Origin of the sequence: Pseudoalteromonas sp. SR41-7 (assembly GCF_014163935.1) — a bacterium.
GTDB classification, from domain to species: Bacteria; Pseudomonadota; Gammaproteobacteria; order Enterobacterales; family Alteromonadaceae; genus Pseudoalteromonas; species Pseudoalteromonas distincta.
On record NZ_JACJEF010000006.1, the window covers coordinates 257,223 to 314,893 of the forward strand.

Here is a 57,671-nt window from a genome sequence, read left to right on the forward strand (position 1 = left end):
AACATAAACACGCTACACAGCAGAGCTAGCCTGCTGCGTAGCTAAATTACTTTTAACCTTGAGGGTAAGCAGACCATTCTTCGCCATCAAGTTGTATGTAAGGTCGTTTATTAACATACATCATGATTGTGCCGGCATTTTCAGCAACTTTTGGTGCTTTTGGCAAGTTTTCAACTAAATTGGCAATGCTGTTATTACCCCCAAAAACATTTGTCTCAAGTGTTTTTGCAACAATTTCAGATAAGGCAAAGTAACTAGTCGATTCGTTAATCATAATTTGCGAATAACTTTTAACGTCTGGGCCAATAAATTTTATAGCGGCTGGTACAGATACAATAGTAGGGCTTGGTATTTCACGAAGGCCAGCAAACTGTACCTTGTCACCTTTTAATGCTGCACCATGTTCGGGTACTACCATTAACATGACATTACGGCCGCGCTTTTCAAGGTTTTGAATAAAACGATTAATATCAGATAATAAATTAGCGTGCCTGATTGGGTAACTTTCAAGGCTGTTCATGCGTTTTTTATTGGCCAGCTGGTTACCATCGTGAAGGCTTGTTGTGTTGTAATACATTGCACACGGCTCACAATCTTGCGCTTCATTTTTAAGCCAACTATCTAGCACTGCACCGTCAGAATAAATAGGACTGTCGTCAAAACCGTATTGCGCTACTGGAAGCGAATCAATATTAAGTGGTTTATCGTTTAGGCCACCAAAGCGATTAACCAAACCTTTAAAGTCATCGAAGTGGCCATCGTGGTTCATCACAACGCTGCTTTGATACCCTAATTTTTCTAAGTTTTTAAATAGATAACATTGCTCTGGTGCATCACTAAATAAAGCCGTTTGGCTTGTTTGCCCACAACTTGCGCGTAAAAGCCTTATAGCTGCAGGCCCACTGTATGATGTTGCTGAGTTAAAATCTGAAAACACCACATCAAAATCATTAAACATGTCTTCAACACTAACGCCAATAGCGTTCAAATCATCAATCGCCATTGAACAAATATTTAAAACGATGACATCGAACAGTTCGCCATTAACTTGCGAAGGAAAATGGCTAATTAAATGGCTTTGTTGTTGATAAAAGTCTGACAATTTTTGATCAGGCGTTTGGCTTTCGCGAGTAATGACTTGTGCTTGATTAGTAGGCTCATTTCTAATTGTTGTATTTGTAGATTTGGCATTTACTACTGTGCCTGGTTGTTCACCCTCTCCTTGCCATCCAATCAAAAGCAGCCCAACAATTGTAATTGTTGTAAAACGTAACCACTGAGATGTATACCAAAAACACACGGTAATAACGAATAATGCCAATAGCATATCTACACTGATTACACGTGCTAAAAGTTCAAAAAAATAACCAAAGCTGAAATCTTGAACATTACCAGCTTGCTTTGTCAGCCTATTTATTGGCGGCAACCAAGAGTCTTGGTAAAGTATGATAATCGCAAAAATACCACCAAGTACATGTTTTAACTTTTCAAAAGTCGATTTATTAAATTTGATTGCTAAAAGTGCTGCAAGGGCAGCATTGGTTAATACATTAAAATCAATTGCGCCGTAATAAAACAAGGCAAATTTAGCTAAGAAATAAAGATTCCACGCTCCTAAACCTGATAATTTCACTGCTCATCCTTCTTTTTTTTATTCGGTGTATAAGGTTCAAGTACTTCGTGTTTAAAAGTAAGCTTGTAATAATATGTTTTTACTCTGGCCAATATTTGAGTTGCCGACATACAAAGCACAATACCGACTATAATTGCCAAAATAACGGTAATAAAAAGCTGATTAATACTCATTGGTTAAGCCTTTAATCTCATTACAAATGACACAGCATCGGGGCGCGCATCATTTGTAAACTCAGGTGTGTCTAACGACTCAGTAATCCCTTTTGACACACCGGGTTCAAACTTATAGCTATCATTCTCTGTTAACTGTTTAGAATAATCAGTAACATGTTTACCGCTATAAAGCCGCCTTAATTGCTTACATTCTTGCTGTATATGAAAATGATCTGAAATAACATTTTGCTGCACAAAAAAGTCACTCGTTTGTAGCTTGAATAAATGCTTAATTGCATTATTTACGTCGTTCTCTCTACACGCATGCAAGTACAAATACACGGTGTTATTTGCAAGGCTAAATACATCCCCTTCACGCTTAATATGAAACAAGTGTAAAGGGTGAATGGGCTCTATGCGGGGTAGTAACTCAAGCTTAACCAACACGCCGCTAACACCCAGATTAACAGCCGAGTCACTATGAACCTCTACTTGGCGCGTAAATTCATCAAAAGGTAAATAGCCTTTAGAAAACGTATTTTCAGTATATTTCAGAACGTGCTCGACAGATGGCGGTAACGGTCTAGAAAATTGAAACCCTTGAATAGATTGAATTTGAGATAATAATCGCGAAGGTTCAGAAAAGCTATACAAAATAAGGTTAACGCCTAAAGTTAAAAATAAACATTCATCTTGATGGCGAATAACGCCATCAACATTTTGTACTACCAATTTCAACCAACGACCGCAGCTTTTTCTGAGTTCAAAGCACTGTTTACCAAGCAGTACTAAATCTGTGTAACGCGTAACAGCAAACACCAATGTTGCCGCTTTTAATTTGGGGCCTTTGTCAAACAGCTCATTATTGTCTTTTGCGGTATAATAATGCGTAGGCAATTTTGTACCGATTGGTACCGCGCTTTGCACTAACCAAACATCGTCCTCATCTGGAAAATGCGAGCCATTGAATACTTTTAGATCGTTTACAGTTCCCTCTTGTACCAAAAACTGATTATCTTCAAGCGAAAGTTGAAACTGCATATCAGCAAATACACCCGTAGTGTGATGCCAATAATCGTACTCTAAAACGCGGGTAGCGGAATCATTATCTACAAAAATTAATCCATCAAAAGATTTATTAAGCTGCCTTATTAAAAATCGATAGTGTGTTACTTCTGGACCAGATAACAAAAATAATAAGGTAACCCCTGTTTTTTTTGCAAACTCACTGTAATCGTTCATTATTGCTTTTGTGCTAGCTTCGGTTGCTGCACTAAGTAGCTCTGTATTGAAGTGAATAAACACTAGCGCATTTTTTAATTTTTTATACGCGCCTATCTCTTTAATTATACCTTTGTTTATTCGCTCTATTGAGTAATGCTGTGTCTCAGATGAGAGAGAAAATGGATGAACTTTACTACGTTTGTACGCAGTATTAATTGCTGCAGAAAATGACGACTCAAAAAAAGATTCAACGTCTTGAGAAACAATGTAAATATCGTTTGCGCAATTTTGGTTAATTGCATGTAAAGCAAATTCAACTACAAAATTGTCTAAAGGCGCTAAAACAGCATAACTTGAAGCCGATTTTAACTCTTTTGCAGCCGGCTCTAAACCCGTTATGTTAAAGTTATGCACTTAAAACGTCCTCAAAAAAATACTTTTTTACTAGTTTTACCCGCTATTCTATATATAATAGCCAAATATTGTCCACTTTTAATAAAAATAAATATTACGCTTACAAAGGTTGTGATGAACAATTTAGCTACAAAAAGCTCACAAATACTCACATCAAGTGACATAGAAAACCTAGCTCGCCGTTTTGGTGGAAAAAGTGACGACTATATAGAAATTATGAATACACAAAAAAATCAAAAAACAATTAACAAGTATGCGCTATTGAAAGAAATTGATGACGCAATAAAAACATCTAAAGAAAAAAAATAAAAAAGGTAAACTCCATTGCAAAGGATTTTTATTAAAGGTATCAAAGGCGGCATAGGTAGCACATCAGTTGTTGCAAACTTAGCGTGCGTTTTGAAAAAATCTGATGTTGATGTGGTTGCAATAGACCTAGATGCTAAAAGTGACCTTGGTTTGCACTTTGGCCTTAAGTGGACAGCCACAAAAGGTTGGAGCAACGAGAGTACTTTTGACGATGCGTTATTGCATTTTCGTAAAGACAGCGATGGCGTTCTTTTTTTACCCCATGGCGATAACGAAGCAACGCTAGATGAAATTATAGCCACAATTAACAATTGCAAAAAACTGGACTATAAAGAATCTGCTTGGATATTATTCGACTGCCCTTCACACATTAATATTTCTCACTACCCGTTAGAAGAAAACGATATTGTTATTGAGCTAGTCACTTGCGATGCAATTTGTCATAGCCTCATATACAAGCGCCTACAAACCCTTAAGTCAGTAGAGTCAAGCTGGAAACACTTTTTTGTCGTTAATCGTTACAACGCAGCCTCAGTGTTAGAATTTGATCTATTTTCTCTTTGGCAATCTACATTGCCATTTATGGCGCCGTTTTTTATCAACAGTGATGAAGTTATTAAAGAGGCCACAGCTAATCGTAATGTAGCCCTTAATTGCGCACCATACAGTGTAGCGAACGATGACTTTGAAACACTGGCCGGTTGGCTTGTAAGCAAGGCGGCGAACTGACGATGAGCTTTACTCTTTTTTACAAAAGGCCCATACACAGTACATTGTATATTCTATTGAGTATATTATTCACTGATAAGCTTGTGCGTTACATTTTATTTAAATTTCATAGTTACTTTAATCAGCACAAAGTAAATGTAATTGAAGCCTTTTTAATGCCCTTCATAACTTTGTTCGGTTCATTATTTGTGAATATTAAAAAGAACAAAGAAAACTTTGAGTTAGCGTTATATAACTATTATCCACATTTAAGATTGCCATACAGAACTTATATCTATTCCAATATTATACGCTTTGTTATTCAGAGCATATTTTTGCTTTTTGCTGTTCATAAACCCAAAAGAAAATCAGTGTCTATAAAAAAGCATGCTGTAAATTATTTTTATGATGGAGTCAGTTACAGCCTAAGGCAACTTCGTTGGTACGACCTTAAATTAGGCCGATTAATAAGGCGCCTTTTTTCCAAAAACAACAAGCCTAAAAAAAGTGCTTTTAAAACAATGGCCGACGCTCGTATTTGGCAGAACAAACTTATTAAATACATCGTTGTTGCACTGATATTATTCTTGCTTGCCATATTTGTTACTATTCCCTTTAGCCTTGAAGCGCAAGCGGTGTTTATTAGCTTTATTTTACTGGTTGCTTACGCGCTCAAACGCGTAAAAGGCCATATGGCCACGATTGTAATGATCACCTTATCTGTCACTACATCTTCTCGATACTTGTGGTGGCGATACACTGAAACACTTAACTGGGATGACCCTTTAGCACTTACATTAGGTGCAGGCTTGTTACTAGCAGAAACATACGCATGGATGGTACTTATTTTAGGTTTTTTTCAAACTATTAACCCACTTGAAAGAAAACCTGTCATGTTGCCAAAAAATACTGACTTATGGCCAACGGTAGATATTTACATTCCTACTTACAACGAGCCTTTAAGTGTTGTAAGGCCGACTACCCTTGCCGCTTTAAGCATAGATTGGCCAGCAGATAAACTAAAAGTCTATATTTTAGATGATGGTAAACGCCCTGAGTTTGCTGAATTTGCTAAACAAGTTGGTGCAGGTTATTTAACAAGACCAGATAATAACCATGCAAAAGCCGGTAACATGAATAGTGCTATGCGCTACACAGATGGTGATTATATTGCCATTTTTGATTGCGACCACGTACCTGCTCGTTCATTTTTGCAAATGACTATGGGACAGTTTTTAAAAGACAGTAAAGTGTGTTTAGTACAAACACCACATCATTTTTTCTCAGCAGATCCATTTGAGAGAAACTTAAATAACCACAGTCAAATTCCAAATGAAAACATGTTGTTTTACGGGCTTATTCAAGACGGAAACGATATGTGGGATGCTACGTTCTTTTGTGGTTCGTGTGCGGTACTCAAAAGAGAAGCGCTTGATGAAATAGGTGGCTTTGCTTTTGAAACCGTCACAGAGGATGCTCATACTGCACTGCGAATGCAACGCGCAGGTTATAAAACTGCCTATATAAATATTCCTCAAGCTGCTGGCCTTGCCACTGACAGTTTATCGGCTCATATTGGCCAGCGAATTCGTTGGGCACGGGGCATGGCGCAAATATTTAGGCTCGATAACCCGCTGTTAGGCAAAGGCTTGAACATACCTCAGCGACTTTGTTACTTAAATGCTATGCTGCATTTTCTATCAGGTATTCCGCGCATTGTATTTTTAACCGCGCCCCTGGCACTTATATACTTTAATGCATACATTATTTACGCGCCATTTTTAGCTATTTTTATCTACGTTGTACCTACACTTATTCAGATAAAAGCAACTAACTCACGAATACAAGGTAAGTATCGCTATTCGTTTTGGGGCGAAGTTTACGAATCTGTGCTTGCTTGGTACATATTAAAGCCAACAACAGTTGCTTTGTTTAATCCAAACAAAGGTAAATTTAACGTTACCGAAAAAGGTGGCTTAAACGATAAAGAGCATTATGACTGGGGTATTTCTAAGCCATATTTGGTTTTACTCGCCATTAATTTAGTAGGTATGTTAATTGGTATTTTACGCCTGTTTTTTGGCGACCCTACGCAAGTTGGTGTACTGCTGATTAGTATGGGGTGGGCGCTTTATAATATTATCATTTTGGGTGCTGCGGTTGCCGTGGCAGCAGAAGCACGCCAAGTGAGGCATTCACACCGTATTAAAGCAAACTTCCCAGCGGGAGTTCGTTTAGCAAATGGCCACACATTAAAAGTAAAAATTACAGATTACTCCGATAACGGCGTAGGAATAGAAACCGACCATGCACATGCTTGTCGTGTAAACGATAAAATAGAATTATTAATGAGCCGCGGTAATAAGCAATTTTCGTTTACTACCCATGTTTGTAATACTCGGGGTAATCAAATTGGCTTAACCATTAAAGATTTATCTCTTGAAAAACAGCGCGCGTTTATACAATGTACATTTTCACGAGCTGATGCGTGGCTTGACTGGCAAAATAACTTTAGACATGACCGCCCATCTTACAGTTTTAAAGAAGTGCAAAAAACAAGCCTCAGAGGGTTTAGTAACTTGCTCTTCCACGCACCAAGAGTGCTTCAACCTATCATTCAGTTTATGACTAATTTAGTTGTATACGTAAACTCATTTACTCCAAAAAGACCAATAGTGCATAATAATTATGATTAAAAAGTTGCTTAATATATCCCTAACATTGTCGCTTATTTGTTGCGCTTATTTTGCGCATGCAATTGAGCCATTACAAAATAAATCAATGTTCATTAATGGATACCCTGAGAGCGCTCAGGTGTCGAGTTTACGCTTAGATTTTGAAGCGTTAGGCTTTACAGGTTTTAGGCTCAACGGGGTAAATAATAACTCCCGCGTTGACTTTACAAACCGAATAGATAAATTGAGCACCAATTTAAAGCTTAACTTTTCGTATACTAACTCGCCTTCATTAATCGCGAATGTTTCGCACTTAAAAGTATACTTTAATGATAATTTAGTCACTGTTTTACCTATTAACGAACAACTTAGTATTGTAAAGAACACAGTGCAGCATAGCCTCGATCTTAACGCTAAATACATTCAAGATTACAACCAAGTCCGCTTTGAATTGGTTGGTTATTACGACCTTAGATGTCAAGACTACTTCAGCCGTACTATTTGGACAGAAATAAATAAATCAAGCAACATAACGCTCGACCAAAAGCAGCTTGCTATCGATAGCCATTTAGAATACCTCCCAGAGCCGTTTTTTGATGAAAAGGATTACAACAAGCTTAACCTTCCATTTGTATTTGCTAAAACACCCAATACCCAAGCTATTGAGGCAGCAGCAACGCTATCGAGTTGGTTTGGAGCCCAAGCTGATTGGCGTGGATTTAATTTTCCCGTAACGTTAAATAAATCGCCTGATCAACACAGTGTGGTTTTTATTACTAATGATTCAAAACCTGATTTTTTGAAAGATTACCCAGATGTTGAAAAACCAACGATTGAAATCATTTCAAACCCATTTAATCGTTATTATAAAATGTTACTGATATTGGGCCGTGATGAAGCTGATTTAAAAACAGCGGTGACTGGCCTTGCATTTGGCCACAAAGTAATGACTGGAAGAAGCGCAAGTATTGAAGCCATAAATCAGTTGCCACTTCGAAAAGCGTATGATGCACCACGCTGGCTTAGAAGCGATCGTCCAGTGCATTTTGACGAGCTTATTGACTACCCTACGCAACTACAGGCGCAAGGTCTTAATAATGGTCCAGTAAAACTAAACATTCGCTTTGCACCTGATCTATTCACGTGGCGTGAAAGAGGAATACCTATTACTCTTCAGTACCGTAGCACGCCAGAATCAGAAGCCATCGACTCTCGTTTAAATATGCTAATAAACCAAGAATTTATAAGTGGTTTTTTACTAGATGAAAACAACGATTTATTACAAACAACACAAGCGTTGTTGCCACTAGTTGCCAATACTGACACCACACAAAGTACAGAAGGCTTTTCTGTCAATGGCATTAATTTAGCTAACAGAAATGAACTTAACTTTGACTTTAGGTTTGGCGTACTCAAAAAAGGCGAATGTGCTGTTGCACCTCCTGGCGGTGAGTTTGGTGTTATTGATGGCGATTCAAGCATTGACGTAAGTGAATTTGATCACTACATCGCATTACCAGATCTGAACGTATTTGCTAATAGTGGCTTTCCTTTTACCAAATATGCTGATTTACAAAAAACACTTGTACTTATTGATGAAAACCCAACACCTAATGCTTTAACCGTTTTATTTAACTTAACGGGGCACTTTGGCGCAATCACCGGCTACCCAACCCACAGAATGAGTGTTGCTCATTTAAATGAGGACGCTGATTTAGATGATAAAGACATACTCGTTATAGCTAAACCTAACAGTATTGCTAATGACTTAGATGAAGATGCACAAACAAATGTTTTGCTTAACAATAATCAGCGCGCAATTAAACAAGCAATTTATAATGGTGCATACGACGAACAAACGACCGATAAAGTAGAGGTTAGTATTAAAAGTAGTGGCGATATGGCAGTTATAACAGGGTTTCAATCACCGTTTGACTCAGACCGCTCTATTGTCTCGTTGAGTGCTACGACGCAAAATGCATTTTCTATACTTGACGATGTTCTAATGAACTCAGAAAAATTAGCTCAAGTAAAAGGTAGTGCAGCCATTATCAACTCACAGGGTATTAAAACCATTCAAGTAGATGAGCAATACTTTGTAGGCCATATCCCAGTCCATACATTAGTGTGGTTTCACTTATCTGATCATCCATTTATTTTGGCATTACTGTCTATTTTAACGCTATTGCTGATCTCATTTATCTTATGGCGATTATTACAAGCACTAACTTACAAGCGTTTAGCTGAAGGAGACGAATAATGAAATCACTCGTTAATATGTTTTTTACTGTGATGGCACTATTTGCTTTCAATGCCAACGCACAAGTTGAACAGTGCGAACCTTGGCAGTCGTGGCAAGTGTTTAAAAATCATTTTATAAGCCAAGACGGCCGCGTTATTGACTTGGGCAGTGATCAAAGTATCACAACCTCTGAAGGCCAATCATATGCACTATTTTTTGCGCTTATTGCCAACGATAAAGCCGCTTTTGATTCTGTTTTAAATTGGACCCAAGAGCATTTATCAGAGGGCGATTTAAGTACGCGTTTACCAGCATGGAAATGGGGACTAGATAAAAATCGCGTAGGGGGGATTTTAGATTCAAACCCTGCGTCAGATTCAGACCTATGGATTGCCTACAGTTTATCGCAAGCGGCAATTTTATGGGATGAACGCCGCTATAGTATTTTAGCCGCAGTGCTTGCTCAACGTATAATCAGAGAAGAAACCGCCTACATAACGGGCCTTGGCCTGTCTTTACTCCCCGCACCTGCCGGTTTTGAGTTTGACAATGAGCGCTATAAGCTAAATCCTAGCTACTCGCCGTTATTTATTTACCAGCAATTTAAAAAGCTTTATCCACATTCACCGTGGCATCAACTGCACGAAGGATCAGCTAAGCTAATTTTAGATACCGCACAGCAAGGCGTCAGCCCTGATTGGGTTATGTTTGATTCAAACCGCGGTTTTTACTACGACAGAAAAAATACAGATTTAGGTAGTTATAATGCAATTCGTGTTTACCTTTGGGCAAGTATGATGGCAAAAGATGCACCCTACAAACAAGAGCTTCTTACTCAGTTTGCACCGTTTGTGGACACTATTGAAGAGCGCGGCCATGTTCCTTTAAATACGTACGCTCAATCAGGTAAATCTGAAAAAAGAGGGCCTTTGGGCTTTAACGCTGCCCTGCTGCCTTTGTTAGCAGAGCAAGGTAATGATGAGCTGGTAATGGCCATTCAGCAAAAGCTAATGATTGATAAGTCTTTTACACAAACACGTTATTACGACAGTGTATTGCATTTATTTGGTGAAAGTGCTGTAAACAAGCGCTTTAAAATAACGGCTGATGGAACGCTACTACCTACTTGGAGCACTGAATGTCGTTAAGGTTGGCCTTAGCTTGTACATTGGCACTAAGCACAAATTTAAATGCCGCAACAATAAATGATATTGATACACAATCGGTTGATTGGTTATTAAACCAAATTAGTATTGGTGAAGCACAACAAAACAAAAGACTTGTTGAAGATAGCCTGCAGAAGTTGGTTGCAATTGCCCCTACCCGAATAGAAACGCAATGTGCGCTTGCACATTACGACTTTACGAATGGCAATACAGACCAGGCAAACTTGTTATTAAGTAAGCTTGATAACCAACTAACACAACAAACACCTTGCGTAAAAAAACTCAAGGTTATGTCTCGTATTCAAGGTAAAGACAAGGCAGTAATTCAAGAAGCAAAGCTGCTTGCTCGTGCCGGCAGGTATGAACAAGCACGTCAAATTTACAATAAAATATTTAATGATGTTTATCCTACTTTAAACTTTGAGCTTGAGCATTTAGGCTGGTATGCACAAGACAGCGCTCAATGGCAAGGGGTTAAAAATGGTTACAAACAATTATTAAAACGCTATGACAACCTAGGCACTATAGAAGTTGCTTATGCCAGACATTTACTAAGACGTAACCCACGCGATAAAGCAGCTATGCGTATTTTAAGTAAGTATGGATCGACATCGGGTTTTAGTGATGAAGTTGAAAGTATTTGGCTCTCTGCATTAAAAAATATGCCAATAAACAGTAATACTGACAAGCAATTTCAGCAATACTTTATACTTTACCCGTTTAGTAATAAGGGAGAGTTACAGTATCAAGACTTTAAAAAGCAATTAAAAGCACGCCAAAAATTATTAGCCGACCCTGCTTATCAGCTCTGGTTAAAAGGCAATAATCTACTCGAACAAGAAAAGTTAAAAGCAGCAGAACCTCTTCTGTTAAAAGCCTTAAAAGGCCGCCCTACTGACGGCGAAATCATGAACAGCTTAGGCATACTTTACCTACAACTAGGTGAAAATGGTAAAGCCTATAATTATTTTACACGTGCACAAAAATACACTGCCGACTTTGCAGAGCGAAATACCCTTAAAAGCATGGCTAAAACAGCTAAGTTTTGGCTGTATATTCGCCAAGCAAGAGACGCTATAGATAGCAGTGAATTTAGAGTTGCTAAGCTAAAACTCGATTTAGCCGCCGCATTAGAAGAAGAACCTAATACCGTATTGGCGAATCGTGGCACCTTACAATTTACCCAAGGGCTATATTCACAAGCTGCGCTTACCTACCAAGTGGTGCTTAAAAGCGAGCCTTTAAACGAAGGCGCCCTATTTGGCTTACTTGAAATTGCAAAGCTTGAACAAAGTGAAAAAACGCTCACATCTTTTTTTAATCGACTTTCATTTTCACAAAAAGAAATATTAAGAGCGTCATATTTAAGCTCATTAAGTAGCGTGTATAGAGCTAAGGCAACAAAGCTAACTGAAGCTGGTGAATTAGAAGAGGCTGAAAAAATATTAAAAGAGGCTATTCAAGCAACACCAGAAGAGCCTTGGTTATATTACGACTTAGCGTTTATATATCAACAAAAAGGACTCACCGACAAAGCTCGCTCATTGTTTAATAATGTATTGTGGCAATTTCCGCTAAATTCACAGCTTAGGTATAGCCATGCACTGTTTTTGCGTGCTTTAGACGATTACCAAGGTGCGCTTGCTACGCTTCAGTATATTCCATTTAAATCTCGCGATGCTGACATTGTATCTCTTGAACATCAGTTACAACTTAATGAGTCTTTAGCACAAAGCGAACGTTTTATTAATTCTCAAAATAAAGCGGCTGCTATTTATCACTTAAGTGCGTTAGAAGCACAAAATTTAACGCCACCAATGAAAGCTGAGCTAGCACGAAGCTGGTTTAGCATAGAAGAACAAAACCACGCTTTAAAACTCATGCGTGACGCATTAGCTGAAGACCCCTCATTATCAGCCTATTGGCATATGTTGTATGGAGAATGGCTTTTAGCACAGGGTAATAAAGCTCAGACTACGGATTGGTTTAATCGTTATCGGCTTCCTGAAAATGCCTCTGAGAGTGAAATAGATCAGTTTGTGCAATTACAAAATGCCTATTATTCTGAGTATTTTAGTGGCAGTGATCTTATTGCGAAGCTAAATCAGCTTGATCAAAAATACCCAAGTTCATCAGCAACAACAACTGCGCTAATAAATGCAAACTTAGCACTTGATCAAAACCAATCTGCGATTATTTTATACGAACAAAAAGTAAAAAATAATCAGCTAATTGAACCTCAAGCTTTAATGGCAATATCCAAAGCCTACAGAGCGCTTGGTGATGATTTCCAATCGAAAGAAGTCACACAACTCGCGATTGAACAAAGTACAACGCAAGAAAGTTATTTTCAGCGTCAAATTATGGAGTCGTTAAACGATTTTAACTACGCAGGTGATGCCCTTTACTTAGCTGAACAGCTTATTCAAAAAGCACCTAATGATTTAGAGCTTCGTTATTTAGGCGCGCAAGTTGCCTCTAATTTTAATGAAACAGAGCAAGCACAAACGTGGTACGCACAAACGCTTTCACCTAATCGTCAACTGAATGAGAAAGAACTCTACACATCCCTTTCGCGCATCAACGAAAACGACGAGTGGTATATAAACGGTGCCAAACGAGAACTACTCAGCCAACAAAACAAAAACCAAGCCTACATTGCCGTTGGTGTAAATTTTAGCGGACAAGTAAGTACTGAAAGTGAGGCCACATTGGGCGCTGGTTTAGTCCCTATTGAAGCGTACTTTCCGCTTTGGCAGGGGCAAGGCTTTGTAAAAATAGATCCTACAAGTATTAGCGCGCAAACAACACGATTTGACGAGCAATTTGCTGGCAGTCGATACGGTCAAGGCGCTTTGTGTATATTTACCTGTGGTATTGACGAGGTAAGTCCTGAGCAAGATGGCGTTGATATTGGCATTGGTTGGCAGAACGAAAACTGGCGCGTAGATATTGGCACAACACCACTGGGCTTTTTAATCGAAGACATTGTATGGGGTGTTAACTATTCGGACGACTTTGGTGACTTTGGCTATAGCCTTGAGTTAGAAAAACGACCAGTAACCAGCTCAGTACTCGCCTATGCAGGCCTTGAAGACGTTAATACTGGTAAAATTTGGGGGGGGGTTCGCTCAACTGGTTTAACCGCTAATGTTTCTCATGATTTAGGCGGCAATTGGGGATTTTGGTCTAGTGCTGACTTTACATTGTACAAAGGTCAAAACGTAAAAGATAACCAACGCTACCGCTTGATGGGCGGCACCTATTATCGTGTGATAAACAATCAAGACCGCGAATTTACAGTGGGTGCAAGTTTATTGCATTGGGCCTATAAATTTAATTTAAGTGAAGAAACCTGGGGCCACGGCGGTTATTACAGTCCGCAAAACTATGTAGGTCTATCCGTGCCTCTCACTTATGACGCGCGTTGGGGCGATGATTTTGTTTATCGATTAAAAACCGGTGTTTCGTACTCGCAAACAAAAACTCAATCTATTGATTTCTTCCCTAACGATAGCGATTTGCAAATAGCTGCGTATGATAGAGAATCAATAACAGGTGTTGACCCTGTATTTGAAGGTGAAACAAGTTCTGGTGTTTCATATAATCTTGAAGGTAGTTTTGAGTATAGAATAACGCCGAATTGGTTCTTTGGTGGCTACTTAGCCATCGATCGTTCTGACTTTTACGAACCAAACTTTGGTCAACTTTACATACGTTACTATTTTAACCCTGTTTATGGAACGCTTGAGTTCCCAGGTACCCCTATTGTTCCTTATGCTGAGTTCTAACTTGGCATAAGGTGATACACCGCGCAATACTTCCCCTAGCACTAAGGTATATGTATACTTGTGCTCAATTGTAACTAGGATAAGGGTGTGTCTCTTACCTTCTGGTGTTACTACCATATAGCAAATCATTATCTTAGCTACAAATAATAAACTGATGGTCGAGCATTTTAGTATGACTAAATATTAAGATAGCTAAAGCAAAAAATTATAAGGCCATTACAACAATTCTTAAAGTTAGGAAGTAAATATGAGTTCAGCTCCAGATAGTGGTTGGTTTGGCCACCCTAAAGGACTTTCGACATTGTTCTTCACTGAAATGTGGGAACGAATGAGTTATTACGGTATGCGAGCTATGCTCGTATTATTCATGACAGCAAGCTTACAAGAAGAAGGCCTTGCCTTTACTGTTGCATCAGCTGCTGCAATCTATGGTTTGTACACAGGCGCAGTATACTTTTTAGGCTTACCGGGTGGGTGGCTAGCTGATAGATTGTTTGGTGGTCAAAAAGCAGTTTGGTATGGCGGCATAATTATTATGATTGGCCATATTATTTTGGCTATTCCACATGATTATTCTTTCTTCGTTGGCTTAATATTTGTAGCAACAGGTACTGGTTTACTAAAACCAAATATCAGTGCAATGGTAGGCCAATTATATAGCGATGCTGATGAGCGTCGTGATGGCGGTTACGCTATTTATTACATGGGTATTAACATGGGTTCTTTAATAGGTTACTACGTATGTGGTTACTTTATGGAGAACGTAGGCTGGCACTGGGCATTTGGTGCGGCAGCTGTAGGTATGGCCATTGGTTTAGTACAGTACAAACTCACACTTAATAACTTACCAAAGCACAGTGCTTTACCGGCTAATCCATTAGGCTCTAAAGGTACTTCACGTGCATGGGGCGGTATTGCTGCATTTGTAATTGCAGCTGCTGCAGTTACTACGGCTGCAATGACCGGCGCTATTGTTATTAATCCAACTGTAGTTGCAGGTTACACAGCCATTGTATTTACTATTATCTTTTTTGTTTATTTTGGAGTTATTTACTTTACAGGTAATTTAACAGATGCAGAAAAACAAAGAATGTGGGCACTATTTTTAGTATGTATTGCATCTGCATGTTTTTGGTCTGGCTTTGAACAAGCTGGTTCATCATTAAACTTATTTGCTCGCGACTATACTGACCGTCTTATTGGTACTTTTGAAATCCCTACAACGTGGTTTCAATCTTTAAACTCACTGTTTATTATTGCTTTATCGCCATTTTTTGCAGCGCTTTGGATTAACTTATCTAAAAGCTTAGTATCACCTAGCTACAGCGTTAAATGTGCAATTGGCTTAATTATCATGGCATCAGGCTTTTTAGTTATGTTTATGGCGGCTCATTACGCAGCTGAAGGCTTAAAAGTTGCGCCTTACTGGCTTGTTACTACGTACTTTTTACATACAGTGGGTGAGCTTTGTTTAAGCCCTGTAGCATTAAGTGCTGTAAGTAAGTTATCGCCTAAACGTTACACTGGCCAAATGATGGGTGTGTTTGTATTAACTTACTCAATCGGTAACATCATCGCAGGTTTACTTGCTGGTAATTTCGATCCGAATAATGTTGATGAAATTCCTAACTTATACTTACAAATTGCATTATTTAGCATTGGTGTTGGTGTTGTTTTAGTACTAATGACTTTTAAAGCTAAAGTATGGGAAAAACAAGGTTTAGAAGAGAAAGTCTCTTAATTATTGTTTATTTCAAATGTAGCAATATAACCTAAGACAATTCCTCCATAGCTTCTATGGGGGAATTTTTTATTCAACTTTGCCCTTCCCCCGTTAACTGATATTATATCCTGATTGGTTATTGAATAGACTCAGGGACATCCGTAGATGCAATCGTTAACGATATCACGTGTTATTATATTTATATTTCTTAGCTTTATTCTAACTGCCTGTGGTAGCGGTGATGAAGTGACGGTTAATCCAAACGATCCTGTTGAGCCTGAACCTAGCAAATTAACACTATCAAGCGCTAATGGTTTAGAGGCTACATTAGACGAAGGCAATTTTATATTTAATGCACCTTCCAGCGCTATTTCTAGTGATGTAGAGCTTACCTACGAGAAAACATTATTAGATGAGACGAATATACAACAAAATATAATTTCTGATTTACATGCGCTTACGCCCTCCACGCTTACTCTTGAAAAACCTATTACCATCACAATAAAAATCCCTGATGACTATGCATTAGGCGGACAACTGTTTATCGCAAAACTATCAGGCGCTAATTGGGATACTGTTACAAATTCAATAGTTTTAGATGGATTTGTTAGCGCTCAAGTAACAACACTGGGCACATATGCAATACAAATGCAGCGCAATGAAGCTTTCGCAAATATCGGCCCAACTTGCGACGCTAATGCAACAGAGCAATCGGTAAGGTTTGTTCACGTTGCAGATTTACATGCTCGCTTTGGCTATGAAGAGCAATATTTCAGCCGGATCAAAGCCTACTACAACCAAGTAGCAAGCCAAACTCCGCACACCTTATTTACAAACGGTGGTGACGACTATGAAAAAGGCACCGTTGCTGAGCAATTATCACAAGGTACCGCGACAGAAGAAGCTATTAAAGCAATGCAGTTTGACCTACGAGTCGTTGGAAATCATGATTATGCTTGGGGCCCTGAAAAATTACTAAGTTATTCCCAAGACGAGAATGCAATCGTACTTGCTAGTAATACTCGTTATGAAGCTGAGCAACTACAAGATTTTGAAGGCGTAGGATTTGCAAAAGTTCAAGTAGGATGTATTACACTTGGTGTGTTTGGCATGACCTCAGTGCCATGGAATGAGCTAGATGAACCTATTCAAGATGATCCGATCCCTGATTTTATTAAACAGTTTAAAATGAGCTGGCAATGGCAACAAATCGCACAAAGCATCGTAAACCAATACAGTGATGATGTAGATTACATGATTATGTTGAGCCATTTAGGTGTAGGCCAAGATACTGATATGGCAACAAACGTACCCGGTATCGACTTAGTACTTGGCGGCCATACACACGGTGGGGAAAGCTACACAACCCTTGATAACGGCGCTATTGTTTTACAACCGGACTTTTACGCTAAAGGTATTACGGACTTAACGCTTAATTTTAATTTAGCTGATAAATCATCCCCAGTTGTTGATTACAAAACGATTGAAACCGATACAATTGATGAACGCGATGAGGCAACAAAACTAGCTATAGATGAGATAATGGGGCGTTATGCTCCCGATGCAGAAACTGAAATCGCTATTTCTGAAAACTATCCAACTGATGCGCAGCTAGCCGAAATAACCGCCTTAGCCGCAAAACATTCAAGCACAATTAGCGCAGCATTACTTAATCCTGAACTAGTACAAAAGCGCTGGACACCCGGCACACTTACTCAAGAAGACTTCCATAAAGCTTTTTACGTAGAAAGACAGCCATCAAATACACCCGGTTTTAACGCAATATATAAAGTAACAGTAACAGGTACAGACTTAACATCTATGTATGCAAGCCAACCTGACTGGTTTTTACTCACACCCGAAAACATTCAAGCAACCAGCAATTATGATGTCGCTTTATTTAAAGGCGCAGCGCTTAACCCTGAATTATTTTTTAATGGTGTCACATTTTCAAACGTAGAACCCATTGCCGAAGCATGGTGGTTACTAGATCAGTACGCCCGATTTAGAACAAGCCAGTGCTTATACCTAGATACCAACAATCAACTGTTTTCATGTACAAACGAAGAAAACATAACGGTATGGAATTTTGATAATACAGCAAGCCCACTTACAGCAGATTTTGGACCTTCAGTACTCAGTTACTTCGATCCTGAAGAAAAAGACTGGGGCCCAGAAGAAACTCAATATAAAACTACTGCCGAACTGGGCATTAGTGATTTGAGTGATGGGCCGTCAGGTGTAATGGCATTTTCAAGGCATGCACCAACCGAAGGCCTACATATTAACTTAAACACAGCCGCTAACGGCGATTATGCCGCTGATGGCATGGTTTCAGACTACACACTTGTAATGGATTTATACTGGCCAGCAGAAGGCCAAGATATTTACCGTGCGGTTGTTCAAGCGGATACCGTTAACTACTTAACCGACGATGCCGACATATTTATTGACCCAAGTGGTGGTTATGGTAAATCAACCAGCGACAGCGGCTATTTTGGCAATACACAATCCGACTCTTGGCATCGTGTCGCTTTAGTATTTTATACTGCACCTACCAATGGCGTATTTGAAGTGTACATAGATGGCGAACTAGTGGGTGTAAAGGAAGATGGAGAAATAAACAACCGCTGGGCACTCAAAGACGCAGTGCTGCTGTTTAATGATGACAACTTTGAAACCGAGCCAGGCTACTTAAATGCCATGCTTTATGCCGGCCGTGCAATGAGCCGCGACGAAATAAAAAGCTTAGGTAATGCGCAGCAAAAACTCACTTACGAGCAAGCAACACGCGTACTTAATCAAACCATTGAACGCCATTACCAAGCTGCGCCTGAAATAAAACCAAACTTGTGGTTACAACAGCGTAGCAAGTTTTTTGGTGAACGCGCCAAAAATGTAAATAATTAATTACACTTAACCCTATTTCATACCACTTCAAAAAAGAGAGTTTAGCTACTTAAACTCTCTTTTTTATTACTATAATTCATAAACTTAATCAAAAAACCGCCACTGAAACTGTTTACTTTTACAGCGTGAAAATTTTCTACTGTATTGACTCAAAACAACTTGGACACAAGCGTCCTATAAAATTTACACACCACTCAATTACTAAATACCCGGCTGCTCTTCCCCTAAATCTAATTCTGGTTAATTATCTTGCCATTAACACAACAACACATAATCGCAGTGCTTAATTGCGGGAGTAATAATAATGAGTGAAGTAAATAACTATTTGGGTTTAGTCGGTATTGAGTTTACCGAGTACGCAACACCTGATGCTGATTATATGGATAAAGTATTTACTGATTTTGGCTTCTCTAAGCTTAAAAAATTCAAAGGTAAAGACATTGTTTATTACAACCAAAACGATATTCACTTTTTACTGAATAACGAGCGTGAAGGTTTTTCTGCAGAATTTGCTAAAAGCCATGGCCCTGCTATTTGTTCAATGGGTTGGCGTGTTGAGAATGCGCAAAAAGCATTTGAAACAGCTGTAGAACGTGGTGCAAAACCAGCGACCGACTCAACGCATAAAAATATGCCTTACCCTGCGATCTATGGTATTGGCGACAGCCTAATTTACTTTATTGAACAATTTGGCGACAAAGGCACTATTTACGAAAGTGATTTTGAAGACTTAGAAACGCAAAATGTTGTAGAAGATAAAGGCTTTATCCGAATCGATCATTTAACCAATAACGTTTATAAAGGCACCATGGAAAAATGGGCTAACTTTTATAAAGACGTATTTGGTTTTACTGAAGTACGCTACTTTGACATTAAAGGTCAAAAAACAGCGCTTATTTCGTATGCACTTAAGTCCCCTTGTGGCACCTTCTCTATTCCAATAAACGAAGGTAAAGGTAACGATAACAACCAAATTGATGAATACCTTGGTGAGTACAACGGCCCAGGCGTTCAACATTTAGCGTTTTTAACAGATGACTTAGTAAGCTCTCTTGATAAGCTTGATAAATCAACAATTGCCACTTTAGATATTATCCCAGAGTACTACGATACTATTTTTGACCGTGTACCTTGGGTTGCTGAAGATAAAGAAAAAATTCGTGAGCATCAGATACTCGTAGATAGCCAAAGTGAAAATTGTTATTTATTACAAATTTTCTCTAAAAACTTATTTGGTCCAATCTTTATAGAAATGATCCAACGCGTTGATGATGGTGGCTTTGGTGAAGGTAACTTCCAAGCATTATTTGAATCAATCGAACGTGACCAAGAGCGTCGCGGCGTTTTATAAAATATTTGAGTAAATTAAAAGCAGCGAACTTCGCTGCTTTTTGTCGTTTTAATATTTAAAAAGTATGGCGCCAAGTACAAGTATGATTAAATAAACTATACCTTGTCGCCATACAGTAAAATCCAAAGGAAATGTAATGAGCCTAATTAACGAAACCCACGATATTAATTTAACCAGCTGGGTAGAATCAGCTAATGTTGATAATTGCGACTTCCCGATTCAAAACTTACCGTTTGCAGAATTTCGTCGTAAAGGGTCTGATGAGGCCTTTCGTGGTGGTGTTGCAATTGGTGACCAAGTAATCGATTTAGCAAAACTAAGTAAATTAAACGTTTTAACAGGTGACGCTAAAACAGCCGCTGATGCAGCAAGTGAAGCAACCTTAAATACATTTATGGGTTTAGGGAAGCAGTATTGGTCAGCTCTTCGTTTAGCGCTTTCAAAAGCACTAAGAGCAGGCTCTGAGCACCAACAAGCGCTTAGCGATACATTGGTTGCACAGTCTGATATAGAGTATTCTTTGCCTTGTCGTATCGGTGATTACACCGACTTTTACACTTCTATTTATCACGCTACAGCTGTGGGTAGTTTATTTCGCCCTGACAACCCATTACTACCTAACTATAAATGGGTACCTATTGGTTATCATGGTCGCTCTTCATCTATTGACGTATCGGGTCAAACATTTCATCGCCCTAAAGGTCAAACCAAAGCGCCAGACGCAGAAGTGCCATCATTCGGTCCTTGTAAACGCCTTGATTACGAACTAGAGCTGGGTATTTACTTAGGTAAAGGCAATGCACTGGGCGATGCAATCGCTATCGAAAATGCTGAAAACCATGTATTTGGCTTTTGTGTATTTAACGATTGGTCAGCACGTGACTTGCAAGCGTGGGAATACCAACCGCTTGGTCCATTTTTAGCTAAGAACTTTGCCTCAACGGTATCGCCTTGGATTGTAACAACCGAAGCATTAGCGCCTTACAGAACAAGCTGGACACGTGATGAAAACGATCCACAGCCTATGGACTATTTAGAATCAAAAGCGAATCGCGACCAAGGTGCTTTTGATATTCAAATGGATGTTAGAATTCAAACGCAAAAAATGCGTAGCGAAGGCCATAACCCAACGCGCGTATCAACATCTAGCTTTAAGCACTCTTACTGGACTGTGGCACAAATGGTTACTCACCACACAGTAAATGGCTGTAACTTTATGCCAGGTGACATGCTAGGTTCGGGCACTCAGTCGGGTCCAACGCACGAAGAAGCAGGTTCATTACTTGAGCTTTCTCGTGGCGGTAAAGAAAAAATCACGCTAAGTAATGGCGAACAACGCAGCTTTTTAGAAGATGGCGATAACGTTATTATGCGTGGCTGGTGTGAAAAAGAAGGTTATGCACGTATAGGTTTTGGCTCTGTAGAGAGTACTGTACTGCCGGCAAAATAATACGCATATTAAAGAGTTTATTAAAAGGGCTGCTTACTAAAAGCAGCCCTTTTTTATTAATTTTTGAACAGTTACAATTTTTTTCTAGCTTTTTTAACTCAAATTGCTATCTTAATTCGGTTAATAGCCAGTGTTTATATGCCATGTCAGTATTTATAAAGTCTTTTTATCATAAATTTTTCCCTGCTCGTCAGCTACTTATTCGTCAAAATGGCGAAGTTAAGCATGTTGTTTTAGCCTCTTGGTTTCAACTTCTTGTAGCGTTGCTTATTTTAGTCACTTTTACTTGGCTGAGTATTTCAAGCTTTCGTGTTTATACACAAACAAATAAAATCTCTGACATAAAACAAAATCAAATAACCGAGCAAACGCTGTGGCAACAAAAAGTCAGTGAGCAACAAGCCCTTCAAGCAACGCAGTTAGAGCAACTTGCAATTCTTGAGCAAAAGCAGGCGCTACTGCAAAGCATGATAGAATCCCTTCCTGCTTCAATTAGCAAAGACGTTATTAAGCTTGATACAGAACTTGATGTACCTATTAATGAAAATGGCAATGAATTTCATGAGCCATTAGTCGATGAAAATCAAAAAGGTAAACAAGCACAGTTAATCGCTCCAATCACATTCGCAACAAGAGTGGCCAACTTAAATAATCAGTATGAGCAAAGCTTTACCTATTTAGATAACCAAATTAGTGAACGTCACCAAGCCATTTTAGCTATGGTTAAAGGCGCAGGAATTGAGTCTGCGCTTGAGCAACACCTAATATTAAGCGCCCAGACAACTGCACAAGGTGGGCCACTTGATATATTTAACGAAACAAAAATTCCGAGCCACTTTTTAGTCATCGTTGATAAGTTATTAATATTAAATAATTTAGAAAACTTTTTAACTGAGCTACCAAACACCCTGCCTTTAGCTAAAGCTAAATACTATATTTCGAGTAATTTTGGCCTTAGAAAAGATCCTATGAATAGTAATCACGCCTTTCATAAAGGAATTGATTTAGCCGGTTGGCATAAAACCGAAATATTCGCCCCAGCAGACGCTGTAGTTCTTCGTGCCGGTCGTAATGGTGGTTATGGTAACTTTATTGAGCTTGAACATAAAAATGGCTTAGTGACTCGATTTGGACACTTAAATAAAATTAAAGTAAAGAAAGGTCAATCAATCACTAAACATGATGTGATCGGCCTAATGGGCAGCACCGGCCGAAGCACAGGCACGCATTTACACTACGAAGTATTACTTAATGGTAAACAAGTCAACCCTCTAAAAATAACAAAGGCGCTTTCTCGTGTTTGGTAGAAAAAAACAAAAAACAGTTAGCTCTAATTTAAAAAGAGTGAATCACACACCGTCTATTATTTCTGAAGACGTACGCCTTACAGGCACTTTAGTTAGCCAAGGTGAAGTACAGCTTGATGGCCGTATTGATGGTGACATAAAAGTGGAGCATTTAGTTATTGGCTCAGCGGGAGTTGTTGAAGGTATTGTTGAAGCTAAAAGCGTTATTGTTAAAGGTAAAGTTATTGGGTCAATTAATGCCAGTGAAGTAAAAGTACAAAGTGGCGCTCATGTTCATGGCGATGTATTTCACGATACATTGAGTATTGATGCAGGCGCAGTAATTGAAGGCAGTTTAAAGCAACGCTTTGAAAAAGAAGAGCCGGAACTAATTTCGAAAGAACTAAAACCCGCAAAAGAAGTTAAAGCATTATTGAAAGAAGATGGCAGCGACTTATCATTTGTAAATAAACAAGCCGCTGATAAAAGCTAAGTCAAATTAGCTTTACGTAAATTAATTTTTCTCAGTAATGTACATAGTAATATCTGCAGTGAAAACAAGCTCATTGCGGGTATTATACAGTTTAACCGGTACTACTAAGTCTTCTTTATCAATCCACTTATGTGGTAAATCAATTTCAGCGACTGCTCGTACATCTGTATCTACTTTAGCCAAATACCTAACTGTCATCCCTTTTGGGATCCAACGATGCGTTTTAACTGGCACTGTTGCATCAACCATTACACCTGCACACAATTCAGCTAAGTTACACTGCGCAATAGCATGAATAGTTCCAATATGATTATGAACGCTTCGGCGGTTTTTAACCACCGCACTACAATGGCCCTCTCTCAAATCGAGTACGTAAGGTTTCATCGAACCAAAATATGGCGCTTTAAAGCAAACAGCTTTAGTAAAAAGCCAATTCCCAAAAGGTAGGCGCTTAAATTTATGCCATGTTTGTACAAGTGCAGATTTATTACTCATTATTATTTTCCATCAACAGTTACTTTTTTAAAATTAACACATCAGACCAGTTTTAAAAAGTGCATTTATGCTGGCTTTTTCGCTTAATCCAATCAAAAAGTAAGAATGACGACCTATGCAGGGGTCATAAGCCCTTTCTTTTTTATGAGTGCCCACCTAAAATACTCGACAAAAGGAGACTCAATGCAAACACAGCCCGCTAAACCTAATATGACTTTGTTACTTATCTTAGCGTTACTCGTTATATTTTGCCCTATGGCAATCGATATTTACTTACCCGCTTTTCCTACTATTGCAGAACAATTTGCAGTTACTGAACAACAAGTACAGCAAACCGTTGCTATTTTTATGCTAACAGTGGGTTTAGGTCAATTAATTGCAGGTCCTTTAGCTGATAAATTTGGCCGAAAGCCAGTGGCTATAGTGGGCATTAGTTTATATGCAAGCTCTGCATTACTCGCATACTACTCGCCTTCTTTTGAGATATTACTAATAGCACGTGCTTTTCAGGGATTTGGAGCGTGTGCCACATTTGTTGTCGCATTTGCGATAGTGCGTGATAAATATGGCAGTGAACGAAGCGGACAAATGATTACCTACCTTAACGGGATTGTGTGCTTTATTCCGGCAATGGCACCTATTTTAGGGGCTTGGCTTACCGTACAGTTTGGCTGGCGTATGAACTTTATGTTTTTAACCGCGTTTGCTATTTTGGGCCTTATTGTTACCCTATTCTTTTTTAGAGAAACTCGTCCTGCTGATAGTCATTATCAGGGGCATATTTTAGATTTACGTCGCTTTACATCGATTATTAAAACACCGGTATTTTTGTTTAATAGCCTAATTTGTATGGTCTCAATGTCAGCCATATTAGTGTATGTAACGCTCGCACCAGGCTGGCTTATTACACATTTAGGCGGCACCGTAGCCGACTTTACTTTTTGGTTTACGTTAAATGCCGTAATAAGTATTGTCGCAAGTTTTATTTTACCTACCTACATTAAACGAAATAGCCAACGTGCTTTGCGTGTCGGTGTGAGTGTACTGGTTTTCTCAGGCATTTTAATGCTAGCCTTGAGTCATATAGAAACAGCATTTGCGCTTATGCTACCTATCTTAATTGCTGCATTAGGGTTTGCTTTAAGTTTAGGCTCTGCTGCAGGAATGTCTCTGTCTAGCTTTCCTAAACAAGCAGGCACAGCCTCTGCATTACTCGGTGCTATGCAAATGAGTGGCGCAAGTATACTTGTTGTTTTAACCCAATATTTAGGGCTAAGCACACCATGGTTGATTGCTTTTCACTTGTTATTACTAGTTCCGCTTTGGCTTATTTTAATGAGTAAAAAAGCACATACTTTACACCCGGCTAAAAGTACTCAATGATCAATCCTGACTTTCTAGTCTCATTTTTATTAGCCAGCTTTTTAATGGCAGTAGCGCCTGGGCCATCAAATGCATTTTTGATGGCGCAAACATTTGCTAATGGTCGAAGTGCTGGTATGCAAAGTGCTTTTGGTTTTGCATTAGGTGGGGTTGTTCATACGCTATTTGCTGTTGTAGGCCTAAGCGCAGTCCTAAAAGCTTCCCCTAGTGCCTATGCAGCAGTGCAATACGCAGGCGCAGCATACTTATGCTATTTAGGGTTTATGATGATTAAAGGCACGCTAAATCAGCCAGAGCCGACATCTGATGACAAGCAAACCGATAAACCGCATATAAGTACCAGTAAAAAAAGTAATGTCATGTTTCAGGCCATGATGACTGAAGTACTAAACCCTAAAGTAGCATTATTCTTTATTGCATTTATTCCGCAATTTGTTGATCCAACGCTTTCATCGGCTACTTTTCAGCTCGCTTTTTTTGGCTTACTTTACCCTCTTTTTGCTTTTCCGATTGACTGCACGTATATTTATTTTGGCGACAAAATTGCACAGTTTTTTAGACGTAACCCAAATAGCCAACTTTGGATTGATAGAATCACCGGCATTATATTTATTGCCCTTGCTATCAATCTATTATTTTAACTAACCAAAACAGTGGTTAACTAATAAAAAGAATCAGCATGGAACAAAAAACACAATCTCTTCCCGCACAAAAAAATATTGCTTTAGTGGCACACGATGGTAAAAAAGCAGCACTAAAATTATGGTGTGAAAAGCACAAAGAAATACTAAGTAAGCACACTTTATATGGCACAGGTACTACGGGGCATTTAATTCAAAAAACTACGGGGCTTGATGTAGTTCAGCTTTTAAGTGGTCCTATGGGCGGCGATCAACAACTTGGCGCTAAAATAGCAGAACATGAGATACATGTTTTAATATTTTTTTGGGACCCATTAGCATCACAGCCTCATGACCCTGATGTTAAAGCACTACTGCGTTTAGCCGCTGTTTGGAATATTCCGGTGGCGTGTAATGAGGTAAGTGCAGATATGTTATTAAGCTCACCGCTTATGGACGTAGAGCTTGAACGTACATTGCCAGATTACGAAAAATACCTCGCAACCCGACAAATAGATCTTTAAACCTCAATTGTAATCTAGATTATTTATAAAGCATGCTGGCCCATTTAGTCAGGCCAGCGGTTACACTACCAAAGTGATCCCCGTTAACCATCTTTATAGCGCCTAAGTGCTCACTTAAAGCCGCTTTAATCAATGGTGACTGTGCACTACCGCCTGTTAAGTAAATAATGTCTGGCGTGGTCGCAGCGTCGCTGATTGCTTGTTTTGCTAAAGTAACTATTTGGCTAATACTACTCTCAACGGCAACAGCTAAATCGCTTACAGATACATTTTTATTCAGCCCACTATCTAAAAAGCTTAAATCACAATCAAACACACTAGCAGACGAAAGTGCTATTTTAGCCGCTTCACCTTGTTGCACTAACTGATGGCCTTGCTTGTTTTGCTGTAAATGTATTAAGCGCTTATAAAGCTCAGGTGCACTTACATCACGTAATTGTGCGTTTAGCTCTCGGGTATGGCTTTCACTATAAAATTGGCTTTGTAAGTTTACATCGTTAATTTTACACGCTTGCCAAAACGCTTGATTAGGCAAAGGTAGACCTGATTTAAACGTACTGCCTAAACCCAATAACGGCATTAAACCATGAAAGCTCAAAGCAATATCTAAATCGTTTCCGCCAACACGTTTACCACTGTGAGATAAAAAATCGCTATCGCGCTGACTATTTCCTCTAAAGCTTGGGCCCATTTGTACAAATGAGCAGTCACTTGTACCACCACCAATATCAATAACGAGTACTTTTTGATCCTGAGTTAAATCACTCTCGTAGTCGATACCCGCAGCAAGTGGCTCATATAAAAACTCTACGTCTTTAAAACCAGCACGTTTAGCAGCACGCTCTAAAATACCGACCGCTTGTTGATTTGATTGCTCACCACCCACAGCTTGAAAGTTTACTGGGCGACCAATTACTGTTTGTGTAAGTGTTTTACCTAAAGAGAGCTCAGCGCGTTGCTTAATTTTTAAGATCATCGCGGTTGCGATATCTTCAAAAAAGTTAATTTGACCTTGCTTTAAACCTGTTGCACCAAAAAATGATTTAGGAGACTTAACAAAATAGCCTTCTTCAGGAAACTGCACGTACTCGCTAATCGCTTCACGACCAATAAATAGGGTTTCATCTGAAGGTTGTAAATCAAGGTCTGACTTAATACGAGGTAAGGTATTTAATAATGCTTGGCGCTGCGTTAAAAAGTCATGCTCATGGACTGTGTCATTTAAATGCTTAGCAACAAAATCAACAACCAACGCGCTGTGATGAGTGTAAAGTGTAGACGGTAAGTAATGTTTTCCTTGCTCTAGCGGTACTAATTGAACATTACCCTCGCTCATTACACCCATAGCACAATTAGAACTACCGTAATCAAAACCTACAAACATACTTCACCACACATTACCAAAAAGGCCGCGCAATTTAGCACACTTTGTAAAATTTATAAATGTTATAAACTATCTCTGACCCGTAAAAAACTGGCAAAACGCGGTAACCCATTTTTTGTTAAGCCATGAAATCGGTACGTTACAGTACTACCAATCTCCGGTGGGATGGAGCGCTGTGCATCATTAAACCCAGTACCAATAGAAAATACCTGCCCCTGCGCTGTTTTTACCCTTAATGCCCCTAACATACCTTGATATTTACCTTTGCCTGGTAAGTGCGCAATTACAACCGCTTCTGCATCTAAATAAGGTTTTAATTTTAGTAATGCATTACTTCTTCCATTGCTGTGCTTCGCGCTGGCCAAATGAAGCATTACTCCCTCGCCGCCCTGCTTAGTTATGTTGTCAAAATACTCTGTAAGTTGCTCATTATTTGTAAAGCTATATTGAACTACAGTACTAATGTGCGGCGAGTTTAGGCTAGTAATAAGCTCATTATAGTTTTTATAGCGAGTGCTAAAAGGCAGATTTTTATCTGGCATATCAAATACTTTATAAGTAATAGTTTGCCAATCATGATTATTAGGTTTTTTAGTTCTGACTATGCCACTAAGCGCAGAAAAGTGCTCACGTTTAGTCCACAGCTCACCATCAAGCCATACATTTGGCAATGGCACTGTAAACCAACTTGGCGCATTGATAATATTACCCTTACGAGTGACAAACTGCGTGCCGGTCCAGATAGCTCTTACGCCATCATATTTTTCACTGACTAAATATTTACTTACATCATAATGCTTCGTTTCGTCATATACTTTAGCCAGTAAAACAGACGGTTGTGCTGCACTTATGCATTTGCATTGCGTAAAAAGTACAATAACAATTAAAAGCAGGTGTTTAATAGTAAACATTGGCGCATCCAAGCACGTAAAAGTTGGCTTAAACTATAGTTGAGATTGCGCCCATTGCCAAAATTCATCTAAGTTGCTCATTTGATAGGTAGCTTGGCTAAAGTCGTGATCTTTAGTATGGCTATTGGCAATGGCTACAACACGTAACAAAGCATTATTAGCAGCTGTTACCCCTGTGTAAGTATCCTCAACAGCAATTGCATTGCCAGGTTGTATATTTATCTGCTCAAGTGCCAGTAAATACGGATCCCCTGCAGGTTTAGGATTAGTTACATCATCTTTTGTAACCACCGTATCAAACAGCTCATAAAACCCTAAGCCTTTCAGTATTGGCATAGCTTCACTTTTAGCACTGCCTGTTACTAGCGCCATTTTTAAGCCACTCGCTTTTACAGCTTTCAATGTTTGCTCTGTAAATGGCATCAGTGGCGGTAAATGTGTTACTACATATTCACCAAATAAACGGTATTTTTCATCTGCTAAAACCTGTGCACTTACCGATAAGTTATGCTCTTGCTTAATTTCAATTGCGGCTTCTAAAGTGGGCCGTCCCGAAAAGCGCTGACAAAAATCATTTTCTAAATAACTAACACCGTAGGGTTTAAGTAATTTACTCCAGCATACAAAGTGCATGCTTTCTGAATCAACTAATGTGCCATCCATATCAAATAATATTGCTTTTAAAGTCATCCTCATTCCTTATTTAACTTGTGCTAAATTTTGACAATAAAAAAGGCGCCTTAAGCACCTTTTATATAAATACAGTTATTGCGTTAAGCCTGCTGGCGGCTCACCCGTTGCTTCCTCACCCGTTTCAACATCAACAAGCTCGTAGCCACGCGTTTTACGTACAACTTTAAGTACTGGTTTATCAAATGCAGTTTTTAAACGCTCAGAGTCATCTTTCAACTCATCTAAGGTTGTTCCAAAAGGGGCTGCGCCAGTTTCTGACCAGTTAGTTACTTTACCATTTAGGTTATATTCTACTTCATGTATTTGATATTGCGCTGCTTCGTCTTTCGTTGCTTCACAAAAAATTACACGGTAATTCCAAAATCCAGCCATCTTTTTATCTCTTTAAATTAATTAACGCTACTTTACCAGCTTTATAAAAACATAAAAGCCTGCACAAGGCAGGCTTTTAAAAATTAATATAATTTAAGGTTATCTCTAGAAGAAGTTAACTTTAAATTCAGCACCAACATAACGCTCTTCGTTAACAATACCTGTATTGTTATTGAAATCTACAGCGCCAATAACTTGTTGCTCGTCAAATAAGTTACGAACAAACGCAGCAACTTCGTATTCGTAATCGCCTTCAGACCATGTGTAACCTGTACGAAGACCTGTTTCAATAAGCTCTTTACCTTCAAACTCTACTGATTCGTAAAGGAACATATTGATTTTACTACGATAAGAAATATCACCGCTTGCGAAGAAGTTACCATCGGCAAGTTCTTTAGTGTAGCGAAGCGTAAAGTTAGAGATCCACTCAGGAGCATGCGGTAAGCTATTACCATCAAGTACAGCAAGACCAGAACCATTAATTGGGTCAGTTACAGTACATTGAGCACAAACAGCGACAGCTAAATCGTTATCTTTAATTTCTGTTTTATTGTAGCTTAAGTTAAACGTTGCATTAAACTCATCGCTTAATACCCACTGCGAGTCTAATTCAAAACCATAGCCAGTCGTTTTATCAGCATTAACTAAACGGTTAAAGTTAGCACCACCGCCTACAGCAGTAAGCTGTTGGTCGTCCATCGTGTAGTAAAATACAGTTGCATTTACACGGCCTTGGCCGTCTAGCACGTCTGATTTAATACCTGTCTCGTACGATGTTACCGTTTCTGACTCAGCTGTTGTAACGTCATCACCAAATAAAATACGACCTTGTAAACTAGGTGCGCGGAAGCTGTTTGCTACACGGCCGTACCAGTTAACATCATCGTTTACTTTATAGTTTGCAGATAAATCCCAGCTAACATGGTCGTCACTAACATCACGTTCTACAAGTAATGCACCGCCACCAATTGGGCTAAGTGTACGATCAGCTACAAAATCTTTATCATCATCAGAATAACGAAGGCCCGCTGTTACTTTTAAATCATCTGAAAAAGTATAATCTACAGAACCAAATACAGCCCATGCAGTTGTGTCTTGTTGTTGGCGAACATAACCATTTAAAGCACCAGCATTAGGTGTTGAGAATGTATCGTAGCTGAAGTTTTCAATCGTTAGCTCTTCATCAAAGTAAAATACACCTACTTGATAATTTAAGTCACCATCAAAGTTACTAGATAAACGTAGCTCTTGCGTCAACTGGTCGTGATCTGGAATGCCATCAGCACTTTCTGAAGAGAAAGGGATAAAACCGGGTCCCATGAAATCTGGAATATAAGAAGCACCATAACCGCCGTCGATGTCAGCGCGAGAATAAATTTCAGCACTTTCCCATGCAGAAATAGAAGTGATTGTGTGGTTTTTAAGTTCCCACTCAAGCTTTAAGCTTGCACCTTCCGATTCTACTTGTTGAGTAGAGCGAGATGCCGCATCTTGATAAACAACATCATTTTCGTAGTTATCTACTAGCTCATTAGTACCCGCTTTAATTACATTTGCACGAAAGGCAATTGGTGAGCCATCTAAGTCACGTGTGTGATAGTTTAATAAAGCAGTAAAATCATCGCCTTCATATAAAAACTGAACGCGTGCCGCTTTTTCAGTGTAACCACCTTGCTCATCTTTAGCTTCAAAGCCTGGAGCTTGGTTATCAATGTAATCGTCTTTGTCTTGCCATAATAATGAAACACGAGCAGATAAACGGTCAGTTAAAGCACCACCTACAGCACCACTTGTATCTACAGCACCACGGCTACCGTATGAAACAGAGCCATATCCATCAAATTCTTGGCTTGGTTTAACAGTATCAAACTTAACAAGGCCAGCTGGCGTGTTACGGCCAAATAGCGTTCCTTGAGGACCACGTAATACTTCTACGCGTTCAACATCAAATACTGGGAAACCTTTTAAAATTGCATTTTCTTGAACTACTTCATCAACAACAAGTGATACTGGTTGTGATGCATTCAAATCGAAATCGGTATTACCTAAACCACGAACGTAAAAGCGTGGGAATGAACGACCAAATGAAGACTCAATAGATAAACTTGGAATTTTCGCATTTAAAAAGCGAATATCCATACCTGCAGAGCTATATGCATCAAGGTTATCACCTTGTAATGCAGATACTGCTACAGGTACTTCTTGTGCATTTTCTACGCGTTTACGGGCGGTAACTTGAATAACTTCTAGTTGATTGCTTTTTTTAGCCGTTTCTTCTTCAGCGGCGAATGCTGAAATAGATGTGCCAGCAGCAGATAGTAGTGCAGCGTTAATAATTGTCGCTATTGCAGATTTCTTTAATGATTTCATGTCGGGTATTAACCTTTAGTATGCACTCTTGTTCAACGGTTTTTTGTGTTGCGCAATGTATTCATTGCGGGCTCGTACAATTTTTCGCGACTTGCTATATGGCGCGCGGACCTCATCACCGAGAGTACAAAACGGAGTAACAAGGCTGAACGAACGATTAAGATTATACCATTGTGTAATAATTTTACTGCATAAATATGAACATAAATGGAAACTTTTTTGCAACATTTAACTACAAGATTACGTGTTTTTATCAATATTTAGATGCAAAAACCTAATAATGAGGACATATGTCCTTTATTGAAGATCGCGAAGTAAAGTAGGAAAAATGGATTGCTTTACATATTAACCCAAAATAGAAACGTTGTGGTTACTCATAAAAAAGTCACCCGCAAGCGACTTTTTTTATTAGAACTACGACCTTTTAAAAGCAATTTCACCATCTATATGAATATCGCGCTGTGGAAACGCAATCACTACATCATGCTCTTCAAATACAGCATAAATACTAAAACGAATATCACTGCGCACTTTTCTGAGCATGGTTTCAGACTCGGCGCATACCCAAAAAATAGCATTAAATACAAGCGAGCTATCTGCAAAGTCATCAAATAACACTGATGACTTTGGATTAACCAATATTGCATCATGATCATCAAGCACTTGCTGGATAAGCTTTTTAACCAGTATAACGTCTGAACCATACGCAACGCCGACACTGACCGATGAGCGTGCATTGCCATCTATCAGCGTCCAGTTTGTTACTGTATTTTCGAGCAATTGAGAATTAGGTATAAGCATATGTACGCCGTCATTTCGGCGAATACGTGTAGAACGCGTATTAATAGTTTCAACTACGCCCTTTGCGTTACCTACCTCTAAAAAGTCACCAATGCGAATTGGACGTTCCCACATCAATATCCAACCGCTGATAAAGTTATTAATAATGTTTTGTGCACCAAAACCTACACCAATAGCAATCGCACCGGATACAAAAGCAAATGCCGTAAGCGGGATACTGAGCACTTCAAGCGATGTAAAAATTAAAATTGCGATACTTAAAATAAAGTAAATGCGAGTAAACAAATGCACTGCATCTTGGCTTATTTTTTTAGCGAGTAATGTTTTTTTAATAAGCTTGCCAATGCGTGTGACTACAAACCACATAGCAAACAATATAAGTGGCACTTGAATTACTTTTGCTACCGTAATATTCACATCGTTATAAGTGAATATTACAAAGGCTAAGTATTGATTAATTTGTTCGAGGGTCATAAGTGTTCCCAATATCTTTTTTGATTGTTATTTGTTCACTAAAAATAAGTGTGGTTCAGTTTTCGCTAAGCTTAGCACGTCATAATATAACTAAAACGCCAAGTTAATAAGTTCAATATGAATTTTATAAACAATTTATTAACTCTTTATTGCACCGAGTGCTATATAAATAGTGTACAAGCACTGGAGATCACATATGACACAACTTACTCTAAATCAAAGACTCGCTACTTTGCAGCCGCTGGTAGATTTAAAATTGTTTGAAAGCAGCCTCGATTACCGAAATAAAGTTTTGTGCTTGCTGGCCGAACAAGAGCAAACTCTAGCAACTATTAATAAAGAGTTTGGGCAGCAATCTAATAGCTTTGGCTCAGAGAAAAAATTTGTTTTAGGTTATAACTAACCCCCTCTCAAGCACACAATCGTATAATTAAGTAGCTTTAACGTTTGATTTTAGAGCTACTTTTACCCACCTTAATACTAATTATTAGCTAATTTGCGTTCAAATCCCCCTTAATACCGATAAACTTTATTGTATAAACCCACAAATTTGATAAGTTAACTAGGTTTTTCGACTCGCAAAGCCTATTTCGGCTAATCTTTTTATGGAGTTATTATGCGTAAAACCCTGATCGCCACTACTATTGCTAGTGCCCTAATCCTATCGGCTTGTTCTTCTAACGAACCTCAAGACATGGCAAAAGAGAGCGCAGCACAAGTGCAAGACATGAACGCAAACAATGTTTTATTCAAACCAAGCCCATTACAATACATGGCACCTGAGTTTGATAAGTTTGGTACAAAAGACTACGAAGCCGGCTTTGATGCTGGTATTGCTCAGCATACTGCGCAAATACAAGCTATTGCTAACAACCCAGCTCCTGCAACTTTTAAAAATACATTAGTTGAAATGGAAATGTCTGGCGAGCTACTAAACCGTGTATCAGCTGCTTTTTATAACCTTTCAGGTTTGATTTCTGATGACGAATACCAACGTATAAGTAAAAAAATGGCGCCGGTATTATCTGCTCACTCTGACGACATTTACTTAAATGGTGCATTATTCAAGCGCGTACAAACTATTTACGACAACAAAGACTCGCTTAATGCTGAAGATCAACGCCTTGTGGATTTTTACTATAAGCAATTTGTAAAAGCAGGCGCTAAATTAAATGACGCTGAAAAAGCAAAAATGCGTGAAATCAACTCACAACTTGCAGAGCTTTCTACTGCGTTTTCTCAAAACATTTTAAAATCGTTTAAAGAAGATGTCATTGTAGTTACCGATAAATCTAAACTTGCTGGCCTTTCTGAAGGTGAAATTGCAGGTCTTGCGGCCGCTGCTAAAAAAGCAGGTAAAGACGGCTACATGATCACGCTGGTAAATACGACCCAACAGCCAATTTTATCAAGCCTTGAAAACCGCGACCTTCGTGAGCAAATATTTAAAGCCTCTGCTAACCGTGCAGCAAAAACTAACGGCCCAATTATTATTGAAGAAACAAACCTCCGCGCTCAAAAAGCAGAGCTACTAGGGTTTAAAGATTGGGCATCGTATGTAATGACTTCGCGTATGGCACAAACAACTGACAACGTGTACGGCATTTTAGATGACCTAGCACCAAAAGCAGTTGAAAAAGCTAAAATTGAAGCAGCTGCTATTCAAAAAGTAATTAACGATTCAGGTGAAAGCTTTGAGCTTAAACCATGGGATTGGGCTTTTTACGCAGAAAAAGTACGTGCTGAAAAGTACGACTTAGATCCTGCCCTTGTTAAGCCTTACTTTGAAATGGATTCTGTAATTCACGATGGTTTATTCTTTGCAATGAACAAGCTATACGGTATTACATTTAAAGAGCGTAAAGATTTACCGGTTTATCATGAAGATGTTACAGCCTACGAAGTATTCAACGCTGACGGCAGCGCCATCGGTTTATTTTACCTAGACCCATACGCACGTGAAGGTAAGCGTGGCGGTGCATGGATGAGCGCTTACGTAAGTCAAAGCGGCTTAAAAGGCACTAAACCTGTAATTTACAATGCCCAAAATATTCCAAAACCTGCTGCAGGCGAGCCAACGTTAATGACGTTTGACGAAGTGTCAACTATGTTCCATGAGTTTGGTCATGCGGCGCACGGTTTATTCTCTGACGTTAAATACCCAAGCTTAGCAGGTACTGCTACAGCGCGTGACTTTGTTGAGTTTCCGTCGCAAGCGAATGAAGATTGGATGATTGAACCTACGGTACTTGCTAACTACGCCAAACACTACAAAACAGGTGAGCCAATTCCACAAGCTTTACTTGATAAAGTACTTGCATCGCAAAAATTCAACCAAGGTTTTGGTACCACTGAATATTTAGCAGCTGCTTTACTTGATATGGAATGGCACTCGTTTGGCTCAGATAAAAAAATTACTGATGTTCAAAAGTTTGAAAGCGATGCGCTAAAAGCACACGGTATTGATTACTACCCTGTACCACCGCGCTATAAATCAAACTACTTTAGCCATACATTTGCCGGTGGTTATTCTGCGGGTTACTACGCATACCTTTGGACTGAAGTATTTGCAGCTGATGCCTTTGCACACATGGAAAACAACGGCGGCTTAACACGTAAAAATGGTGATAAGTTCCGTAAAGAAATCCTATCTAAAGGTAACAGCCGCGACTTAATGCAAAGCTACATTGAGTTTAGAGGTCAAAAACCAACTACCGACGCATTACTTAAGCGCCGTGGTTTAGTTGAGTAAATAACTTAATTTATTAAGCTCACTTTTATAAAAGCCCGCTTGCGGGCTTTTTATTGTTTATACCCTCACATATAACAGATAAACTTAGCTCAATATTTATTAAAAGATGATGGTTATGCAGTACTTATTTGCAGTCACTTTGCTTTGGGCGTTTTCGTTTAGTTTAATTGGTGTGTATTTAGCAGGCCAAGTTGACGCTTGGTTTAGCGTATTAATACGCATAGCACTGGCAACACTGATTTTTTTACCTTTTTTAAAGCTCAAACAAACGCCTAAACCTTTAGCCTTAAAGCTTATGCTGATTGGCGCTATACAACTTGGTGTTATGTATAGCTTTTACTACCACTCATTTTTATTTTTAACCGTTCCCGAAGTGCTGCTATTTACTGTAATGACTCCTTTGTACATTACCCTGCTAAATGATGTATTGAACAGACGCTTTAACCCACGCTTTTTTATAGTCGCACTAATTGCTGTAATCGGTGCAATTACTATTCGTTACGAAAACCTAAATAGCGATTTCATAATCGGCTTATTAATCGTTCAAGGGGCGAATATAAGTTTTGCTGTAGGCCAAGTTACCTACAAACGCTTAATGAATAACAATCAGCTTGATGACAAAGCCGTATTTGGATGGTTTTTTATAGGCGCACTTATTATTGCCACAATTTGCTATGCATTATTTGGTAACTCAAACAAATTACCAACCACTATCACACAGTGGGGCATACTAATTTATTTAGGGTTGGTTGCATCAGGACTTGGTTACTTTATGTGGAATAAAGGCGCAACCCTTGTCAACGTAGGTGCTTTGGCAGTTATGAATAATTTGCTTATCCCAGCTGGGATTATAATTAACGTGCTGATCTGGAACCGAGATGCCGATATAGTCAGGTTAAGTATTGGGGCTGCTATAATGTTAGGTGCATTATTGGTCAATCAAATGCTTAATAAAAAAGTAAATTAATAAGCTTGTAGCAAAATTGTCATTAAAAATCATTAAGGTAGTACAAATTTTACTTTTTTAAGGATAAACAATGAAACGTATTACCTTACTTACAAGCTGTATATTGTTAGCCACACTTGCAGGCTGCGACGACGATGTAGAAATAGTAGAAAAAGAAGTGGTTGTTACCAACACCGAAGTGGAAATTGTTGAAGTACCTACGCCCATTGTTGTAGAGGTTGCTGAAGGAGTAAATATTCAGCTAGGGACTCGCCCTGACTATTTAATTAACGATATGGCTCAAAGCACACTAAAAACAAAATTAGAGTCATGCAGCGAAGGTCCTTTTTACCGCACCGATTTTTCTATTGGTCATCGCGGTGCATCAATGCAATACCCCGAACACACTAAAGAAGCCTACATTGCGGCAGCGAGAATGGGCGCTGGTATTGTTGAATGCGATGTTACATTTACAAACGACAAAGAGCTTGTTTGTCGCCACTCTCAATGCGATTTGCATACCACAACTAATATTCTAGCCATTCCTGAACTTGCAGCTAAATGCAGTGTGCCATTTACACCAGCCGACCCTGCTAATGGTATTGCCGCTTCTGCAAAATGTTGTACCAGCGATATAAGCTTAGCGGAGTTTTTAACCCTTGAAGGTAAAATGGATGGTGCAAACACTAATGCAACGACCGTAGCCGATTACATGGATGGCACACCAAGTTGGCGCACTGATTTATATGCCACCAACGGCACATTGATGACCCATAAACAAAGCATTGCACTGTTTAATGAGCTAGGTGTAAAAATGACACCAGAGCTAAAATCGCCACAAGTAAGTATGCCATTTGATGGAATGACACAAGAACAATATGCGCAAAAAATGCTAGACGAGTACACGCAAATGGGTGTGCCAGCCTCAAAAGTTTATCCGCAATCATTTAACCTTGAAGACGTAAAATACTGGATTAACAATAACCCTGACTTTGCAGATAAAAGCGTATACCTAGATGGACGTGACAGTGAAGCCGGATTTGATCCAAGTAACCCACAAACATGGCAACCGAGTATGGATGAGTTAGTGGCTGATGGGGTGAAGATTTTAGCTCCTCCAATTTGGATGATGCTAACAATAGATAACGAAAGTAATATTGTGCCATCGCAATACGCTATTGACGCAAAAGCAGCTGGTTTAAAGCTTATTGCATGGAGCCTTGAGCGCTCGGGCCCGCTTAATGAAGGTGGAGGTTATTACTATCAATCAATTGCTGATGTTATAGATAACGATGGCGACATGATGACAGTAGTCGACGTACTCGCAAAGGACGTGGGGGTAATGGGTATTTTTTCAGATTGGCCGGCTACGGTAAGTTACTACGCCAGTTGTAATAAAATGCCTGCAAGTATTTAATACCAATCTGCTTATATATGGGGTCTATTTAACGTTAAGAAAATTACGCTAGAACTAGGCAAAAATTTTTTTATCTAGTTGTTCTAAATAAAAAATTTTTAACGACGTTGTAGTGAAATTTAATTCGTTAAATTGATCAAAGATTTATGCAGGTTGGTATAAATACTCAACGACAAAAGTCGTATATTTTATCGCGCTCAGTTACCATATCAGCATATATAATTTTATTTTACTGAGCGCTTTTTATGATAATCCAACAACATAATGCTGACTTGCCAACACCGACAGGTTTAATGCGAACAACTGTATATCGCCCTCAAGCGCAAGGACAGTTCCCTGCTATCATTTTTTATTCTGAAATATTTCAGCAAACTGCCCCCATCGCACGCAGCGCAGCTATTTTAGCAAGCCATGGCTTTGTAGTGTTAGTGCCTGAAGTGTTTCATGAGTTAAACCCTATAGGCACTGTGCTTGCTTATGATGATACAGGTAAAGACAAAGGCAATGCCGACAAGTGGGCAAAGCCACTTGAGCACCACGACAGTGACACACAAACTATGATCGACTTCATTAGATTACAAAGCTATTGCACAGGCTCCGTCGGCGCAATGGGCGTATGTATTGGCGGTCACTTAGCTTACAGAGCGGCACTAAATCCTGAAATTAATGCGGCTTTTTGTTTATACGCAACTGATATTCACAGCAATACATTACCTGCGCAACCTGGAAATAACTCATTCGAGCGTATGGCTGATATACAAGGCGAAATTCACTTTATATGGGGCAAACAAGACCCGCATGTGCCAAAAGAAGGCCGCGCTAAAATATACCAGCAATGCGTAAGCACAGGCATCAATTACCAGTGGCAGGAAGTTAACGCACAGCATGCCTTTATGCGTGATGAAGGTGAGCGATACGATGCAGCCCTTGCGATAAATATGTATCAACAAGCGGTGGCATTATTTAGCCGAACTTTATAAATGCTGTAAAAACTACTCATTAAGTACTTTTCAGCATACCTAAAGCGGTATGCTGTTTTACAAAGTATGCTTTTAAGTAATCAATAAACAATCGTAGCTTTTTAGAGCCCGCAGCCCCTGGCGGAAATACCCCGTAAAGCTCAATATCTTTGCTTTTATAATCATCTAATATTATTTCAAGCAGTCCAGCTTGCACTTTTGGCCACGCATCGTAAAGCGGAATACGCCCAATGCCATGCCCTGCTTCAACAAAAGCAGTACGAGCAGCGGCATTATTGGTGCTTAAGGCGCCTTGCATTGTAATATCGTGTTTTTTGCCATCTTTTTGAAGTGTTAATGTTTTACTGCCCAATTGATAAACGACCCATTGTTGCTCTGCTAGCTCTAAAGGCGTTTTAGGTTTACCAAAATGTGCAAAGTATTCCGGCGCGCCACAAATACAAGTGCTCATTGTAGTCAGCTTGGTTGCCTGCAAGTTGGAGTCACTCAGTGCCACGCCCCTAATTGCAAAATCAAACCCATTTTTAATAATATCAACCACATCGTCAGTAAGCTGTAAGTCTATTTGAATTTTAGGATATTGGCGCTTAAACGTATTTATTGCAGGCACAATTAACTGCATTCCCACATTTACTGGGCAACTAATTTTAAGTAAACCTTGTGGCTCGCTCTTTATATTTTCTATTTGCTGATTAGCCGCATTAGCTTGTTCGGTAATTATTCTACAACGCTCATAATAAGCAATGCCCGCTTCAGTGAGCGCCATGGTACGGGTTGAGCGATTTAGTAAAGTAACTTCAAGCTGCGTTTCTAATTTTTTTAAATGATAACTTGCAACTGCTCGCGTAAGCCCTAGCTGTTTGGCAGCAGCGGTTAAGCTGCCCTGCTCTACAATTTGTGCAAATACAACCATGCTCTTTAACTGCTCAAACGACACTTTCATAAATGCTCCGTAGTGTGTTTTAAATTCAACCTTTTTATTGTATCAATTATTAAACCAATAAAGTTAAATTTATCATCGTTGTTTAAAGCAGTGTTAGTGCATATAGTAATTGGTAAGCAAGATAAACTAATTCAATCATCAGAAGGAATATATTCAATGTCTAAAAAAGTACTTATGGTTCTTACATCTCACGCAGAACTTGGTAACACTGGCGAAAAAACAGGTTTTTGGGTAGAAGAATTTGCAGCCCCTTATTACGCCTTCGTTGATGCAGGCGTTGAAGTAACATTAGCGTCTCCAGCTGGCGGCCAACCACCCATTGATCCAACAAGTACACTTGCCGATTTTCAAACAGATGCAACTAAACGTTACGACGCCGATAGCGCAGCACAAACACTTATGGCAAACACTAAAGTGTTGAGTGAAGTAAAATCTAGCGATTTTGACGCTGTATTTTACCCAGGCGGTCACGGTCCATTATGGGACTTAGTTGATAACACAGATTCAATCTCTCTTATCGAAAGCTTTGTAAAAGAGCAAAAACCTGTTGCTGCGGTATGTCATGCAAGTGCTGCATTTTTAAATGTTAAAGATGCCGATGGCAATGCACTAGTAGCGGGTAAAAAAGTAACTGGTTTTACTAACTCTGAAGAAGCTGCAGTGCAACTTACCGATATCGTGCCATTTTTAGTTGAAGACGAGCTAATTAAAAAAGGTGGCGATTATCAAAAAACTGACGACTGGGGTGTATTAGCACTAGAAGACGGTTTAGTAATTACCGGCCAAAACCCAGCAAGCTCTGAACTAGCTGCAAAAAAACTATTAACTAAATTAGGTTAATAGTGAGTAATAATTAAAATTAAGCACAGCATTTAATGCTGTGCTTTTTTAATTGCTTTTCATTAGCAAATACAATTCCTATACTGGCAACTCTTAAAGTCAATTAGGGCGATTATATGGCAACCAAGCCAACCACACTGTCATTACTAACAAGTACCCGTTTCGCAATATTTAGTATTGTTGTTATTTGCTTCGTACTACAGGTGATCAATAGTCTACCTGGCATAAATCTTAATGGTTTAGGCATATATCCACGCAGTATCCAAGGATTAATTGGCATACTATGCGCACCTTTTTTACATGGTAGCTGGTGGCACTTTGCCAGTAATATGATCCCATTTGTAGTATTAAGTTGGCTAATTTGCCAGTACAGCGTAAAACGTTTTTATAACGTATTTATTTTTACCGCTCTAATCGGTGGACTTTTAGTTTGGGCATTTGGGCGCAGTAACATACATGTTGGTTTAAGCGGTGTTATATATGGTTTATGGGGCTTTATTCTATGCTACGGCTTAGTAAGACGCTCATTAAAATCAATTATAATTGCAGTTGTAGTGGCTATACTTTATAGCGGTTTTATATGGGGTGTTTTACCTCAGCGCTATCATGTATCGTTTGAAAGCCATTTATTTGGAGCGCTAAGCGGGTTGTTTTTAGGTTATAGATTAGCAAAAGCCGATAAATTAAAAGGTCGGTAAATTAAATATTTAGGGCCTTTAATTAATTTTTTATGGCCACATTTATGAGTAAGTATTAAACATTTCCATTTAACATTGAGGTTATTTATGAGTGATCAAAACGAATACACGCCACCAAAAGTATGGACGTGGGAAAGTGAAAGTGGCGGTAAATTTGCCAGCATTAACCGCCCAATTGCAGGCGCGACTCATGACAAAACTCTACCTATTGGCGAGCACGCATTTCAGCTTTATTCTCTTGCTACGCCAAATGGCCAAAAAGCTACAATCATGTTTGAAGAGCTTTTACAGCTTGGTTGCACCGATGCAGACTATGACGCATATTTAATAAACATAGGTGATGGCGATCAGTTTGGATCTGACTTTGTTGATATTAATCCAAACTCAAAAATCCCAGCGCTAATGGATCATTCAACTACCCCACCTACTCGCGTTTTTGAATCGGGTTCTATTTTACAATATTTGGCTGAAAAATTTGATGTACTCATCCCTAAGGATTTAAAAGCTAAAACGCAGTGTCGTAACTGGCTATTTTGGCAAATGGGATCAGCGCCATACTTAGGTGGTGGGTTTGGTCACTTTTATAGTTACGCACCAAGTAAAATGCAATACCCTATTGATCGTTTTACCATGGAAACTAAACGCCAACTTGACGTGTTAAATCGTCATTTAAGCGAAAATGAATACATGGCGGGTGATGAATACTCAATTGCCGATATTGCAATTTGGCCTTGGTATGGCTCGCTTGTTTTAGGCGACTTATATGATGCAGCTGAATTTTTAGATGTTGCCTCATACACTCATGTTGTTCGTTGGGCAAAACAAGTTGCTGATCGCCCTGCTGTAAAGCGCGGCCGCCGCGTAAATCGCACATGGGGCCCTGAAGAAGATCAAATGGCAGAGCGCCATAACGATAGTGATTTCGAAGGTTAAATCTACTAAACAGCAAGTAAAGTCGTTAACACTTTAACCTGCTTAATAATTTTAAGGCTCATAATGATTATTTATTATGAGCCTTTTTACTGTGCTAGCTTTTTTTTTTGCTTTCATAAACTATATTTATTCTTATACTCAGGATTAGAGCCTAACTAATCGATGTTTAATACGCTTTTGTTCATCTGAAATATTTGCTGTATTTCTTGAACGTTTCTCCATCGCTAGTTGGAGTGACTTTTGTATAAGGTTTTACTTAGTGCCATATAAAAATCTAAATAGTGAAGAACGCAGAGAAACCGTTAAAATTTTATACTCTAATGCCATCTCTGGCATTGCCATTTCGATTGTAGTCAGTTTTATATTAGTGTTTGCTTTTGATTTAAATAACCAGAAAATATCCTACGAAAAAAGTATCTGGCTAAGCATTATGGTTGTCTTATTAGCAGCTCGCGCTATTGATGTAATGTGGTTTTATAAAACCAAAAAGGATAGCCCGTTATTTAATGCTGACACATACTCAAAAAGATTTTCAACCGGGTGTATTTTAACTGCGCTATCGTGGTGTGGGTATGCACTTTGGTTTCATAGCACCTCATCAGCAATAGAGACGACGACCACGATTGCTATTTTATCTGCCTTCGCAGGAGGCTCTGCAAATCTGCTTTCAGGAAGCCGAGTAACCGCTGTACTCTATAGCATTATTTTATTGGCGCCCTACTCTTTTTTATTAACCTTTTCTAACGAAAACTACAACTCTGTCCTCGGTATTTTAGGCCTAGCATTTACTGCTATTATGGTGGCTTCATCGTACAAATCAGCCACATTTACACACAGCGCAATCAAGCTCAAAAACCAAAACAGAGAGCTGCTTAATGAAATGGAAAACAAGGTAGAGCAACGCACTGAAGAAATTTACCACCTGTCTAATACCGATCCACTTACAAATCTATTAAACCGAACCGCATTTTTAAAAAATGCAAACAGACAACTAGCAGACAACCCTCAAGAACCCTTTGCTTTATTATTCGTAGATTTAGATGGATTTAAACAAATAAATGATTCGTTGGGTCATAAAGTAGGCGATAAAGTATTAAAAGAAATAGCACGAAGAATTAGTAATGTATGCAATCAACAGCTTTTTAAATGCCGATGGGGCGGGGATGAGTTTTTAATTTTAGCAACGTATCAAAAACAAGCTGAGCTTATCGAGTTTGCAGATAAAGTACTTCAAAGCATTGGTGCCGAGCATGAAACATATAAATATCAAAAATGGGTATCTGCAACTATTGGTATTGCCATGTATCCTGAGCACGGGAGTGATTTTAATACTTTAATTCGCTCTGCTGATACTGCAATGTATCACCAAAAACGCATCGCGAAAGGCAATATGAATATTTATAACGATTCACTCAAATTAATACAAGAAAGAGAGTATCTTTTGAGTCAACGCCTAGCCAGTGCCATAGAAGAAAATAGTTTAAGGCTAGTATTTCAACCAATTGTTGATAGCAAAACCTCAAAAGTAACCTCTTTTGAATCATTATTACGCTGGCAACTAGATGGTGAAAATATTTTCCCTGATGAATTTATAGCTATTGCCGAGCAATACGGTTTAATAACCGAGTTAGGTATTTGGGTAATAGAACAGGCATGTATACAAGCAACAAAATTAAGTCACTTACAACCACAAATTGCTATAAGCGTAAACGTATCGGTTATTCAGCTACAAGATCCTGATTTTGTATCTAAGGTATTAAAAATAGTAAATCGCCACCAGGTAGAACCTAAAAACCTACACATAGAAATTACTGAGTCAGTATTTGCCGAGGATAAACTCACATTTTTGACAGCCGTTAAAGCACTACAAAAACAAGGCTTTTGTATTTCAATTGATGATTTTGGTACAGGCTACTCATCACTATCAAGCATGCTTGATATTGGTGTAGATATAGTAAAAATAGACAGAAGCTTTATTCAAAATATGGATAAAAGAGGGTTAAGTATTATTCATGCAATTGTACAAATGGCCTCTACTTTAGATTTTACTGTTGTTGCAGAAGGCGTTGAAACTATTGAGCAAGCAAACACACTCACTAAAATTGGTGTATCTCACCTACAAGGTTATTACTTTTCAAAACCGATGGAAGTAGGTTTTGTAGATGCTTATTTAAATGAGCAAAATAAGCAATGTAGTTAATAGCAAACACCTCTAAAAGCGCTTAGCTACCATATGAGTTATGCGCTACCTTTCTTATTAGGGCCTGTTTATTTTTTGAGGTTGAATTTGCAGTAGACTGTCTGGTATTTAAGCAAGGCAGAGCCTATGAAGTGTGGTTATTAACCATACATAGTTGATAACGTAGTATTAATGCCAAACATGCGCTGCCCAAAGGTTCTGCCTAGGGAGATAGACTCTTTGTTACTAGGTTACAAACCTCGCGCCGCGATTAAATCGTCCTTAGATTGAACAAATTTCAATCCTTAAAGGTCAACAGCCCCTTCCTAAAACATAATCTTACAATTGCTTACACCCAGTACATAATAATTAGCGTAGGCTAAATATAATCCAACTTACATATGTATATTACGTTTAAACGAAAAAGCCCCAGCGCTGGATAGTACGTAAAATTATGCGCTGACGCTGCTTAAATAATAAAAATTTTAACGATACAACTAAATATAAAAAAGGAATTTGCATGATAAAACCACTTTGCTATTCACTCATCACTTTACTTACCCCCATAAGCGTTATAGCTCAAACAATGGCAATAAAAACAACGGATGAATTAGTATCAACCGATTCAGAGATTTTATTTGCATATAATAAAGAATTAAAACAATTAGAAGCCATCAATTTACTTACATCACTTAGTAGTGAACTTGCTTTACCAAAAAACGCCATCGGGTTTGATGTGGCAACACTTGCTAACATCACCGATAAACAAGCACTCGTACTAACAAGTGATGGCGTATATAAAGCCCAAGCAGGTAAACCAACATTGTTGTTTAATTATGAGTCGGTTCTTAATCAATTAAAAATAGATAAATTTGAAAAAGTAGACTTTGTTTTCGATGCTAACAACGATGGTCTAAGCGATATTTTCATTCCTGGGTTAGCAAGCAGTACTTTATACATTCAAAATAAAGATGGCAGCTTTAAGCCTAACCAATTTAAGCAAATACCTAAATATGAAGGCCGCTTTTCAGGAAAAGGGCTTTCTTTAGAAGTTAATATTAACAATAAACCTGTGGTTATCGATTTTAACCACGACGGATTAAACGACCTGGTTTTTTCAAATGACTTTGGAGCAGATGTACTACTTGCTAATTCAGAGGGCTTTGAGAAAAAGCTCACCTCAATTGATTTTAGCATTGAGCTAGGCGAGCTAAGCAATGGCGAGACTCGCAAAATAAAGCAAATTATTGATATTAATAACGACGGATTTCTAGATTTTACAACCAGACAGTTTAAGCCTACACAAGGTATGGACTCGCTAGATATAAAAATAGCACATACTTTGTACCTAGGGAGTGCTAAAGGTTTTGCTAATACGCCCATTACCTTATTTGAAACACAGGGCCCTAGTGAGTTATTGCTCAAAACTGATTTTAATAATGATGGCTTAATTGATTTACAAAAAATGGACTTAGATATTGGCTTAGGTACTATCGCCTCTATGGCATTAGGCGGTGGCAGTACTGATGTAGATGTAGAAATGAATCTTTATAAGCAGCAACCCGACGGCTCATTTGCCAATAAATCGAGTATTGAGCTTGATTTAGAAATGGAAGTGGGGATGAATGGCGATGAATCAGAACCGGCTCTCTATTTAGGTGACATTAACGGCGATAGCTATATTGATGCGGTATACAAATACAGTAAAAAAACGCTGTATATTTATTATGGAGAGCAAGACTCACTGCTAAATGATAAACGCAAAAAATTAAAGCTAACGCTGCCTAAAAATAATAAAGATATTCTTCTGGTAGATATAAACCAAGACGGTAAAAAAGATTTTGTATTTAAATTTACCGAAGAAGATGGCACCAGCAAAATAGAAACACGATTAAATTAAGCCAATAAAAAAGCCCAACAGAATTAACCGTTGGGCTTTGGACTTAAGACTTTCGAGTAACAGTCAGCTTTACTCTAAGTAATAACACCTAAGCAGTTACATTTAGCAGTGAATCGCCTTCACTTAAACCAAACTTCTCTTGCACTGATGCAAGGATTGATTCTTTATCTTCATCAGACAACTGGTTTGAATACTCAGTTAAGAGCTCATCTAAGTAGCTCACTACCTCGTCTGTATCGACTGATTCTAATGAGTTTTGTGGCGGTGGCGGCGGTCTTTGACCTTCTGCTCTTCCTGCATCACCAATGCTTTTAGCATCAAACTCGAGTTCGCCCATTAAATCAGCAAGCTCTTTTGTTGGTTCAATACCTTGTTCTTTAAATGCAGCTTGAATACTTTGCGCATCGTCGCTAGTTAAGTTTTCTGCATCAAACTGTGCAAGCGTTTCTTTAACAAAATCACTTTGCTCTGTTGTTAATTTTGCAGCTTGACTACTTTGTTGCGGCACAAAACTCACAGAGCTGCTGCCAATATTATTAATCATTTTAGTATCCTTTCAACGTTCACGACGAGGTGGTTTATGATCGCTAAGCTCTTGTTCACTAATTTCGCCATTACCATCGGCATCTATAGAATCAAAAATTGTTTGTGCATCACCGTGCGGCGGTTTTTTAGCACTAAACTCTTCAAAGCTGATTACGCCATCACCATCAGTATCAATAGTTGAAAAGTCAGGTTTTTCAGGAGGATTGTCACCGCCTCGAGCAGCTACATTAGCTGAAAAAGCAATAGATAATATTGCCACAGTGGCAAGAGTTGAAAAATGCTTCATAGTAATAACCTCGTATTTAAGAATTAAACTAAGCTTACGCTTTAAAAACGCAAACAATGTGCAAATAATGAGGAAGTAATAAATTATTTTTAATAAAAACTGATGATTCAAAAAAAGTTCTGGTTGATTGCTTTGCAATCAATATATAAGCTAATAAAATAATACGATTAATTACTCTCTGGCAGTAGTGTTACTGCCCTTAATTCTCAAAGCTGATATACTGCTTGAGCCAATTAAACAAACAAATACAGAGCACTTTCATAAATAATGATTAATAACCAACCCTACTTAGCAGGCAATCTGTGAAAATACCTAAACGCCTACAACCTCTTGTTGATGATGGCCTTATTGACGAAGTAATAAGCCGACTAATGAGCGGTAAAGAAGCCGATGTATTTATTGTGCGTTGTGGTGAACATATTCGCTGTGCGAAAGTGTATAAAGATGCGGTTAAACGTAGTTTTAAAAAAGCGGCACAATATCAAGAAGGCCGAAAGGTACGTGGTGGACGCCAAGCGCGTGCTATGGGTAAACGCTCTAGCTATGGCCGCCAATTAGAAGAAGAAATTTGGCAAAATGCCGAAGTTGATGCGTTATCTCGTTTAGCTGGCGTGGGTGTACGTGTTCCTGATACTTACTTTTGTATTGATGGCGTGCTGCTTATGGAGCTCGTCTCTGATGAAGATGGTAACGTAGCCCCTCAACTAGGACATGTCGTTTTTAGTGAAGAGCAAGCGATTGAGCAGTATAAACTCATGATACATTACATTAAGCTAATGCTTTGCGCAGGTATAATACACGGTGATTTATCTGAGTTTAATGTACTTGTAGATAATAACGGCCCTGTAATTATAGATTTACCGCAAGCCGTTAACGCCTCAGCAAATAACAGTGCACAAGCTATGTTCGCACGCGATGTCAATAACATACGCCGATACTATGGTGAATTTGCGCCAAGCATACTAAAAACTCAATACGCTAAAGAAATGTGGGCACTATTTGAAGAGGCCAATTTAACGCCTAATTCAACGCTTACAGGTGAATTTGAAGACAGCGACGAACTTGCTGATGTAGATTCTATTCTTGATGAAATCCAAGCTGCCGAATACGAAGAGTTTGACCGTTTAGAGCGAATTAAAAATGCTGACGACGATGAGTAACTCATCGTCATAGCTCATTCCACCTTACTGTGGATGCACAAACCGGTAGCCAACCCCATAAACAGACTGGATAACACTTTCAGTTTGTGTCACTTCATCTAGTTTTTTACGCAACTTTTTAATATGGCTATCAATTGTACGGTGGCTCACAATACGCTGATCGGCGTACATAGTGTCCATTAAGCTATCGCGCGAATAAATACGATTTGGGTTGTTAAACAAAGGTTTAAATAGCTGAAATTCAAAGTTCGTCAATTCTATGCTGTTAGATTTATATTTTACGCTATAGCTGCTTTCGTCAAGCTTCATTGTTGACTCTGTAACGTCACTTGCGTTATTTAATCGCCTTAAAATAGCTTTTACGCGTGCCACCAGCTCAGCATAACTAAACGGCTTACAAATATAATCATCTGCACCTAATTCCAGCCCAAGCAGCCTATCTATTTCTTCTACTTTTGCCGATACCATAATAATAGGCACATTTGAAAAGCGCCTGATTGCTTTACACAGTTCAATACCACTTTGACCTGGTAACATTATGTCTAGCAAGATTACACTCGGCCTGTTAATTTCAAGCCAAGGTAATACTTCATTCCCGTGATGTATTTGATGAGTAATAAAGTGATGGCTGCTTAAAAAGTCACTCATTAAGTTAGCTAGCTTTACTTCATCTTCCACAATTAGTATTTGTTCACTCATAGGCATCTCTGTAAGTAACCTTAACTTTATTTTATAAGCTAAATAGTTGGCAATCTAATAATAATAGCAAGGCCGCCTAAGCTGGCTTTTTCTGCAGCGATTTCACCTTTATGACCTTTAACTATATGCTGGCAAATAGATAAACCTAAGCCAGAACCGCCTTCTTGGCGATTACGCGAACTATCTACTCGGTATAAATACTCAAATAAATGCGATAAATGCGACTGATCTACACCTACGCCATTATCTTCGATTATAAGCTCTAAATAAGTTTGCCCTTTAATGCTTATATTATTAGCCGTTAAAGAAATAGTTGTACATTGTGCATAGTGTACTGCGTTCATTAGAATATTATCGAGTAGCTGCAAAAGGCGTGTTTTATCTGCTTGTACAGTTATGTGTTTAGCGCTATTTAGTAGGTATATTTTTATATTATGTTGTTCAAGCAAAACCTGATACTTTTGCTCAATAGTATTTAATAATAACGCCATATCAGTAGGTTGCATAGTGTAGTGCATACCTCCTAACTCTGCGCTATTGAGCATATGCAAGTCGTCTATTAAGCGTTTTAAATGTAGGGCTTCATCGTTAGCCGAACTTATATTTTTTGCGTTCGGTTCTCGTATACCAAGTAGCATAGCTTCAAGTTCACCGAGTAAAATACTCATTGGCGTCCTAAGCTCATGAGAAATATTAGCAAGCCAACGCTTACGTACTTGCTCATCTTTAGCGAGTGTAAATGCAAGCGTATTAAAATCTTCGCTCAACTGTCCTAGCTCGTCTTTTCGCTCAAGCGTGAGTTTGGTCTCGTAATTACCTTGCGTTAAGCGATGCATACCGTTAGCAATTTGCTTTACAGGGCTTACTAGGTGACGAGACAATAAAAAAGTAACCATTAATGTTAGCAATACCGCAGCTAAAGCAATAAACCATAAGTAGTTAGTTTGCTGCTGTAAAAAATCAAGCTCGTAGCCATCAACCAAGCTATCTCTTTTAGAAACTGCTAAGTAACCCACTATTTTATCGTTAACAATAATTGGGGTTGTTATATATTTTAAATCGCTGAGGTATCTACCCACTACTCGCTGTTTATTTTCGTCAAGCAAAGCGTAGTGAGCAATATTTTCTGGCGGTGGGCGGCGATCTTCCTCTAAACGAATATGATCTGGCGGCGGTCGTCGCATCATTCGCCCACGCGGACCTGGACCTTCTTGTGGCCTAGGCAAAAACTGGCTATTTTCTAATTGCGATTCAACACGTTTTCTAAAGTTTTCGCCATTGCCGACAACACGCTCCCATGAGGGTGTTTGTTCATATTGCTTTGCAAATTGCACAACAAGTGGTTCAAGCGCTTTCACCTCTTTTGCATTAACAAAATCAATTACGCCTTGCCCTATGCTCCACTGTATAAGAACCACCAGCCCTGCAATAACACTAAAGGTAAAACTAAATAGTATTAAAAAAAGTTTATTATGAATTTTCATTAATGCGTGTTTTCAACCTTGCTAGGAAAGCTCTCAAATCGGTATGTTATAAACTCTTTGGTTTGGTCGTTAACATACAGCGTAGCAACTATTTTTTTACCTTGAGCGGTCCAATACATATGACCATGATTATTTAAAGTAACCGATACGGTATTTATACCAGTTTTAAATAAGTTAGCAGGTAAATGCAACGCTTGTCCGTAAATTCGCTGTATTTTAACCCCATTAATGTATAAATGAGCATGACCTTGTAAAAAACCGGTGTCTTGGTTTGTTGTCACGCCCATCATTTGTTGCATGTTCATCGTGCCCTCTGGCGGCACAGACAAATCATAACGCTGTGTATCTAAAATTAAGTTATAACCCGACATACTATCTTTTAATAACTTAAGGCTTAATGCCGGGATTGGCGTGTCATTTGGCACAGCTATAGGCATATGGCTATGATCCATCATTTCCTGCTGCGCAAAGAGCTTGAAGCTCAATAGCGCAGCAGTTGTTAGGATCAATGCGTATTTAAAATAACGCATAGTTACTCCTTACATTCCCGGTGGTGGACCCATTGTTTCGCCAGTATCACAGCGACCAATTGAATTAGCGGCTAATTGACCTTTAAAACGAGGCCCTATTTGATAAGGAAAAGAAGGCTGTAATTTACCATCACTGTCTAACGTTAGTGTTATATGGTAGTGATAACCCTTACCATCATTAGTATCGTGGCCGTTATGCTCATCTAATTGAGCACCGGTTACTGTTTTTTGCGCGTAGTAATAATCTTCAAAGTAATAACCATCGTCGGCATTCAATGTATTACCAGAGAGCGTCGTTACTTGTGCACCTATAGCAGGACCTGCATCACTTGTTTGTGTACCTTGGCTAACATCGTATTGATCAACTAAGGTACAGCTTCGCTCACCCTCAGTACCACAACCCCCTTCACTTGTAGGTGCACCGTAATCTCGCATTTCCCAGCCACTTAATGCTAGTTGTCCGTTACTTTCATAAGGACCATAAAGCGGATAGCCATCAGCTGCAAACCCATAGATAGGTGAATGCGCATCGCCATCATCTTCGAGTAAATCAGCTAAGCAACTAGTATAAAAATGGTGATGATATTCACCGTTAGCAGCATGTCCGCCACACACATCAACATCATATTGCTCAGCAATGGGCGCTAATGTATACCAAATATTATTTCCGTAGCTCATACCATCGCCCCAGTTAAATATACTGGTGCCATTAACCATTAAGCCAACTGTACCTAAACCTGTTTCGCAAGTTTCAGCGTCAGATAAATCGGTAGGTGTTAGCGGAAAATACGCTTCAACCGCTTGTTCTGTTGGGCAACCCGGTCCTGGAGGCCAATAACCTGCACCGCCTGTGTCATCACAGTTTTCAGTGCTGCTGTTATAGCCAATATCTTCACCAAAGGAAATGGTTTGCCCTACTGCTGCAGAAGTTACACCGTTATAAAAATCGGTAGCTGCACGCGGGCGGTTATTTAACGCGTCTACTTGGTCTTGTGTAAGCGTTACATCATATTTAGGAATGTCAGTAGTTTGCACATACATGTATTCAACGTCAGCATCTTCCTCAGTAACGCTAACAACCTCAACTGATTGAACATCTTCAACCACTGCACCATTATTTTGTATGTATGTAGAAGTTGTATCGTTGTTAATTAACCAGCTGGTAAGTTTTGCACTATTATCAACTGTATCTGAGTCTGATGAAGCAATAACATTAACTATAACTGTATCTACAACGACATCGTTTGTGCCATCATCTGCACTAATTTCAAATACAAGTGCTTCATCGGTTAAAACTTCAGGTGCAACAAACTCTGTAGACGTTGCAGTACTTGAAGATAAACTAACGGTAGTGCCTGATGTTTGTGACCAACTAACCGATACTTCACCGTCATCTTCAACCATTGAACTTAAATAAACGGTATCGCCCGCATTAACAGTTTGGTCAATACCAGCATCAACCGTTGGAGCACTATTACTGACTGTATCGCCGTCTGTTGCAGTACTTGTTGAATCGCTATTACATGCGCTTAAAGCGATACAAAGCGCACTTAACGCAAATAACTTAGTTGCATTAGCGGCTTTTGTTTTAAGAAGTGTTTTCAATGCTTGAACCTTTACTTTAACGTTTAATAAAACAAAGTTAACAAGTAAAAGTGCAAACAATGTGCACAAACAAAGGAAGATTGTGATCAAAAAAGACAACCTAAGTTGTCTTTTTGCTATTTAACTGGAGTCTGGCTATTTATTTTTTTCAAATGTTTATCAAAAAAGTCTAAAAATGCCTGAAGAGTTTTAACTCTGTGTTCTTGATAAGATAAGTAATGATCGCCATCCTCAAGCTCAATATAAGTAACATCTTTTGCTTCATCATCAAGTTCATCCTGCATTTCTCTACTATGATAAACAGGTACCACACTGTCGTCAGTTCCATGTACAAGCAATATTGGTCTTGTTATTTTTTTAGCAAAATTCACTGGAGAATTAGCTTCTAGTAAATCATCATCAGTTCCAAACTGCTTTCTAACGATATTTTTGTTTGTAAAGTGTCGTGCTTTACTCACTAAATACTGTAAATCACTTACCCCAGCAAAACTAGCTGCACATTTAAACGTTTCTGGGTGCTTAATTACAGCCATTAACGCTGCATAGCCACCATAGCTAGCACCACCAATACAAATGCTATCTGCTTGTGCTATTCCTTGGTCAATTAACCAGTTTGCACCGTCTTGCAAGTCATCTTGCATAGCCAAACCAAAACCTTGAATTGACTGCATTAAAAAGTCGTGCCCATAGCCGCTTGAACCACGGAAATTAGGCTGTAAAACAGCATATCCGTTATAGGCTAATAAAGCTGTCCAGTAATCAAAATTAGCATAATCCCTTGCCATGGGGCCGCCATGTGGAAATATAATTGTTGGTAACTTATCACCTTCTTTATATTCTACTGGTAGAGTTAGATAGCCTTCTATTTTCAAGCCATCTCTTGCCTTGTAGCTAATGCGCTTTTTGCCTCTGTATACAGAGGCATCTATTTGCGGATAAACATCAGCAATTGCACTCACCTGCTTTTTTACTCTATCCCCAAATAAATAACTACCAGACGTTTTGTCTGAGCTGATATAGAGTATATATTTTTGCTGATCTTTACTGGTACTTACAATGTCTAATTTATATTCATCTTTAGGGAGTGATACGCGCAAAGAACGATGTAATTTATCTAAGTCTTTATCCCAATATTTAATACCATCATCTAAATGTGAATCAGTAAAGCCTGCAACTTCGCCAGTTTGTTGTGAATAAAAAATAGACCCATCAAAATCATATTTACTATTACTGTAAATTAGCTCGCGAGCTTTAGTCGTTAAATTGAGTTTAAATAATGCATCGCGCCCTTCATGTAACGCAGTGATGTATAAAAAATTAGAGTCTTTATCAAACCCTAATATAGAAATACTTTGCTTACTAAAAACCTCATAATCAAATAAAGTTTCCCACGACTGTTTATTCTCATCAAAATAATCGTAAGTAAATTGCGTATCGTCCATTTTTTTTGCAATACGAACTTTACCTTGCCTGTCGGCAAACCAAGTAACTACATTACTGCGTGGTCTTTGTATTTGTGTCTTACGTAATGTGGTTAAATCTAACTCATAAACTGCTGGGGTATTTGCTATTTTAAAATCCCCTTGAACTAAAATTTTATTTTCTTTTTCAGGTAAAAAACTAACAATTCGGTCTGAATATTGTGGCTGGATTTCATCTCTTACTGTGTTGGCTTTAAAAGCTAATTTAAGACCTTTATCATTTTTAAAGTTATACGCATACATAAGCGTTGATGTATATTTAACTCCGCCAAACTGATATTTTATATAGCGAGCACCAAGTAACAGTACGTCATCATTTGCCCAGTTATACCAATCAAAAAACACTGTATGGTTATTTGAGTTTATAATTGGTGTTGTAACCCCCGTCTCCAAGTTTTTAACCATTAAGATTAAAGTCCCTTGATGGTTTCTTATAAAAGCGAGGTTCTTACCATTGGGAGATAGCTTCACTTGGCTAAAATCTTTTAAGCCTGCAAAAACCTCTATAGGTAGTTTTTTATCTTGTGTGGCAAAAGAGCCAAAACTTTGCAAAGCAATTAACAAAGTGAAAATGTACTTAAACATTCGTAAATCCTTTTATTATTATATTCCTAGGTAAACGATTATTTCACAACTGTGGCCTTTTAAGCAAAAACTTATCTTTGGTTGTACTAAAGTAATCGCCGCCCATTTTGCCCACTGCATTTAATAATTCAGGGTCAATATAGCCACCACTCATCACTTCATCGTCTATACAAATACCCACTACATCCAGCAACATCATTTTTCCACCGCCAGGCTCATTTGAAATACTAATAACTTCGCGTAACTTACATTCAAACCGTACTTTTGAATCGGCAACGCTTGGCGCGTTAACTAACTTACTTGGAGCTTGGGCAATGTTAGCTGCATCAAACTCGCTTATATCACTAGGATAATTTGCACAACTTTGGTTCATTTTTTCAACTAGCTCTTGGCTGACAATATTAACCACACATTCTTTAGTTGCCATTAGATTACTAAGCGTATCTTTATTCGTTTTATCACTAGGGTTTACTTGCGTAACACTTAAAACAGCTGGCCTGCAACTAGCCACAGTAAAAAATGAATAAGGCGCAATATTTGCACTACCTTCGCTATTTAATGTACTTATCCATGCGATAGGCCTTGGGCTGATACCGCCTACTAAGTAAGAGTAAACATTTTGGTTGGTATTTTCGGTGAGATCTAAAAACATATTTTTTCAACTAAATAAGAATATCAACATGCCTAATATCTTAATCCGATGAAGGTTGGGGTTAAAGAAGATTTACAAATGAGAAAAGTTAAAAAGTAAAACCGAGCCTTCAGGCTCGGTTTTCAATCCATTTAGCAAGGCGCTACATTATTGAATACTCTGACTTTTGTTTTTAAATCAAATGCAGCATAAGCTGCAACAATAATAAAACACCCCGCAGGCACAACATAAGAAAACGCGACACTGTATGTATCAATAAACACAGCTTGGAATACAGGAACTATCGCTCCACCTAAAATAGCCATTACTAAACCAGCAGCACCTAGTTTTGCATCATCGCCTAACCCATGTAGTGAAATCGCGTAAATAGTTGGAAACATTAACGACAAGCAAGCCGATATACTTACCAGCGCCCATACGCCACTTATATTTGGCATTTTCACCATATAAAAACACAGCAGCATTGCAATAATAGAGGTTGCCATTAACAGTTTGGCAGGACGAATAAATCCCATAAGCCAGGTCATTACAAATCGAGAAACTAAAAAGGTGATCATACTGTATTGTAAAATACTTCCCCCAGTAACTTCATTTGTATCGAGTGCCTCCATTACGTACTGGATGGTAAATGTCCATACACAAGTTTGCGCCGCAACATTAAAAAACTGGGCGATAACACCAAAGCGGTAATGGGTATTTTTAAACAAGCGCTTAAACGTTGCACTAAATTCTACATGCTTAGAGACTTTTTTTTGCTTACAAAAATTAGGTGTTTTAGTAAACGCAATTGCCAACCAAATAAAAACCAACACACAAGCCATACCAACATAAGGCACCATAACTGCATCAAGTTCTGCGCTTATAATGCTAGTTAATTGCTCACTATTCATATTTGTGCGCTCACCAGAGGTTGCGGTATTGAGCTTTGGTAAAATAAGGGTGGCGGCTAAAAAAACACCAATGTTAGTACCGACAGGGTTAAATGATTGCGCCAAATTCAACCTGCGAGTTGCACCTTGTTGGGTGCCCATTCCCATTACATAAGGGTTTGCTGATGTCTCTAAAATAGATAAGCCTCCAGCTAACACAAACAAAGCCACTAAAAAAAAACCATAAGTCATTGCTTGGCTGGCGGGATAAAACAAAAATGCTCCGATTGCAGCCATCCCTAAACCGGTTAACACACCTGTTTTATACGAAAAGCGTTTATTGATATATGCCGCCGGAATAGCTAGGCAAAAGTAAGCTCCATAGTAGCTAAATTGTACCAATGCAGACTGCACTGACGACATAGTAAAAATTTTACTAAACACTTTTACTAGCGGATCAGTCATGTTTGCCGCAGCTCCCCATGCAGCAAAGCACAGAACAAGTAAAATAAAGGGAACCACCATCTCCTTGGAGACAAGAGGTGTTTGTGTGTGTGTGTGTGTGGTCATTGCCGTGTCTCAGTTGTTAATGTTAAGTAAAGCATTTAACCAGTTAAATATCATTCCGT

The 57,671-nt window shown here is 38.7% G+C and carries 46 protein-coding genes; 26 read left to right on the plus strand and 20 right to left on the minus strand.

The window, feature by feature from the left end:
- Nucleotides 1–52 precede the first annotated feature (52 nt).
- From bcsG to bcsE, 3 genes are read right to left on the minus strand one after another with little or no spacing between them, the layout of a single operon-like run.
- Complete coding sequence (bcsG, locus tag H5092_RS10885) at nucleotides 53–1,633, minus strand: cellulose biosynthesis protein BcsG (protein ID WP_182712582.1); 1,581 nt, start codon at nucleotides 1,631–1,633, stop codon at nucleotides 53–55.
- On the minus strand, nucleotides 1,630–1,806 hold the full coding sequence (locus H5092_RS10890; RefSeq protein WP_006791404.1) for a hypothetical protein: 177 nt from the start codon (nucleotides 1,804–1,806) through the stop codon (nucleotides 1,630–1,632). Before H5092_RS10890 ends, bcsG begins: the two co-directional genes overlap by 4 nt.
- Nucleotides 1,807–1,809: 3 nt before the next feature.
- Nucleotides 1,810–3,426, minus strand: coding sequence for a cellulose biosynthesis protein BcsE (gene bcsE / locus H5092_RS10895; protein WP_182694360.1), 1,617 nt, complete (start codon nucleotides 3,424–3,426; stop codon nucleotides 1,810–1,812).
- A gap of 114 nt (nucleotides 3,427–3,540) precedes the next feature.
- Between bcsE and bcsR the strand changes: the two genes are divergently transcribed.
- From bcsR to H5092_RS10955, 12 genes are all read left to right on the plus strand, one after another.
- Nucleotides 3,541–3,735 (plus strand): BcsR/BcsP family cellulose biosynthesis protein, encoded by a 195-nt coding sequence (bcsR, locus tag H5092_RS10900; protein ID WP_058429545.1) that lies wholly within the window; start codon nucleotides 3,541–3,543, stop codon nucleotides 3,733–3,735.
- A gap of 15 nt (nucleotides 3,736–3,750) precedes the next feature.
- On the plus strand, nucleotides 3,751–4,464 hold the full coding sequence (gene bcsQ / locus H5092_RS10905) for a cellulose biosynthesis protein BcsQ (protein ID WP_182693947.1): 714 nt from the start codon (nucleotides 3,751–3,753) through the stop codon (nucleotides 4,462–4,464).
- A gap of 2 nt (nucleotides 4,465–4,466) precedes the next feature.
- Nucleotides 4,467–7,139, plus strand: a complete 2,673-nt coding sequence (gene bcsA, locus H5092_RS10910; RefSeq protein WP_182715391.1) for a UDP-forming cellulose synthase catalytic subunit — start codon at nucleotides 4,467–4,469, stop codon at nucleotides 7,137–7,139.
- Nucleotides 7,132–9,378 (plus strand): cellulose biosynthesis cyclic di-GMP-binding regulatory protein BcsB, encoded by a 2,247-nt coding sequence (bcsB, locus tag H5092_RS10915; protein WP_182733484.1) that lies wholly within the window; start codon nucleotides 7,132–7,134, stop codon nucleotides 9,376–9,378. Before bcsA ends, bcsB begins: the two co-directional genes overlap by 8 nt.
- Complete coding sequence (bcsZ, locus tag H5092_RS10920) at nucleotides 9,378–10,508, plus strand: cellulose synthase complex periplasmic endoglucanase BcsZ (RefSeq protein WP_182692900.1); 1,131 nt, start codon at nucleotides 9,378–9,380, stop codon at nucleotides 10,506–10,508. The genes bcsB and bcsZ overlap by 1 nt, the downstream gene beginning before the upstream one ends.
- Nucleotides 10,499–14,317, plus strand: a complete 3,819-nt coding sequence (locus H5092_RS10925) for a cellulose synthase subunit BcsC-related outer membrane protein (protein ID WP_182733485.1) — start codon at nucleotides 10,499–10,501, stop codon at nucleotides 14,315–14,317. The genes bcsZ and H5092_RS10925 overlap by 10 nt, the downstream gene beginning before the upstream one ends.
- A 247-nt stretch (nucleotides 14,318–14,564) precedes the next feature.
- Nucleotides 14,565–16,058 carry a peptide MFS transporter gene (locus H5092_RS10930; protein WP_024598453.1) on the plus strand — a complete coding sequence of 498 codons (1,494 nt, stop codon included), beginning with the start codon at nucleotides 14,565–14,567 and terminating at the stop codon, nucleotides 16,056–16,058.
- Nucleotides 16,059–16,205: 147 nt separating this feature from the next.
- A complete protein-coding gene (locus tag H5092_RS10935; RefSeq protein ID WP_182733486.1) occupies nucleotides 16,206–18,950 on the plus strand; it encodes a metallophosphoesterase in 2,745 nt (914 codons plus the stop codon).
- Nucleotides 18,951–19,254: 304 nt separating this feature from the next.
- Nucleotides 19,255–20,301 carry a 4-hydroxyphenylpyruvate dioxygenase gene (hppD, locus tag H5092_RS10940; protein ID WP_002958202.1) on the plus strand — a complete coding sequence of 349 codons (1,047 nt, stop codon included), beginning with the start codon at nucleotides 19,255–19,257 and terminating at the stop codon, nucleotides 20,299–20,301.
- Between the two features lie 136 nt (nucleotides 20,302–20,437).
- The gene (gene fahA / locus H5092_RS10945; RefSeq protein WP_182733487.1) at nucleotides 20,438–21,751 is read left to right on the plus strand and encodes a fumarylacetoacetase; all 1,314 of its coding nucleotides are present in this window, start codon (nucleotides 20,438–20,440) and stop codon (nucleotides 21,749–21,751) included.
- Nucleotides 21,752–21,894: 143 nt separating this feature from the next.
- Nucleotides 21,895–23,058 carry a M23 family metallopeptidase gene (locus tag H5092_RS10950; RefSeq protein WP_182733488.1) on the plus strand — a complete coding sequence of 388 codons (1,164 nt, stop codon included), beginning with the start codon at nucleotides 21,895–21,897 and terminating at the stop codon, nucleotides 23,056–23,058.
- Nucleotides 23,048–23,530, plus strand: a complete 483-nt coding sequence (locus H5092_RS10955) for a polymer-forming cytoskeletal protein (RefSeq protein WP_002958196.1) — start codon at nucleotides 23,048–23,050, stop codon at nucleotides 23,528–23,530. The genes H5092_RS10950 and H5092_RS10955 overlap by 11 nt, the downstream gene beginning before the upstream one ends.
- 21 nt (nucleotides 23,531–23,551) lie before the next feature.
- On the opposite strand, the gene H5092_RS10960 is transcribed toward H5092_RS10955, so the two are convergent.
- Nucleotides 23,552–24,025 carry a hotdog fold domain-containing protein gene (locus H5092_RS10960; RefSeq protein ID WP_024595671.1) on the minus strand — a complete coding sequence of 158 codons (474 nt, stop codon included), beginning with the start codon at nucleotides 24,023–24,025 and terminating at the stop codon, nucleotides 23,552–23,554.
- Between the two features lie 183 nt (nucleotides 24,026–24,208).
- Here H5092_RS10960 and H5092_RS10965 point away from each other — a divergent pair, with 183 nt between their 5' ends.
- Genes H5092_RS10965 through H5092_RS10975 form a run of 3 tightly spaced genes read left to right on the plus strand, consistent with a single transcriptional unit; the run spans nucleotide 24,209 to nucleotide 26,552 of the window.
- Entirely contained in the window at nucleotides 24,209–25,408 is a 1,200-nt protein-coding gene (locus tag H5092_RS10965) for a multidrug effflux MFS transporter (protein WP_182733489.1), read from the plus strand.
- Nucleotides 25,405–26,049: a LysE family translocator gene (locus tag H5092_RS10970; protein WP_182733490.1), complete on the plus strand. Its 645-nt coding sequence runs from the start codon at nucleotides 25,405–25,407 to the stop codon at nucleotides 26,047–26,049. The genes H5092_RS10965 and H5092_RS10970 overlap by 4 nt, the downstream gene beginning before the upstream one ends.
- Nucleotides 26,050–26,087: 38 nt before the next feature.
- A complete protein-coding gene (locus H5092_RS10975) occupies nucleotides 26,088–26,552 on the plus strand; it encodes a methylglyoxal synthase (protein WP_002958191.1) in 465 nt (154 codons plus the stop codon).
- A 19-nt stretch (nucleotides 26,553–26,571) separates the two neighbouring features.
- Here H5092_RS10975 and yegD read toward each other — a convergent pair whose 3' ends face one another.
- From yegD to H5092_RS11005, 6 genes are all read right to left on the minus strand, one after another.
- Nucleotides 26,572–27,936 (minus strand): molecular chaperone, encoded by a 1,365-nt coding sequence (gene yegD / locus H5092_RS10980; RefSeq protein WP_182733491.1) that lies wholly within the window; start codon nucleotides 27,934–27,936, stop codon nucleotides 26,572–26,574.
- Between the two features lie 62 nt (nucleotides 27,937–27,998).
- The gene (locus tag H5092_RS10985; RefSeq protein WP_182733492.1) at nucleotides 27,999–28,847 is read right to left on the minus strand and encodes a DNA ligase; all 849 of its coding nucleotides are present in this window, start codon (nucleotides 28,845–28,847) and stop codon (nucleotides 27,999–28,001) included.
- Between the two features lie 33 nt (nucleotides 28,848–28,880).
- Complete coding sequence (locus H5092_RS10990) at nucleotides 28,881–29,537, minus strand: HAD family phosphatase (RefSeq protein ID WP_182733493.1); 657 nt, start codon at nucleotides 29,535–29,537, stop codon at nucleotides 28,881–28,883.
- Between the two features lie 75 nt (nucleotides 29,538–29,612).
- On the minus strand, nucleotides 29,613–29,912 hold the full coding sequence (locus H5092_RS10995) for a hypothetical protein (protein WP_002958185.1): 300 nt from the start codon (nucleotides 29,910–29,912) through the stop codon (nucleotides 29,613–29,615).
- Nucleotides 29,913–30,017: 105 nt separating this feature from the next.
- Complete coding sequence (locus tag H5092_RS11000) at nucleotides 30,018–32,282, minus strand: TonB-dependent receptor (RefSeq protein WP_182724978.1); 2,265 nt, start codon at nucleotides 32,280–32,282, stop codon at nucleotides 30,018–30,020.
- Nucleotides 32,283–32,696: 414 nt separating this feature from the next.
- Complete coding sequence (locus H5092_RS11005) at nucleotides 32,697–33,557, minus strand: mechanosensitive ion channel family protein (protein ID WP_002958183.1); 861 nt, start codon at nucleotides 33,555–33,557, stop codon at nucleotides 32,697–32,699.
- 196 nt (nucleotides 33,558–33,753) lie between these two features.
- Between H5092_RS11005 and H5092_RS11010 the strand changes: the two genes are divergently transcribed.
- From H5092_RS11010 to H5092_RS11030, 5 genes are all read left to right on the plus strand, one after another.
- A complete protein-coding gene (locus H5092_RS11010) occupies nucleotides 33,754–33,960 on the plus strand; it encodes a hypothetical protein (protein ID WP_182733494.1) in 207 nt (68 codons plus the stop codon).
- Nucleotides 33,961–34,173: 213 nt separating this feature from the next.
- Nucleotides 34,174–36,309 carry a M3 family metallopeptidase gene (locus H5092_RS11015; protein ID WP_024598247.1) on the plus strand — a complete coding sequence of 712 codons (2,136 nt, stop codon included), beginning with the start codon at nucleotides 34,174–34,176 and terminating at the stop codon, nucleotides 36,307–36,309.
- Nucleotides 36,310–36,424: 115 nt separating this feature from the next.
- Entirely contained in the window at nucleotides 36,425–37,276 is an 852-nt protein-coding gene (locus H5092_RS11020; protein WP_182733495.1) for a carboxylate/amino acid/amine transporter, read from the plus strand.
- 70 nt (nucleotides 37,277–37,346) lie between these two features.
- Nucleotides 37,347–38,672, plus strand: coding sequence for a glycerophosphodiester phosphodiesterase family protein (locus H5092_RS11025; protein ID WP_182712570.1), 1,326 nt, complete (start codon nucleotides 37,347–37,349; stop codon nucleotides 38,670–38,672).
- Between the two features lie 245 nt (nucleotides 38,673–38,917).
- Entirely contained in the window at nucleotides 38,918–39,652 is a 735-nt protein-coding gene (locus tag H5092_RS11030; protein WP_024597042.1) for a dienelactone hydrolase family protein, read from the plus strand.
- 19 nt (nucleotides 39,653–39,671) lie between these two features.
- On the opposite strand, the gene H5092_RS11035 is transcribed toward H5092_RS11030, so the two are convergent.
- Nucleotides 39,672–40,595: a LysR family transcriptional regulator gene (locus tag H5092_RS11035; protein ID WP_182733496.1), complete on the minus strand. Its 924-nt coding sequence runs from the start codon at nucleotides 40,593–40,595 to the stop codon at nucleotides 39,672–39,674.
- Between the two features lie 156 nt (nucleotides 40,596–40,751).
- Here H5092_RS11035 and H5092_RS11040 point away from each other — a divergent pair, with 156 nt between their 5' ends.
- The 5 genes from H5092_RS11040 to H5092_RS11060 all read left to right on the plus strand — a co-directional run bounded on the left by H5092_RS11040 (nucleotide 40,752) and on the right by H5092_RS11060 (nucleotide 47,145).
- A complete protein-coding gene (locus H5092_RS11040) occupies nucleotides 40,752–41,435 on the plus strand; it encodes a type 1 glutamine amidotransferase domain-containing protein (RefSeq protein ID WP_024597040.1) in 684 nt (227 codons plus the stop codon).
- 116 nt (nucleotides 41,436–41,551) lie between these two features.
- Nucleotides 41,552–42,133, plus strand: a complete 582-nt coding sequence (locus H5092_RS11045; RefSeq protein ID WP_002958175.1) for a rhomboid family intramembrane serine protease — start codon at nucleotides 41,552–41,554, stop codon at nucleotides 42,131–42,133.
- Between the two features lie 87 nt (nucleotides 42,134–42,220).
- Nucleotides 42,221–43,066: a glutathione-dependent disulfide-bond oxidoreductase gene (yghU, locus tag H5092_RS11050; protein WP_024597039.1), complete on the plus strand. Its 846-nt coding sequence runs from the start codon at nucleotides 42,221–42,223 to the stop codon at nucleotides 43,064–43,066.
- A gap of 259 nt (nucleotides 43,067–43,325) precedes the next feature.
- Nucleotides 43,326–45,266: a bifunctional diguanylate cyclase/phosphodiesterase gene (locus H5092_RS11055; protein ID WP_024597038.1), complete on the plus strand. Its 1,941-nt coding sequence runs from the start codon at nucleotides 43,326–43,328 to the stop codon at nucleotides 45,264–45,266.
- 499 nt (nucleotides 45,267–45,765) lie between these two features.
- A complete protein-coding gene (locus H5092_RS11060; protein ID WP_024597037.1) occupies nucleotides 45,766–47,145 on the plus strand; it encodes a VCBS repeat-containing protein in 1,380 nt (459 codons plus the stop codon).
- Between the two features lie 88 nt (nucleotides 47,146–47,233).
- Here the strand turns inward: H5092_RS11060 and H5092_RS11065 are convergent, their stop codons facing one another.
- Together H5092_RS11065 and H5092_RS11070 are read right to left on the minus strand one after the other, a co-directional pair.
- Nucleotides 47,234–47,689: a hypothetical protein gene (locus tag H5092_RS11065; RefSeq protein ID WP_024603529.1), complete on the minus strand. Its 456-nt coding sequence runs from the start codon at nucleotides 47,687–47,689 to the stop codon at nucleotides 47,234–47,236.
- Between the two features lie 12 nt (nucleotides 47,690–47,701).
- Nucleotides 47,702–47,977 (minus strand): EF-hand domain-containing protein, encoded by a 276-nt coding sequence (locus H5092_RS11070; RefSeq protein WP_007581281.1) that lies wholly within the window; start codon nucleotides 47,975–47,977, stop codon nucleotides 47,702–47,704.
- Between the two features lie 302 nt (nucleotides 47,978–48,279).
- On the opposite strand from H5092_RS11070, the gene H5092_RS11075 reads away from it, so the two are divergent.
- A complete protein-coding gene (locus H5092_RS11075; RefSeq protein WP_002958167.1) occupies nucleotides 48,280–49,137 on the plus strand; it encodes a PA4780 family RIO1-like protein kinase in 858 nt (285 codons plus the stop codon).
- A gap of 24 nt (nucleotides 49,138–49,161) precedes the next feature.
- Here the strand turns inward: H5092_RS11075 and H5092_RS11080 are convergent, their stop codons facing one another.
- From H5092_RS11080 to fucP, 7 genes are all read right to left on the minus strand, one after another.
- On the minus strand, nucleotides 49,162–49,836 hold the full coding sequence (locus H5092_RS11080; RefSeq protein ID WP_024597035.1) for a response regulator: 675 nt from the start codon (nucleotides 49,834–49,836) through the stop codon (nucleotides 49,162–49,164).
- 38 nt (nucleotides 49,837–49,874) lie between these two features.
- Entirely contained in the window at nucleotides 49,875–51,320 is a 1,446-nt protein-coding gene (locus H5092_RS11085) for an ATP-binding protein (protein ID WP_024597034.1), read from the minus strand.
- Nucleotides 51,320–51,850, minus strand: coding sequence for a hypothetical protein (locus H5092_RS11090; RefSeq protein ID WP_024597033.1), 531 nt, complete (start codon nucleotides 51,848–51,850; stop codon nucleotides 51,320–51,322). The genes H5092_RS11085 and H5092_RS11090 overlap by 1 nt, the downstream gene beginning before the upstream one ends.
- 9 nt (nucleotides 51,851–51,859) lie before the next feature.
- Complete coding sequence (locus tag H5092_RS11095) at nucleotides 51,860–53,515, minus strand: YHYH protein (RefSeq protein ID WP_182733501.1); 1,656 nt, start codon at nucleotides 53,513–53,515, stop codon at nucleotides 51,860–51,862.
- 56 nt (nucleotides 53,516–53,571) lie between these two features.
- Nucleotides 53,572–55,521: a S9 family peptidase gene (locus H5092_RS11100; protein ID WP_182733497.1), complete on the minus strand. Its 1,950-nt coding sequence runs from the start codon at nucleotides 55,519–55,521 to the stop codon at nucleotides 53,572–53,574.
- 43 nt (nucleotides 55,522–55,564) lie between these two features.
- Nucleotides 55,565–56,173 (minus strand): flavin reductase family protein, encoded by a 609-nt coding sequence (locus H5092_RS11105; RefSeq protein WP_182733498.1) that lies wholly within the window; start codon nucleotides 56,171–56,173, stop codon nucleotides 55,565–55,567.
- A gap of 131 nt (nucleotides 56,174–56,304) precedes the next feature.
- On the minus strand, nucleotides 56,305–57,612 hold the full coding sequence (gene fucP / locus H5092_RS11110; RefSeq protein ID WP_029753314.1) for an L-fucose:H+ symporter permease: 1,308 nt from the start codon (nucleotides 57,610–57,612) through the stop codon (nucleotides 56,305–56,307).
- Between the last annotated feature and the right edge of the window lie 59 nt (nucleotides 57,613–57,671).

Excerpts from the sequence above, each read along its gene's own strand:
- bcsZ (WP_182692900.1), top strand. The coding sequence starts at position 9,378 with ATGAAATCACTCGTTAATATGTTTTTTACTGTGATGGCACTATTTGCT.
- H5092_RS11035 (WP_182733496.1), bottom strand. The coding sequence starts at position 40,595 with ATGAAAGTGTCGTTTGAGCAGTTAAAGAGCATGGTTGTATTTGCACAA.
- bcsR (WP_058429545.1), top strand. The coding sequence starts at position 3,541 with ATGAACAATTTAGCTACAAAAAGCTCACAAATACTCACATCAAGTGAC.
- H5092_RS11025 (WP_182712570.1), top strand. The coding sequence starts at position 37,347 with ATGAAACGTATTACCTTACTTACAAGCTGTATATTGTTAGCCACACTT.
- H5092_RS11005 (WP_002958183.1), bottom strand. The coding sequence starts at position 33,557 with ATGACCCTCGAACAAATTAATCAATACTTAGCCTTTGTAATATTCACT.
- H5092_RS11065 (WP_024603529.1), bottom strand. The coding sequence starts at position 47,689 with ATGATTAATAATATTGGCAGCAGCTCTGTGAGTTTTGTGCCGCAACAA.
- H5092_RS10965 (WP_182733489.1), top strand. The coding sequence starts at position 24,209 with ATGCAAACACAGCCCGCTAAACCTAATATGACTTTGTTACTTATCTTA.
- H5092_RS10970 (WP_182733490.1), top strand. The coding sequence starts at position 25,405 with ATGATCAATCCTGACTTTCTAGTCTCATTTTTATTAGCCAGCTTTTTA.
- H5092_RS11060 (WP_024597037.1), top strand. The coding sequence starts at position 45,766 with ATGATAAAACCACTTTGCTATTCACTCATCACTTTACTTACCCCCATA.
- H5092_RS10990 (WP_182733493.1), bottom strand. The coding sequence starts at position 29,537 with ATGACTTTAAAAGCAATATTATTTGATATGGATGGCACATTAGTTGAT.
- H5092_RS10950 (WP_182733488.1), top strand. The coding sequence starts at position 21,895 with ATGTCAGTATTTATAAAGTCTTTTTATCATAAATTTTTCCCTGCTCGT.
- bcsB (WP_182733484.1), top strand. The coding sequence starts at position 7,132 with ATGATTAAAAAGTTGCTTAATATATCCCTAACATTGTCGCTTATTTGT.
- H5092_RS10930 (WP_024598453.1), top strand. The coding sequence starts at position 14,565 with ATGAGTTCAGCTCCAGATAGTGGTTGGTTTGGCCACCCTAAAGGACTT.
- H5092_RS11070 (WP_007581281.1), bottom strand. The coding sequence starts at position 47,977 with ATGAAGCATTTTTCAACTCTTGCCACTGTGGCAATATTATCTATTGCT.
- H5092_RS11045 (WP_002958175.1), top strand. The coding sequence starts at position 41,552 with ATGGCAACCAAGCCAACCACACTGTCATTACTAACAAGTACCCGTTTC.
- H5092_RS11020 (WP_182733495.1), top strand. The coding sequence starts at position 36,425 with ATGCAGTACTTATTTGCAGTCACTTTGCTTTGGGCGTTTTCGTTTAGT.
- H5092_RS10960 (WP_024595671.1), bottom strand. The coding sequence starts at position 24,025 with ATGAGTAATAAATCTGCACTTGTACAAACATGGCATAAATTTAAGCGC.
- H5092_RS10935 (WP_182733486.1), top strand. The coding sequence starts at position 16,206 with ATGCAATCGTTAACGATATCACGTGTTATTATATTTATATTTCTTAGC.
- bcsA (WP_182715391.1), top strand. The coding sequence starts at position 4,467 with ATGAGCTTTACTCTTTTTTACAAAAGGCCCATACACAGTACATTGTAT.
- H5092_RS11105 (WP_182733498.1), bottom strand. The coding sequence starts at position 56,173 with ATGTTTTTAGATCTCACCGAAAATACCAACCAAAATGTTTACTCTTAC.
- H5092_RS11080 (WP_024597035.1), bottom strand. The coding sequence starts at position 49,836 with ATGAGTGAACAAATACTAATTGTGGAAGATGAAGTAAAGCTAGCTAAC.
- H5092_RS10985 (WP_182733492.1), bottom strand. The coding sequence starts at position 28,847 with ATGTTTACTATTAAACACCTGCTTTTAATTGTTATTGTACTTTTTACG.
- H5092_RS11015 (WP_024598247.1), top strand. The coding sequence starts at position 34,174 with ATGCGTAAAACCCTGATCGCCACTACTATTGCTAGTGCCCTAATCCTA.
- H5092_RS11090 (WP_024597033.1), bottom strand. The coding sequence starts at position 51,850 with ATGCGTTATTTTAAATACGCATTGATCCTAACAACTGCTGCGCTATTG.
- H5092_RS10975 (WP_002958191.1), top strand. The coding sequence starts at position 26,088 with ATGGAACAAAAAACACAATCTCTTCCCGCACAAAAAAATATTGCTTTA.
- H5092_RS10925 (WP_182733485.1), top strand. The coding sequence starts at position 10,499 with ATGTCGTTAAGGTTGGCCTTAGCTTGTACATTGGCACTAAGCACAAAT.
- H5092_RS11000 (WP_182724978.1), bottom strand. The coding sequence starts at position 32,282 with ATGAAATCATTAAAGAAATCTGCAATAGCGACAATTATTAACGCTGCA.
- fucP (WP_029753314.1), bottom strand. The coding sequence starts at position 57,612 with ATGACCACACACACACACACACAAACACCTCTTGTCTCCAAGGAGATG.
- yegD (WP_182733491.1), bottom strand. The coding sequence starts at position 27,936 with ATGTTTGTAGGTTTTGATTACGGTAGTTCTAATTGTGCTATGGGTGTA.
- H5092_RS11040 (WP_024597040.1), top strand. The coding sequence starts at position 40,752 with ATGTCTAAAAAAGTACTTATGGTTCTTACATCTCACGCAGAACTTGGT.
- H5092_RS11085 (WP_024597034.1), bottom strand. The coding sequence starts at position 51,320 with ATGAAAATTCATAATAAACTTTTTTTAATACTATTTAGTTTTACCTTT.
- H5092_RS11010 (WP_182733494.1), top strand. The coding sequence starts at position 33,754 with ATGACACAACTTACTCTAAATCAAAGACTCGCTACTTTGCAGCCGCTG.
- H5092_RS10890 (WP_006791404.1), bottom strand. The coding sequence starts at position 1,806 with ATGAGTATTAATCAGCTTTTTATTACCGTTATTTTGGCAATTATAGTC.
- H5092_RS10995 (WP_002958185.1), bottom strand. The coding sequence starts at position 29,912 with ATGGCTGGATTTTGGAATTACCGTGTAATTTTTTGTGAAGCAACGAAA.
- hppD (WP_002958202.1), top strand. The coding sequence starts at position 19,255 with ATGAGTGAAGTAAATAACTATTTGGGTTTAGTCGGTATTGAGTTTACC.
- yghU (WP_024597039.1), top strand. The coding sequence starts at position 42,221 with ATGAGTGATCAAAACGAATACACGCCACCAAAAGTATGGACGTGGGAA.
- H5092_RS11100 (WP_182733497.1), bottom strand. The coding sequence starts at position 55,521 with ATGTTTAAGTACATTTTCACTTTGTTAATTGCTTTGCAAAGTTTTGGC.
- fahA (WP_182733487.1), top strand. The coding sequence starts at position 20,438 with ATGAGCCTAATTAACGAAACCCACGATATTAATTTAACCAGCTGGGTA.
- H5092_RS11030 (WP_024597042.1), top strand. The coding sequence starts at position 38,918 with ATGATAATCCAACAACATAATGCTGACTTGCCAACACCGACAGGTTTA.